Consider the following 56,183-nt stretch of genomic DNA (forward strand, 5'->3'; position numbering starts at 1 on the left):
GCTTTCCTGAACGCCCATGCGAACAAGCCTGCAGCGGACGAGTGACTCGTTGTTTAAGGATTAATCCTGTCCAAGCTTGAGGGGAATAAAGCATATAAGGGACCGCGGCCTTATCGAATTGGCATCTGACAGCCGCATGGTTTGTGCCTGCTTGGAAGAAATTCGCATTTGTCGGGCCATGCTGTAAAATTTGATTTATATTCTTGCACAACCCTACCAATATTTCATTTTAGTAGAATGCACTGTGCCCTTGGTATCACGTCTAAAGGAGGTCCACAGGTTTAATAAGAAACTCTTGGCTTAAAGGTTTGATGGGGTGATTATTCTAGAAAGAATTCTGGATCCGGATATACGCGTATTCGTTCAGGTATGGCATACCCTGTACAAGAAATTTGACGGTATCCCACCGCGCACAGCTATTGATCCGCTGGACCTTGGTCGCGCTCTGGCAAAAGTGTGGCTGTATGAAAAGCTGCCAGATGGCAGCTATGTCAGTGCCATTTCCGGCGACCATATCAGAACCAATTGGGGCGTCAGGATGAAGGGCAAGCCCCTTTCCGAAATCATCCCCCTGGGTGGCCATAAACATGTCGAAAAGCGGTTTAATTATCTTTTAGAGAAACAGTGCATTATTCACGGCTTTAATGTTACGGAAACAAAGGATCATTCCTTTGCAGAGCGCCTTTATGCGCCCCTGACCAATGCAGATGGCGAAGTGATCTATGTTTTTGGCATATCGAATTACAACCAGACATACTATACGGACTTGGACCGATTTCAAAATGGAGTCCAACGCTTTGAGGTCTACAGCTATGATCCCGCTACGTTGGAAGAACAGGAAAAATTGTTTTACGAATAGCAGCGGTTGCGTGCTGGTTTGAACGTCGGTTGCCTTTGGATTGTTTGGTCTTGCTGACCTTTTAGATTTTAGGGTGTTTGGTCTTTTACAGAAATAAAGTTATTGTGGAACCTCATCCTGGGAATATTGGCTGGCATAGGCGTCGGTGGGGGGGATTGGGGTGATAACATCAATCAGAACGCCTTCCGGGTCTTGTGTAATAAAGTGACGTTGCCCGAATTCTTCGTTTCGCAGGGAAAGGAGGATCGGAAGATTTTCCTTCAGGGCGCGTTCGAACGCTTGATCCGCATCCTCTACCTCAAAGTTTAGTAGTATTCCGGACGCTTGGGCCTGTTTGGTAACAGGTATAGTGGAATGGTCGCCTTTCAGGATGGCGAGGTTTACCGTCGTGTTGTGGATGGATTGCAAATGGACGTACCAATCTGCTTCAAACATGGATCGGAAGTCGAAATGACGGATATAGAATGCCGCAGTATTCGATACGTCCTGTACCATCAGAACCGGATAAAAGCTGGTGATCTTCATTCCTCGTTTCCTTTTTGTGAGAACGTGATTATTGTGCTGAAATCACTATAAACAAACAGGCAGACTGTATGCAAATTAAAAAACAACGCAGATCCAATTCTGATCGCAGCGCGCAAATGCGGGCAAGATTGGTTAAGTCAGCGCGCGATCTGTTTGTAAAAAACGGCTATGCCGAAACCAGCACCCCGATGCTTGTGGAAACAGCAGGGGTAACGCGGGGCGCGCTGTATCATCATTTTCCAGACAAGCAGGCGATTTTTCGCGCTGTGGTGGACGCAGAGGCGGCGGCAGTTGCCTTGGCAATTGAAAACGAAGATGACCCCAGCCTGTCTGCACGGGAACGCCTTTTTTCCGGCGCATCGGCATATATGCGGGCCATGCAGGTGGCCGGGCGTGTTCGACTTCTTTTAATTGAAGGCCCGGCGGTTCTGGGCTTGGCAGAAATGCGAGAGATCGAGGCCCGACATGGTGATGAGACCCTGCGCATTGGACTAGAAGAAGCAATTGCGGAAAGCGCAACAATCAAGCTTCCGATCTTACCACTGACATCCTTACTCTCCGCGATGTTTGAACGGGCCGCTATGGATGTGTCAGACGGGGTGGACGAAACTGAAACATTGGCAGTAATTCAGGCGGTTCTGCGCGGTGTTCTGACCTCTGGGCACGGGCCGTTGGATGCAACCGACAAAATCAGACCCCCGGGTGATTAAGGGACGAACATGCTGCAGATCTCCTTAGCGCCGCCCATTGATTTCGCTCTGCGTGTTCTTCCCGTTACATTGAATGATGGAATGGGCTGGACTTTGATATCTCAATCCCACCCATCCCCTTCCTGCGGCCTTGACAATTCGGGCGGAAACGGGCCCTTTCGCGCCGGAAACTTGTGGGCCGTTGCGGTCTGAATTCATATAATTTTGGAGTAATGCCTGATGCACGCCTATCGCACGCATACTTGTGGGGAACTTCGCGCGGACCATGCCGGTGCGGAGGTTCGTCTTTCCGGCTGGGTTCATCGCAAGCGCGACCATGGCAATCTGCTGTTTGTTGATCTGCGGGACAATTACGGCCTGACCCAATGCGTGGTGGATGTGTCCTCGCCCCTGTTGAAGCAGATCGAGGGGTTGAGCGCGGAATCGGTGATCACCGTGACCGGCAAGGTGCTGAAGCGCACCGAAGAAACCATCAATGCCAATCTGCCAACGGGTGCTGTTGAAGTCAGCATTGCAGACTGCACCGTTCAGTCGGCTGCTGCGGCCCTGCCGATGCCGGTTAATCAGGATGCGGGTTATCCAGAAGAAATCCGCCTGAAGAACCGCTTCCTGGATTTGCGCCGTGAAGAAATGCACCGCAACATCCTGCTGCGCAACGCGATCATCGGGTCGATCCGCCGTCGCATGGTGAATCAGGGGTTTTCTGAGTTCCAGACGCCCATCCTGACTGCCAGTTCGCCGGAAGGCGCGCGGGACTTCCTGGTGCCGTCACGGCTGCATCCAGGCAAGTTCTATGCGCTGCCACAGGCACCACAGCAGTTCAAACAGTTGTTGATGATCTCCGGCTTTGATCGTTATTTCCAGATCGCCCCCTGCTTCCGGGATGAAGATGCCCGGGCGGATCGCTCGCCGGGTGAATTCTATCAGCTTGATTTTGAAATGGCCTTTGTGACGCAAGACGATGTCTTTGCCGCGATCGAGCCCGTGCTGCATGGCGTGTTTGAAGAATTTGCCGATGGCCGCAGTGTCTCTGCCCTGCCATTCCCGCGCATTCCTTATGCGGAATCAATGCTGAAATATGGGTCTGACAAGCCGGACCTGCGCAACCCGATTGAAATTGTTGATGTGTCCGAAGCCTTCCGGGGATCCGATTTCAAGATTTTCGCCAAGCTGGTCGAAGGCGGTGCCGTGGTGCGGGGCATTCCGGCAAAAGATGTCGGAGGACAGCCGCGCAGCTTCTTTGATAAGCTGAACAACTGGGCACAGGGGCAGGGACAGCCGGGTCTGGGTTACATCGTTTGGCGTGAGGATGGGGCCGCTGGCCCAATTGCCAAGAACCTGGATGAGGGTCGCATTGCCCAGATCGCAGACATTGCAGGCCTGTCGGTCGGCGATGCGATATTCTTTGTCGCGGGCAAGGCTGATGATGCGTCTAAATTCGCCGGCGCCGCCCGCACCAAGATCGGTGAAGAACTGGGGCTGATTGATCAGAACCGGTTTGAATTCTGCTGGATCGTCGACTTCCCGATGTTTGAATACAACGAAGACTTGAAGAAGATCGACTTCTCCCACAATCCCTTCTCAATGCCGCAAGGCGGGATGGACGCGCTGCAGAACCAGGATCCGCTGTCGATTAAGGCATTCCAATACGACATCGTCTGCAATGGGGTAGAGTTGAGCTCTGGCGCGATCCGGAATCATCTGCCCGATGTTATGTATAAGGCGTTTGAAATTGCAGGCTATGGGCCGGAAGTGGTCGATGATCGCTTCGGTGGCATGATCAGCGCGTTGAAGCTGGGCGCACCGCCGCACGGGGGCTCTGCGCCTGGGATTGACCGCATTGTCATGCTGTTGGCTGGCACCACGAATATTCGTGAAGTCATCGCCTTCCCGATGAACCAGATGGCACAGGACCTGATGATGGGCGCCCCGGCCAGTGTGTCGGATCGTCAGTTGAAGGATGTTCATATCGGCCTGGACCTGCCAGACGGCTTTGACAGTTAAGGCCATGAAGATCGTCTATTTCGACAGCACCCGTGATTTTGCCTCTCTGAACCAAACCTTTCCAGGTTTGATGGAGGGGGTAGATGTCTATCAGGGGGGTAAGGTCTTTGGGGATGACGACCTGATCGCGCGGCTGGACGGGGCACAGGTTGCGGTCAACGGTCACAGCCCAATGTCGAATGCAGCACTGAACGCATTGGCCCCAACCCTGAAACGCATTGTCTTCCTGGGCACCGGGGCGGCGACTTACATCGATATCCAACATGCAAACAGCCTGGGTATTACGGTTGAGGTTGTTCGGGATTATGGCAGCCGCAGCATTGCTGAATTTGCCTTCGGCCTGGCGTTGGATGCGTGTCGTCAGATTTCGGTCATGGATCGCGGTATTCGCCAAGGGCAATGGTCCGTGCTGGGCGGGCCTGAGCTTCGCGGTAAGACAATGGGGGTTGTCGGCCTGGGCGGGATCGGCAAGGAAATGGTGCGAATATCGGCAGCCTTCGGCATGCAGGTTGTGGCCTGGAATCGCAGCCCGATGACAGGCGATCTGCCGTGTCAGCAGGTCTCGCTGGAAGACGTATTCCGCCAATCGGATGTTGTTTCCTTGCATGTCGCGTCGACGCCGGAAACGGCTGGAATGATCAATGCGGATCTGTTTGCCTGCATGAAACAGGGTGCAGTTCTGGTTAATGTGGCGCGGGGTGAAATCATCGATACCGATGCTTTGATGAACGCCTTGAAGAATGGCCCGTTGGGTCATGCGGCGCTGGATGTATTCTGCACAGAGCCATTGCCTGCTGATGATCCTTTGACGGCATTGGAGAACGTTACCCTGACGGCGCATGCCGCTTGGAATACGCCGGATGCAGACCGAAATCTGATGCAGATTGGTTTTAATCTGGCGCGGGCACCGCTGACCTGACCGTAATCCATTAGCGGATATCAGAAATCAAAGTCCCGGCTGCCGCGGGTTGCCGCGTTGTGGCCCAGCGTCGCATTTGCCGTCGTGTTTGGCTGCACACTGGCCGTATTGCTGCGCGCATTCCACCCTGCGCCAACGCCGTTGCCGGTGCGATAATGCGCGACTGCTGTGGCGTGGGGATGCCCGAACCCATTAGCATTGCCAGCCGTCAGACCGTAGCTGAAGGCCAGTGGCGTATTGACCGTTGGGGCTGCGGGGATCGCGGCGCGGGTTGCCAGCGTAAAATGGGTGCGCGATCCGTGGTGATACGCAAACAGGGCGGCAAGAGCTCCCCCCGGTGCACCAACTGGTGGTGCGGCCAGGGATGGAATATCCTGGTAGGGGGCATCGCCCGGCATAACGATTTTACCGACATCTGCCGCATCCAGGGCATCGCGCGTAATTGCGGTCACACAAAGACCATTCAGGTTCCTGTCATTGGCATTCCCGGTCGCTTGCTCGACATAGATATGTCCATTGCCACCATGGGCAGTGCCACCCTGATTAGCGATCTGATACCGATGTGCGTTTCCAGCCGCTGGATAGCATTGGATATTGGTTAATCTATTGACGAAGCGGGCACATTGGACGCCAATCCGCTGACGGGGGGTCAGCCAGTTCATCCCGTGAGAAGTGGGCGCGTTGACCGCCCCGTAATAATGATCCTTGTCCCAATGGGACAGGATGATCGAGGGATTGACGGCAAAATCAAACCGCGCCGCCATGTTAGCGACATTTCCATAGTCCGGATTGGTTCTGGCACAGCGACCACAACCACCCCCCATATCAAAATAGGTGATGATGCGGGTTCCTGTGACAGCGCCGCCCCCATTCCGGCGTGCGCCGATGATGGCGTTACAGTCCCCTTGTCCCACATCGACCGCTCTTACACTGTGCAAACTGGTATTGGCCGTATGCATATAGGCTTGTCCGGCAATGCTTAACGGGTGCCATCCCCCCGTATTCAGCAGAACCGTGACCGTGCCAACCGTATCGACCCAGACCGCCATGCCTAATACGCCAAAATGCCGATAGGGGCGGGCATGGCGAGGTCGGGACTGTCCTTATAGGGCGACGGCGGTGATGCCATGGTGAAGGCGCTATTTGCAAAAATCACACGCTGATCTTCAAACACAAACAGGGTATAGGCTTGGCCGTCTGGCGTTCTCCAATTGGCATGATTGTCTTCTGGGGCGGTTGTCAGTCTTTGATCCCCGACGTCTATAACCCAGATTGGCGCATCTGCAGAATTATAGATTTGTCCGTCCCACATGCCAGCGTTTTCCCCGTCGGAATCATAGGCAGGGGCGGCGCTGAAGTCGTATGCCATCACAAATAAATTCTTGCTTGGGAAGGTAACGATAGGAGGGGGGCCAGACGGTACAGGTATGGGGGGAACCGCGCCGCCATCGCCGTCGCCCGGGTCAATATCGTCTGCAATATGATTCAGACTGATGACTTCGCGCAAAAAGGCGAGGCATCTGGGATCTGGCGCATGAAATCCGAAATCAATGACTTCGACCGCTTGATCCGTATACGCATCACGAGCTAGGAAAATATTTCGCCCAACAGGGTCATATGCAAATTCATCGCTCCCCTGTCCCAGGTCAGCCTCTGATGACAAGATATTTTTCAAGGTGATCAGATGCCAATCACCCCCCAGAAAAATTTGTCGTTCTTCGGTGGTTGCATCCAGATAACTGTGATAATTTATATAGACGGTCTTATTCTCGTCGGTATGGTCCAAAAATGACCCCAGAAGAGCTTTCCGATCCGCAATCTGCTCGCGGGTCGCGGTATCTGGATCGATGGGGTCCCATTCCGCCTCATATGCATAGTGCTGGACCAATTGGGCATCGATGACATCCAGCTCGATCCAGACGGTCGTTTCTGCCAGGGGAGCCGGCTCTTGGTCAGCGTCCACCATCTCCTCAACGGTTTCGACAAAGGCATAGACCAGCCAGGAGGGTGATACCGATACAGAGCCCATGCCGTCGCCATCTGATAAGGTCACAAAGGCCTTTTGCGGGACGCCGTCGTCATCCTGCATCGACATGGCTCAACTCCCGTGTTGTTTTTCCAGCGCATCAACAAATTGTTGATCTGCGGCGGTGCCATCCGGCAGATTGTTGCGCAGTCTGAAATGCCCAATTGCTTTGCGTGTCGCAGGGCCCAACCGGCCATCCAACGCACCGGGGTCATACCCCAGGTTTTGCAGTCGCGCCTGGATGCCCAATACTGTGTCTACCGGTTGCAGACTGCCGATTGTCAGGGTCCAGTGCAGTTCTTGTGGCATATCCTCCTGTGCGGGATAAACGGTCAACTGTCCGGTTTGTGCTGATGGGGCGACGGATTGATCAATGATACCATCTGCATCGCTTTTCCCCTCATAACGGCGGGTGCCGACCCGCAGGATGTAATCACAATTGGTGAGCGGTGTGCCATCGGGCGCCAACGCCCGAAGCTTTATCCGTGCGGGAACGCCTTTGCGCACAAAGCGGTGAATAAGATCCGTCGGGCGGGATTCGGATTTTGGTCGCTTGTCTGGAATGAAGACCTGGTCCCCCTGCAACAGGACGTTGCGATCATTCCGGGCAGAAACCAGCGCAGCATTGTCGGGGTGGGTCCAAATGGTTTTCCAGAAATGGCCATATGTTTCCGCCAGAGAATCCGTCGTCTCCCCTGGCTGGACTGCGTGCTGACCCGTGCCCAGCGGGGCTTGGAACTGGATGTCAGGGGTCGCGTCGCTCATTGTATCGTCCCGCTATAGGGGGCCCAGGCATCCTGATCCAGGTTCGGAAACTCGATCATGCAGTCTCCCTCCAGAATGCCATATTCTTCCAGTCTGCCCTGGCTGTTGGTTTCGCGCTCTACGATGGACCCATCGGGCAGGGTCAGGCGGCACAGCTCATTGGGAATGGGATCGCCCGTCTCGCCGACCAACTCGACAATGATGAAATGGTCTTTTTCTTTCCTGTCAGGCAGTCCGGTTGGATTTTCCTGTGGTGGGATTGATTCTAAAGCGACCGGCGTCGGGGCAGGGTCCGGATCCTGCCATCCACCATAAGGGGGGACACGGTCGATCTCCACAGCCCAGCCAAAGGCCATTTGATCTGCGGCAGCCCTTAGTATCGCATCGTCTTCCTGTGATCCCAGACGCATATCCCCGTTACGAGACAGGGCCTCGCGCAAAATTCGGATGGTTTCTCGTCGATTGTGCAGCCCTTCCAGAAAAGCCAGGGCACGATTACGGTTCAGCCGCGTCCAACGTTCGGTCCAGCCATCTCCATCGGGTTCGACCGATGCGATATCGCGCCGACTCGTAACCAGCCATAGGGCTGAGGAGACTGTTTCAAAGCGAAGAATCATCTGTTTTGCCCAATTGTACACTCAAAAGGTGTTTCGAGTCGCGCAAATGGAGCAAGTGAAATTTTAATACAATCTTTATGGGGTGGCTATGCGATCCATTAAACAGACCAGTATTACCCGGTCATCTCGTGAGCGGGGCAATTGTGGGACTGAATTTGTGTTCTTTATTGTGCAGACAGGACGCGACGGGGTTCTTCGACAGGCTGGGTCGCAGCAGGTGATCCATTGGAAGGAATCGCGATGCTGGTCGATGACCCTGTAGCGGAAGACGTTGAATTTTGCTGTGTCGAAGAGGCGGGGGCTGCATTGCTGCTGGATTGCTGCGATGTTGTTTGCTGGCCGCTGCTGGGCATGAAGCTGCTTTCATACTGACCGCCGCGACTGAACAGATACCACCCGCCGCCCGCAAAAAGACCCAGGGTAATGCCAAAAAGTAAAACCAACGTCGTCAGGATCGCGGCGGTCATGCGGCGCTGCCGGGACAGGCCATTGATTTCGGTGATTGCCCGTTCCAGTTTACCGTCGACGCGCTTGTTGCCGTCATTCATTTCTGACTGCAGCCGGATAAGGGCGGCGGACAAGTCCGCGCGCAGGGCGCTGTGCGCCTGCTGAACCGATTTCGATTCGGCCGCAACAATGCGCAAGGCGGCTCTAACCTGCGCCTCTACCGCAGACAGGTGTGCCCGGAGTTCCTCGCGGGACAAATCCGTCATTTATTTGCGCCTCTGCGTTGCCTGCCGTGTTTCACTCAATTCCAAGTCTCAGCACGATCCAGAATCAAAACCTGAAAGCAATACCGGAGTATGCACAGCATATTAAGAACGATTCCTGCTGTGGCGTCCATACCAAGATTTGCCAGGGTTCGGCAAGGTAAAGTCTCAATAGATTGCGCTAAAGATATAATCAAAATCAGAAAATATGCTTTCATCGGACATGCGCGGTATTATCGTAAGGCGGAGTTGTTGATCTTTTTTTGCACGATTGAGAGCCTGAAAGTCCCAATAAAAGAGGCAGATCGGGGGGCTGTGGCCCCTGCGAGGGCATGACGAAAGAGGCCTGTTATGATATCGATTGCTCATAGGGCTCGATGGCTATCTGCACGATCGCTTCGCTAATGGGATGCAAACAATCATCGGTCGGGATATGGTTTCGCTTTGACGTGTGGGTAAAATACGGTGAGGCGAGAATGGGTATGGGGGTAATCGCAAACATCGCCGTGGCGATTGTGATCGGATATGCCCTGTTGGTTGCGGGCCTTTATGTGGCGCAGCGTTCCTTAATGTATCATCCTGATCCTTCGCGCCCCAGACCCGGCCCAGACCTGAACGGAAAGGTGACGATCCAGGAAATTCCATCGCATGATGGTTTGGGATTGTTTTCCTGGTGGGCGCCCCCATCCGACACTAGCCAGCCGGTGGTCGTCTATTTTCATGGCAATGCCGGAACCCAGGCGGATCGGGAAGAACGTGTGGCTGCATTCAATGCCATGGGATGGGGCGTTCTGATGCCAGGATATCGTTACAATTCCGGGGCAGGGGGGACGCCATCGGAAACCGCCCTGTTGGCCGATGCTCAGGCTGTCATGACCTGGTTGCGCCAACAGGGCATCGGGTCGGCAAGGACGGTGCTGTATGGGGAGTCTCTGGGGACGGGTATTGCCGTCACTTTGGCGATGCAGCCGGATGCCGCGCGGTGCTTAATTCTGGATGCCCCCTATGACAGCATTGCGGCTGTGGCGGCCCGGCATTACTGGTTCGTGCCGGTTGGCCTGCTGTTAAAGGATCGATTTAACTCTGTTGATCGAATTTCCGCAGTGCAGATTCCGGTCCTTATCGGACATGGTGATCTGGATCGGGTGATACCCATTGCCCATGGTCGACGCCTGTATGACGCCGCCAACATGCCCAAGTCATTTGCTCATAAGCCGTCTGCACGGCACACGGACTTGTTTGATCACGGATTTTTGGACGATATCATCGCCTGTGTTGGGAATGATGATGCGTAAAGGATGTTAATTGGATTCAGGAAAGAATGTCGCGCCAAACAGCCAGATGGTTGTCTCATCACGGGCCAAAATCGGCAGTGACATGGTTTCGATCATTCCCGAATGCTCCCCACTGACAAATCGCATTTTCAGAAAAACCGGCTTTCGGGTGCGTGCGGCTTCGTTTGATATCCTGATCGCGGTGTCGGCCTCGCATTCCAGCATATGCTGACGGAAGGGGACGCCTGTGACATCCCGTCCGAAATAGCGGACAATCTCGCTGCCCAGTAATCGATACTGCCAATCGTCGTTTTCTATCGGTTCCATGATAAAGGCCCGATCAGCGCATCCCAGCGCCACAAGATCCGGCAATGCGATATCATCCCGTTTGGGTAAAATTATGCCGTTCCGGTCATCTGATGATTGATGCTGTAGCCAATAGGCGTGCAATGCCCGGGCCTCATTACAAACAGGCGCAGTCAGAAACTCAAAATATGGCTCTTCAAAGTCGAGCGACATAGACAATACCCTCACCCCGATACCCCAGTAGATTGTAGAATATCACACTCAGGTAACTTATCTAGAACAGAAATACAAAAGTATAGAATTTAAACTCATCCTTGCATTGTCTGTTCCTCCACGTATATCAAGGCGTAGCTGTTTATTCCACGTTTCGAGATATAGATTTTATGCTAACGCAAAAATACATCTTATCCGCGCATTCCAGGATTCAACAATACGTCCGAAGAACACCAACTATAGCGCTTCCTGAAGGGGATTTGCTGCCAAATACACCTGTTGTTCTTAAACTGGAGCAGCTTCAGCATACTGCCTCCTTTAAGGCGCGCGGCGCGTTCAATGCCATGCTTTCCATGGATGTCCCCAAAAGCGGCGTTATTGCAGCCTCTGGCGGTAATCATGGGGCTGCCGTTGCCTATGTGGCCAGACAATTAGGACATAGAGCTGAAATTTTTGTACCGGAGATAATCGCGCCGGCTAAATTGGCACGGTTAGAATCGTATGGTGCAGCAGTGCATGTTGGTGGACGTGAATTCGCGGATGCCCTGGCGGCTTGTCAATCACGCCAGCAAGAAACCGGGGCCTTACTGCTGCACGCCTACGATCAGGTCGAGATTCTGGCGGGTCAGGGGACAGTGGCAGTAGAATTTGAAGATCAGGCACCAAACCTGGACACGGTTCTGGTCGCCGTGGGTGGCGGTGGATTGATTGGGGGAATTGCCAGTTGGTATCAGGGGCGCACACGGGTGATCGCAGTGGAAAGTACAGGCACGCCAACCCTGTATACCGCCTGGGAAAAAGGCGAACCGGCAGAAGTACAGGTGTCTGGGCTGGCCGCCGATGCCCTGGGCGCGCGGCGTGTTGGTGATTTGGGGTTTGCCGCTGCACAGGCCTATGTCGATCACTGTCTCCTGGTGTCTGACGAACAAATTGGTGCTGCGCAGCAACAGATGTGGGAACAATTCCGTCTGGTCCTGGAGCCCGGCGGTGCGACAGCCATTGCCGCATTGACGTCTGGCGTGTACGAACCGGCAGACGGAGAAACGGTCGGTGTTTTGTTGTGTGGCGGAAACACGGACCCTTCAACTGTGACGGGAAACAGTCCATGACAGGTCGATTGTCCGGCCGCGTTTGCTTCGTGACGGGGGCGTCATCGGGGATCGGTCGCGCCATTGCCCGACGGTTTGCATCAGAAGGCGCGCGCGTTGTCCTGGCGGACACAGTATCTGATCCGCTGGAGGGGGGCATAACCACACAATCCCTGATTGGTGAATCCGGTGGGACATGTCTTTCCATCCCGACAGATGTTTCATCCTGGTCGGCGATTGATGCGGCAATCAATCAAACGATTGCAGCCTTTGGACGGTTGGACGTGATGGTAAACAATGCGGCGATCAGCGATGGATGCCGATTATTAGACACGACAGAAGAGAGCTGGGATCGTGTTATGTCCGTTAACCTGAAAGGCGTCTATTTCGGTTGCAAGCGCGCGATACAGCAGATGATGGAACAGGCCCCCTTGCAAGATGATGAGGCGCGGGGGCGGATTGTGAATATCAGTTCCCAACATGGAATGGTCTGTGCCCCGTCCGATTTCAGCTATGGCGTCTCTAAGGCTGGTGTTGTCTACATGACTCGCCAGATCGCCGTTGACTATGCAAAAGATGGGATCATCTGTAATGCCGTTGCACCCGGTAAAATTCTGACGGGGCGACCGGACGGGATGGTTGGTCTGGACTATTCGCAATCGCGCACACCAATGAGCCGATTAGGCCGACCCGACGACGTCGCCAGCGCGGCGGTTTACCTGGCCAGTGCGGAAGCGAGTTATATCACCGGGCACAATCTGTTGGTGGACGGTGGATGGATGGCATTCTAAAGAATGCCTGAATGTTCCAAGATGTGCTGAATTTTCTGGACTCGTCGGAGCGTTTCCCACCAACAAAATAAAAGCGGCCCCGGCAGAAATCGGTCAGGGCCGCTTTTTCAGATTGGTTGAGTTTGGGCATTTACGCAAATGCGCGAGAAAGCATCTCAGCATTTGCCGCCGCGGCTGCCATCAGCAGCAAGGCCGAACAAAGTACGGCATCCATAATCTGTCTCCATCGTTGGATTACAGGGTTTAGTCTCAAGGACTACCCCGTAGATGCGCTTTGTTGCGCTGCAGCACAAACGCATGAAACGTAACCTTGGCCTGCATCCGGCGCATGGCTGGCGGTAGTGGCCATTCTAATTGACGCCTAAACTGAAAAAACTCAGCTTTTGTTTACCATTTATTACTAATTTTGCCGCATTTTTAGGGCCGAGGAGGTGGCTGATGTGCCCGGATTTTTAGGCGCCCGCCGTAATATTGAGTTATATCAGCAGGTTATCAGTGTTACATGGACATGTTAGGAGCGCATTGCTTTGATGATTGAACTGGTTAAGGGGTTGGCGCTGCTTTTTTCCATGTGCCTTCTGTACAGCTTTGTTCTGCGGCTGACTCGCTGGAAATATATCACGCGCAAGCTGTCTTTGGGCCTCTTGTTTGGCATCATTGCCGTGGTCGGGATAATGTCGCCACTTCAGGTGCATCAAGGATTGATTTTCGATGCGCGGGCCGTGGTCCTGTCCCTTGGCGGCCTGTTCGGTGGTCCGATTGTCGCTGTTGTATCCTCATTCATCGCTGCGGCTTATCGTCTTTGGCTGGGCGGGCCGGGGGCGTTTATAGGGGTTTGTGGCATTTTTTTTAGTGCCGGAGTTGGCGTTGTTTATCATCTTTGCGTTCGTCGCGGCATATTGGGAATGGGTATTCCGCAGTTCCTGATTTTTGGTGTGATTATACAAGTATTTGGCGTTGTGATGTTGATTGTTTTCAATCCAAATGCTGGTCCGTTCCATTTCGATCAAACCATTGTTGTCCTGTTGGTCATTCGTACAATCGCTACGGCGATTATGGGACGGCTGTTGATGGAAATTGAAAATTTCATCAGCTCGGGAGAGCGCCTGACGGAAAAATCCCGTCAGTTGGCGACTGTGTTGCAGAACATTCCCGACGGAATCAGCGTTTTGGATCATACCTTAAGGGTGGTCGCCTTCAATTCCAGGTTTCTGGACCTCATGGGATTTCCCCAAGCTCAGTTTAATCAGGGGGACCCCCTTGAAAAATTTATCCGGTTTAATGCCTTGCGCGGGGAATACGGGGATGTGGACGTTGAAAGTTTCGTCGCCAGCGAAATGGCGAAAGTGGAGAAATTTGAGGCATATGCGTTAACTCGAACCAGGCCCAATGGCACAGTTGTCTCAATTAACAGTAACCCACTGCCGGATGGGGGCATGGTGACGTTGTATTCAGATATTACCGAGCAGCGCAAAGAACGTCGGGAACTGGAACTGGCGAAAACCTCTGCAGAACATGCCAGCGCCTCTAAGACCCAGTTCCTGTCGCATATGAGCCACGAGCTGCGCACTCCTTTAAATTCGATAATTGGGTTTTCAGAGGTCATCACCAGCGAGTTATATGGTGAGATGAAACACCCACGTTATCTGGAATATGTTCATGACATCAAACGATCCGGGGAGCATTTGCTGCAACTGATCAATGATATTCTGGATCTATCGAAAATCGATGCCGGTCACGTGGAACTGTATGAAAAATCTGTCTGTCTTAAGACTCTGCTGGACGAATGTATCCGGATGGTTGGGGGGGAGAATGGCAGAAGTAAGGTGCGCATATCTTTGCAGACCAAAGAGTCCCCCAATCATTTATGGGCGGATGATCGGCTGATCAAACAGGTCTTCTTGAATTTGCTGTCCAATGCCGTGAAATACAATGTGAAGGGGGGGCGCGTCGTCATTGCAACCGGCTGTAACCCGCAAGGTGGGGTGTGTGTGACGGTTTCGGATACCGGCATCGGCATTGCGCAATCGGATATCAAAAAGGTCATGGAGCCCTTTGGTCAGGCCAGATCAGATGCCTATCGAACCCATGAAGGGACGGGGCTTGGCTTGTCCCTGTCCAAACAATTGACAGAGTTGCACGGCGGCACATTGACGCTGACCAGTAAAGAGGGTGTCGGCACAAAGGTGACGGTCAATTTTCCACCAGAACGCACCATGCGTGATCATATTGGTAGCGAGAAAGTTGTTTCGGAAGATACTGCCACACCGTGATCTGGGGCCTGGTTCAAACACTATTCCGACCAGCTCATGCGGGCGCATGATGCGGTTATTTGTTTCGCTCATGCGGGCGCATGATGCGGGTATATCTTTCAGCTCATGCGGGTGCATGATGCTGGAGACGAAACGGCCCCGCCTCTTTTACAAGGGGCGGGGCCGCTGACGTTACGCCTGTCGTATAATCAGCTTACGCCGAATAGTACATCGCAAATTCCATCGGGTGGGTGGTGTGTTCCACGCGATAGACATCTTCCATCTTCAGCGCAATATAGCTGTCGATTTGGTCATCGGTGAAGACATCGCCCTTCTTCAGGAAGGCCCGATCCTTGTCCAGGGATTCCAGCGCTTCACGCAGAGAGCCACAAACAGTCGGGATGTCTTGCAGTTCTTCCGGTGGCAGGTCGTACAAGTCTTTATCCATCGGCTCACCCGGATGGATCTTGTTCTGAATGCCGTCCAGACCCGCCATCAGCATGGCCGTGAAGGCCAGGTATGGGTTGGCCATGGCGTCTGGGAAGCGGGCTTCCAGGCGTTTGCCGTTTGCACCGGCTTCGTACGGAATACGAATGGATGCCGAGCGGTTCCGCGCTGAATAGGCCAGCAGCACAGGGGCTTCAAACCCTGGGATCAGGCGTTTGTAGCTGTTGGTGGACGGGTTGGTGAAGGCATTCAGGGCCTTGGCATGTTTGATAATGCCCCCGATATAGAACAGGCATTCTTCAGACAGATCGGCATAGCCGCTGCCAGCAAACATGTTCTTACCGTCTTTCCAGATTGACTGGTGGGTGTGCATGCCAGACCCGTTATCGCCAACAATTGGCTTGGGCATGAAAGTCGCCGTCTTGCCATATTGATGGGCGACCATGTGGGTCACGTATTTGTAGATCTGCATCTGGTCAGCAGTTTTCACCAGCGTGTTGTACTTCATGCCCAATTCGTGCTGGGACGGTGCCACTTCATGGTGGTGCTTTTCCATCGCCAGGCCCATGGACAGCATGGTCGTAACCATTTCCGCACGCAGATCGGTTTCGCTGTCAACGGGGGGTACCGGGAAGTAACCACCTTTGATGCCGGGGCGGTGACCCGGATTGCCGCCTTCAAAATCCGAACCGGAATTGTATGGGCCTTCGGTCGAGTCGATTTCGTAGGACATCTTCTCCATATTGATCGACCATTTCACATCGTCGAACACAAAGAATTCTGCCTCAGGGCCAAAATAGGCCGTGTCGCCAATGCCGACGCTTTCCATATACGCCAGGCCTTTTTTGGCGGTGGAGCGGGGGTCGCGGTCATAAGGTTGGCCGGTCGACGGTTCCAGAATGTCACAGAAAAGAATCAACAGGGGCTGAACAGCAAAGGGGTCCATGACGGCGGATTCAGGTTCCGGCATCAAAATCATGTCGGATTCGTTGATTGCCTTCCAACCGGCGATGGACGAACCATCGAACATGATGCCGTCTTTGAAGATGCTTTCTTTAATCGTGCTGACATGCTGGGCGGTGTGCTGCCACTTGCCGCGTGGATCCGTAAACCGGAAATCGACGTACTGAACGTCGTTTTCCTTGATCATTTCCATAACTTTTTTCACTGCATCGGACATGATCGTTTTTCCTCTCGATTTGTGTCTGATTGTTCCAAGAAAACCCAACTGCCTGATATACGGGTCGGCGGAAACCGCCCCGTATGACAGGCAGGATTGCTAGATTGCTTCCGACCCGGTTTCGCCGGTGCGGATGCGGATGACCTCTTCAATGCTGGAGACGAAAATCTTTCCATCGCCGATGCGGCCGGTCTTCGCCGCATTTTGGATCGCCTCGACAGCTCGTTCGCACAATGCATCATCGATGATGATCTCCAATTTCACTTTCGGCAGGAAGTCCACGACATATTCTGCGCCGCGATACAATTCCGTATGCCCTTTTTGGCGGCCGAACCCTTTGGCTTCCGTGACGGTAATGCCCTGAATACCAACTTCATGCAGGGCTTCCTTCACTTCGTCCAACTTGAACGGCTTAATAACCGCTTCGATTTTTTTCATCACTGTTCCCTCAAAAACTAGCGTCAATGATTAGCGACGCGTAACACGTCGCAGAGTCTCTGCGGCTCTGTCCATTCTAACCGGTTACAGCACTTGCCGTGCCAAGCCGCATGAATAAGAAATATAGTGTAATATCAATTTGTTATACGGTGCAAACAGGCATTTTTGAACATTGATTATGCATATATTTTAATCGTTTGCCTAATTTATAGGCATGATGGCTTGGTCCAAATGAAACAGAGTTGGTAATATTCTTAAATCCTGTGCCTTCGTTTCCGTTTTCCAGATCGGTTCGGGATGATAGAACAGCATAGATCTTTCGTATCGCTTAAAAGAGGAAACGCACAATAATGACGTTTGATAAATCAAAATTGCCCAGCCGCCATGTCTCCGTCGGTCCGTCCAGCGCGCCACATCGCTCTTATTACTATGCCATGGGCATGACGGAAGAAGAAATTGCGCAACCCTTTGTAGGGGTGGCAACCTGCTGGAACGAAGCCGCACCCTGTAACATTTCGCTGTCGCGTCAGGCGCAATCGGTGAAGACCGGCGTGAAGGCCGCGAATGGCACGCCGCGCGAGTTCACCACAATCACCGTGACCGATGGGATCGCGATGGGTCATGCGGGCATGTTCTCCTCTCTGCCCAGCCGGGACTTGATTGCCGACTCGGTTGAATTGACGATGCGCGGGCATTGCTATGACGCGCTGGTCGGCCTGGCCGGGTGCGATAAATCGCTGCCGGGCATGATGATGTCGATGATCCGCTTGAACGTCCCGTCTGTCTTTATCTATGGCGGGTCGATCCTGCCGGGCCGTTATAAAGGCCGTGACCTGACCGTCCAGGATGTGTTTGAGGCCGTAGGTCAGTTCTCATCGGGTCAGATCGATGCGGAAGAATTGCATGGGATCGAATGTGCGGCCTGTCCGTCCGCCGGGTCGTGCGGGGGACAGTTTACCGCCAATACCATGGCCTGTGTGTCGGAAGCCATTGGTCTGGCCCTGCCGGGATCAGCCGGTGCGCCAGCCCCTTATGAAAGCCGTGATGCCTGGTGTGAGGCATCGGGTAAGGCGGTGATGAACTGCCTGGAAAAGAATATCCGCCCGCGTGACATCGTTACGCGCAAATCGCTGGAAAATGCCGCGCGCGTGGTTGCGGCCTCTGGCGGGTCGACCAATGCCGGGCTGCACCTGCCAGCCATGGCCCATGAATGCGGTATCGATTTTGACTTGAATGATGTGACCGAAATCTTCAAATCCACCCCCTATATCGCTGATCTGAAACCGGGCGGGAAATATGTTGCCAAGGACCTGTTCGAAATCGGCGGTGTGGAAATCATCATGAAGGCGTTGCTGGATGGTGGTTATCTGCATGGCGACTGCATTACGGTGACTGGCAAGACGATTGCGGAAAACCTGGCCGATGTCGTGTTCCCGACGGATCAGGACATTGTGCGCACGACCGACAATCCCCTTACCAAAACAGGCGGCGTTGTCGGCCTGCGCGGGAATTTGGCACCGGAAGGCGCGATCGTGAAGGTTGCTGGGATGAAGAACCAGAAATTCTCCGGTCCTGCCCGCTGTTTCGACAGCGAGGAAGAGGCTTACGCTGCGGTGGCAGAGCGCAAATATAAAGAGGGTGAGGTTCTGGTCATCCGCTACGAAGGGCCGAAGGGTGGCCCAGGCATGCGCGAAATGCTGGCCACCACGGCAGCTTTGTATGGCCAGGGAATGGGTGACAAGGTTGCCCTGATCACCGATGGCCGGTTCTCTGGCGCGACGCGGGGCTTCTGCGTTGGGCATGTCGGGCCGGAAGCCGCTGTGGGCGGGCCGATTGGTCTGGTGCGCGATGGCGATATCATCAGCCTGGACGCCGTCGCAGGAACGATGGAAGTCGACCTGACAGAGGACCAGTTGGAAGAACGCCGCAAGGACTGGAAGCCGCGGGCCCATGATTATCAATCAGGCGCCTTGTGGAAATTCGCGCAAACTGTCGGGCCTGCTGTAAAAGGCGCTGTGACCCATCCGGGTGGCAAGGCGGAAACCCACGTTTACGCGGATATCTGATGATGGACGACACACCGCTGACCGAGCCGCCGTCGGGTCTGACCCGAACCTTTCTGGATTTGCCCTTTGCGGGGGATCTGGACGGCTTGGTCGCGGATGTGGCGCTGTTGGGGATTCCCTATGGGATGCCCTACAGCATGCAGGCACGGATTAATGATCAATGCCTGGCCCCGGATGCGCTGCGCCGCCATGGGATTTTTGATTCCAGCTATACATTGACCCATTACGATTGGGATCTGGGTGGGCCGTTGCTGGATGGCCGCCCGGTGCGGCTGGTTGATTGCGGCAATGTCACGGCGGAGATGAGTGATCCCAAAATTCATTACCAGCGGGCAGAGGCTGCCGTCCGAAAGATCCTAAAAGCGGGGGCCACACCCATCGTGATCGGCGGGGATCACGGCATTCCCATCCCGGTCATGCGGGCCTTGGATGCCACAGGTCACGACAAGATCACCCTGGTGCATATCGATGCGCATCTGGATTGGCGGGACGAGGTGAACGGCGAGCATGATGGCTATTCCAGCCCGATCCGCCGTGCCTCAGAATTACCCTGGATCGATAAGATCATTCAGATTGGCATGCGGGGTATTGGCAGCGCCAGACAGCAGGAAATCGACGATGCCCGGGCCTATGGCGCGGATCTGATCACGGCCTATGAAATGCATGCTATGGGAATTCCGGCCGTACTGGACCGCATTCCCGATGGCGGTCCCTATTATCTGACGATCGATGCCGATGGATTGGACCCGACCATCATGCCGGGTGTGCTGGCCCCGACACCGGGTGGGCTGACCTGGTTACAGACCTATGATCTGATCCATGGTCTGGTTAATAAGGGCCGGGTTCTGGGGATGGATCTGGTGGAAATGACACCCAGCTATGATGTGGGCAAGCTGACCATGGCCCATGCGGAGCGTCTGGTGTGCAACTTCATCGGGGCAACGGTGCGCGCTGGATACTACGACAAGCGTTAAGTCGTGCGCCCATAGACATCGTCCAGCCGCTCAATATCATTCTCTTCCACATAATCACCGACCTGCACTTCGATCAGATGCAGGGGTTCGTTGCTTTTGTTTTCCAGGCGATGCGTCGCGCCGATGCTGACATAGGTGCTTTGATTTCTGGTCAGGACGGTTTCTACCCCGTCTATGGTGACATGGGCTGTGCCTTTGACAACGACCCAATGTTCGGATCGTTGGCGGTGACGCTGCAGCGACAGGCGGCCGCCTGGATGCACCACGATGCGCTTTGCGCGAAAGCCGTCATCCCGGTCGATATCCTGATATGTCCCCCAGGGGCGCGACACTTTGCGATGCAAATCAGCTTCAGGCGCGTTCAGGGCGGACAGGTCTGATACCAGGTCTTTCACCTCTCCAGCCCGGGCCAGAGGCGCGACCAGAACGGCATCTGCGGTCGAAACCACGATCATATCCTCAACACCTATACCGGTCAGCAGGCGGCCATCGTCGGATCGGAAATAGCTGTTTCTGGTATCGCGCAATTGCACCTTGCCCTGCAGTGCATTGCCATTGGAATCCTTGTCGGCAAAGCCATGCAATGCTTCCCAGGAGCCAAGGTCGCTCCAGCCCATATCGGCGGCAACTGTGGCCGCCTGATCAGTTTTTTCCATGACAGCGACGTCAATCGCGATGGAGGGGCTGGCAGCGAAGGCCGCTGCATCCAGTCGCGTGAAGCCAAGATCCAGGGAAGCATTGGCAAGCGCCGCCTGCGAATGGGTCAGCACATCGGGCGCGAAGGCTTCCAATGCCTTCAGCATAACCGAAGCGCGAAACATGAACATGCCACTGTTCCAACCATAATTGCCGGTATCCAGATAACGCTGTGCAGTGACGGCATCGGGCTTCTCCACAAAGGCGGCGACTGTTTCAACACCGGGCAGGTCCGATACAGGATCACCATGCCGGATATAGCCATATCCCGTCTCAGGACGGGTTGGCGTGATGGAAAAGGTGACGATGTAACCGGCACTGGCCCCATGAATGGCCGTTGCAACGGCACTCTGAAAGGCGGCATCGTTGGCTATATGATGATCAGACGGGAATATCCCAAGGATAGGATCCGCCGCGCGCTGCAACGCTGCATGACATGCCAGGGCGACAGCGGGGGCCGTGTTGCGACCCACCGGCTCCAGAATCAGGGGGGAGGGCGTAACACCAATTTCTGTCAATTGCTGACGGATCAGAAAGCGGTGGTCATCATTGGCGATAACGATGGGATCGCTGCTATCGGGCAGGCGCGCCAATCGCTGGGCGGTTTGTTGCAGTAAGGATCCCCCCCCGATCAAAGGCAGCAATTGCTTTGGATAGGTGCGCCGCGACAGGGGCCACAGGCGTGTGCCGGACCCACCGGACAGGATCACTGGACAAAAGGTAAATTCATTAGGCACAAAATGATCCTTTCCACAGGCCACAGCAGGCGCAGTCTACAAAGCCGCATATCCGATTGAAAGAGATTACAGTTTTGGCGTCAGCGGGCGACGCTCCGCGCTGGGTGGGTGTCCAAACCGGCCAGAGAAACTGCGGCTGAAATGAGCAGCCGAACTGAACCCGCTGCGAAACGCGATTTCGATAATGGGCAGGTCGGTCTGGCGCAACAGATGTCGGGAACGGTCAAGTCGCAATCCCCGATAATAGGCAGCAGGCGTCGTCTTCAGCCATTTGCGGAACTGACGCTCTAATTCCCGGGGAGAAATGCCCGCTGCATTGGCAAAATCCGCCATGGGACGGGGGTCTTCCAATGCAGCCTCCATCTTTTCAATGGCACGGATCAGGCGGGGGTTAAAGCCGCGCAATCGCTCTCGCAATGCCAGCCTTTGCGAATCGCCGGGTTCCCGGATACGGGAATAGACAAATTCGTCAGCAGCCTTTGTCGCCAGGTCCTCCCCATGCCGGTGACGGAGCAGGCTTAACATCATATCCAGACCGGATGTGCCCCCTGCCGCCGTAAAGCGATCCCGGTCAACGACGAACAGATCCTGGGTGAAGGCGACACGCGGGAAATGCTCAATATGGCTTTCCAGCATCTCCCAATGGGCCGTGGCGCGATAGCCGTCCAGCAACCCGGCGCTGGCTAGAATAAAGGTACCATTATCCAGCGCACCCAGGGCCGTGCCAAAACTGGACCAACGACGCAACAAGGCCAGGATGTCCGGTGTCGCTAGCTTTTCATGATCATAGCTGGCGACAACGATCAATGTCGGCAGCCGCTGGGCGGAGGCGAGGGAATGATCCACCCCCACATTGACCCCATTCGCGGCCTGAACCGGGGCCCCATCACGGGAAATCAACACCCATTCATACAGGGGCTTATCTGACAGCCAATTTGCCATACGCAGTGGGTCCAGCATCGCCGAAAACGCCAGCATGGAAAACTTGGGCAGCAGCAGGAAGCCAATACGCTCTGTCTTGTTACTTGGGGGCAAATGGAACATCCCCCCAAAATAAAGTCGGAAATCATCATGCTCAAGTCGGAAATTGATATGCAGACCTTTTGCCGCAGCGTAGGCTGCGATCCAATTGCCAAAGGCTGATCTGAAACAAAGGGAGGCGAAAGCCCAATGTCCGTTATGAATACTGAAGTTGTGATCACCTGTGCCGTCACCGGGTCCGGCGCGACCCAGGACAAGAATCCTGATTTGCCCAAGACACCTAAGCAGATTGCCGAAAGCTCTATCGAAGCGGCAAAGGCCGGGGCGGCCATCGTCCACATCCATGTGCGTGAAGACGATGGGACTCCCTGTCGGTCCGTCGCGAAATTCAAGGAAGTCTGCGACCGCGTGCGCGACAGTGGCGTCGATGTGGTCTTGAACCTGACTGCCGGAATGGGCGGGGACCTGACGCTGGGCCCGCCGGAAGATCCGATGAAGATTGATGATGCAGCCACCGATATGGCGCCCTGGTCAGAGCGTTTGGACCATGTGCGGGAATGTTTGCCGGAAATCTGCACATTGGACTGCGGTACAATGAATTTCGGCAATGGTAACTATATCATGACCAATACACCCCCGATGTTGCGCGCCCTGGCGCAAGGCATGAAGGACATCGGTGTGAAGCCGGAAGTCGAGGTCTTCGACACGGGCCATCTGTGGCTGGCAAAGCAGTTGCACCAGGAAGGCCTGTTGGATGATCCGCCGCTGTTTCAGCTGTGCTTGGGTATTCCCTATGGCGCGGAAGCCAATACAACAGCAATGAAGGCGATGGCGGATATGATGCCCCCCGGTGCCAACTGGTCGGGTTTTGGGATCAGCCGCATGCAGATGCCAATGGTGGCCCAGGCCGTCCTGTTGGGTGGTAACGTTCGGGTCGGGTTGGAAGACAATCTGTATCTGGAACGCGGTGTCATGGCGACCAACGCACAACTTGTGGAAAAGGCTGCCAAAATCATCGAGCTGATGGGCGCAAAAGTCTGCACCGCGCAGGAAGCCCGCGAAAAATTCTCCCTTAAGAAATTGGTCTGAGGAGCATATCCATCATGCGTGAGATTAAAACGATTGGCCTGGTTGGCGGCGGTGTCATCGGGGGCGGTTGGGCTGCGCGGTGCTTAGCCAATGGCTATGACGTGATTGCCTATGACCCGGCGCCCAATGCTGAAGCGATTATTCGGGGCAAGGTTGCCAATGCCTGGCCTGCCCTGACCAAGGTTGGCCTGCACAAAACAGCGTCCCAGGATCGGTTGCGGATGGCATCCAGCATTGAAGATGTGGCGAAAGCTGCTGATCTGATTCAGGAATCCGTGCCGGAACGACTGGATTTGAAGGTCAAGATTCACAGCCAGATCGATGCGGCGGCTGAGTCTGATGTACTGATCTGCTCCTCAACCTCCGGCCTGCTGCCCAGCGATTTTCAGGCGGAATGCAAGCACCCGGAACGGGTTCTGGTCGGTCATCCGTTCAATCCGGTCTATCTGTTGCCGCTGGTCGAAATTGTCGGCGGCAAGAAGACCAGCATGGAAAACAGAACCCGGGCAGGGGCGTTCTATGAATCCATCGGCATGCATCCGATCCAATGCCGCACAGAAGTTGAAGGGTTCCTGTCGGACCGTCTGCAGGAAGCCCTGTGGCGTGAAAACCTGCATATGCTGGCTGAAGGCCATGCGACGACCCAGGAAATGGATGATGCAATTATCTATGGACCCGGCCTGCGCTGGGCTTTCATGGGCGTCAACCGCACCTTTGCCCTGGCAGGCGGGGACGAGGGCATGCGCCATTTCATGCACCAATTCGGCCCGGCCCTGAAGCTCCCCTGGACCAAATTGGTCGCCCCGGAACTGACAGATGAACTGATCGATACAGTTGTCGAGGGGACCGATGAGCAATTGGCAAACACGACCATCCCGGAGATGGAAAAGCTGCGCGATAATTGCCTGATTTCGATCATGGAGGCCTTGTCTGAATACCGCGAAGGGGCAGGCGAAGTTCTGCTGCGCATCCGTAAGGCGAATGCACAGTGACAGTCCTGTCATCCTGGACCACTTGTGCAAACCGTCTCATTCTCATCCTGAGGAGGTGCGGTAGCGCCGTCTCGAAGGAGGGGCTGTAAGTAGGGTGCTTTCAGAGGGCCCACCCTTCGAGACGCTGCGCTCCTCAGGGTGAGGAGGCATTTTGTTAATGCACCGTCTTCCCGGACGTGATCCGGGGTCCAGGGCGGTAGGGAATGATTGGGCTTTAAGTCCCATCTGCGCGGGACAGATTGAAATGCATATATGGGAGGAAGTAAGCCATGGATTTTGGCGTCAGTGAAGAGCAGACCCTGATCATCGAAACCGCGCGTCGGTTTGTCGAAGAAGAACTCTATCCCTATGAGGAAGAGGTTGAACGGACCGATAAGGTACGCCCGGAATTGGGGGAACAGATCAAACAACGTTCCATCGAACTGGGTCTCTATGCCGCCAATATGCCGGAAGATGTCGGCGGTGGTGGGCTGGATACACTGACCATGTGCATGTTGGACCGCACTTTAGGGCGTGCCAGTATGGCGCTGAATTATATAGTTTATCGCCCCTCGAATGTGTTGCAGGCCTGTGTTGGGGAACAGCGGGAAAAATACCTGTATCCCGCCTGCCGGGGAGAGAAGGTGGATTGTTTCGCAATGACGGAACCCGGCGCCGGGTCCGATGTGCGCGGTATGAAATGCACGGCCAAACGGGATGGTACGGATTTCGTCATCAATGGCGTTAAGCATTTCATCAGCCATGCCGATTGGGCCGATTTCGTGATCCTGATGGCGGCAACCGGCGAAGAAGACAGCGCCCGTGGCAAGCGCAAGAAGATCACGACCTTCCTGGTCGACAAGGGCACGCCTGGATTTGTGATGCGTCCTGGCTATAACAACGTTTCCCACCGGGGCTATCACAATTTTATCCTGGAATTCGATGATTGCCGCATCCCGGAGAGCCAGGTCCTGGGGGAGGTTGATAAAGGCTTTGATGTCGCCAATGACTGGCTGGGCGCGACACGGTTGCAGGTGGCCTCCCTGTGTCTGGGGCGCTGTGACCGGGCGATGGAACATGCGCTGGACTGGGCGGCAAACCGCGAACAATTCGGCCAGAAGATTTCCAAATTTCAGGGTGTCTCCTTCAAATTGGCAGATATGAAGACCAAGCTGAAGGCAGCAGAATTGCTGACTTATGAGGCGGCCTGGAAATATGACAATGACTGCATGGAAGACATGGACGCTGCGATTGCAAAGCTGTCGGCGACCGAAGCCCTGGCCTTTATCGCGGATGAAGCCATCCAGATCCATGGCGGCATGGGTGTGATGTCAGAACTGCCCCTGGAGCGGATCTGGCGCGATGCCCGTATTGAGCGGATCTGGGAAGGCACCAGCGAGATTCAGCGGCATATCATCTCCCGCGCGTTGTTGCGCCCGCTCGGCGGTTAGAGGATTTTAGACCATGGCCCAAGGGTTGGACCGATTGTTACGCCCCCGCAGCATTGCGGTGATCGGGGGGCGCGAAGCAGAAAAATGTGTCGTGGAATGCCTGCGCATCGGCTTTCCCGGTAAAATCTATCCGATCAGTAAATCCCGACCCAGCATGGCGGGCATTCCAAGTCTTGCCAGTCTGGATGACTTGCCGGAAGCACCGGATGCGACCTTCATCGCGATCCCGGCAGAACCAACGATTGAGGCCGTGCGACAGCTCTCCGCCATGGGGGCGGGCGGTGTTGTGCTCTATGCCAGCGGCTTTGCGGAAACTGGCGCTGTTGGTCTGGACCGGCAAAAGCGCTTGCTGGAAGCAGCGGGTACGATGGGCATGCTGGGGCCAAACTGTTATGGCACGGTGAATTATCTGGAAGGGGTCGCCCTGTGGCCCGACGATCATGGCGGCCATCGACTGGATCGCGGCGTTGCCCTGGTCAGCCAAAGCGGCAATGTCGCGATCAGCCTGTCGATGCAGGAGCGTGGCGTGCCCGTCGCGCAATTGGCCGCCTTGGGCAATCAGGCGAAGGATGGCGTTCCCCAGATTATGCAATCGCTGTTGCGGGACGACCGAATTACCGCAATTGGCCTGTTCGTGGAAAGCGTTGGGGACATCCCCGGTTTTTGTGAGGCGGCGCAGGAGGCTGCCCGCAAGGGCATTCCCGTTGTCGTCCTGAAAACCGGAAATTCGGAGGCGGCGGCCCGGGTCGCGCTGTCTCATACCAGTTCCATGACTGGATCGTCGGCTGCGTTTAATGCGTTGTGCGATCGGCTGGCCGTTGTTCGGGCGGAGTCGCTGTCGCAGCTTTTAGAATATCTGAAGCTGTTTCATCTGTTTCCCGGTCTACCCGGCAATCGCCTGATGACCATGAGCTGTTCTGGCGGGGAGGCCGGTATCATGGCCGATATCGCCTATCAGATCGGTCTGCCCATGCCAGCCTTTTCCAGTGCGGCGCAGAATGCACTGAATGCCGTTCTGGGGGATAAGGTGGTGATCGATAATCCACTGGATTATCACACCTATATCTGGGGCAATCAGGCCTCTATGACCGCGTGTTTCTCTGCTGCGTTGGCTGACGATTTCGATGTCGGATTGCTGGCGCTGGATACCCCACTCCGGGAGGGGTTGGACCTATTCGGTTGGAAAGAGGCCGAGGCGGCGATCATTGCCGCCGCCTCGGCGACGGGGCGGCCGACCATCGTCGCGTCCAGCCTGTCCGAGAACATGCCACGCCGCCTTCAGGCCTCTTTCCTGGCCGCAGGCATTGTACCTCTGCAAGGGTTTGATGATGCCCTGAAGGCCGTTAAGGTGGCGGCCTGGTACACTGGTGCCCGTCGTCGATCCCTGAACCAAGCCCCATTACTGCCCAATACAGACCTGAACGGCGGCAAGGATCGCATGCTGGATGAGTGGCGCGCCAAGAAGGTTCTGTCCGCCCAGGGACTCTCGGTGCCACAAGGCGTCCTGGTTGCGTCGGAGACGGAGGCCGTCGCGGCAGCAGATGCGCTGGGCTATCCTGTCGTGGTCAAGGCCTGTTCTGCGACGCTGGCCCATAAGACAGAGGCAGGCGGCGTCGCCCTGAATTTGATCGACGGTCAGGCCGTGTCTGACGCTGTGACCCGTATGGAGGGGCTGGCCCCGCATTTCATCGTAGAAAAGATGGCCCAGAATGCGGTTTGCGAAATCATCTTAGGGATGACCCGCGATCCCCAGATCGGCCCCATGCTGATGATCGGTGCGGGCGGTATTCTGGCGGAATTGATTGGGGATGCCACAGTCTTGCTGTTGCCCGCGACACAGGCAGATGTTGAACGGGCGCTGGATCGCCTGCTGGTCGCAAAGCTGTTGGCTGGATTCCGGGGTAAACCTGCTGGGGATCGTCAGGCCTTGATTGACGCGATCATGGCGGTTGCCCGGTTCATTGAGGAAAACAAGGATCGACTGGTGGAAATGGATATCAATCCGCTGATCGTCCTGCCCCAGGGGCAGGGTGTGTTGGCGGTGGATGCCGTGATACGTTGGGTCGATGCACCTTAAAGGGAGGAGCTAATAATGTCAGAACCAATCAAGACCCATCGCAATGGCCGCGTGCTGGAGGTCACAATGGACCGCCCCAAGGCCAATGCAATCGATGCCGCGACCAGTCGGATCATGGGGGATGTCTTTGCCGCCTATCGCGATGATCCGGAATTGCGCTGTGCCATTCTGACCGGCGCGGGGGAGAAGTTTTTTTGCCCTGGCTGGGATTTGAAGGCCGCAGCAGAGGGGGAGGCTCCCTCATCTGATTATGGCGTTGGCGGTTTTGGCGGATTGCAGGAACTGCCCGACATGAACAAACCGGTGATCGCTGCGGTGAATGGCATCGCTTTCGGGGGTGGTTTTGAGATCATGCTGTCCTGCGACATCATTATCGCAGCAGAACATGCGACCTTCGCGCTGCCGGAAATCCGGTCGGGCGTGATTGCGGATGCCGCGACGATCAAACTGCCGCGCCGCATCCCCTATCATGTGGCGATGGAAATGTTGTTTACCGGGCGCGTACTGGATGCAGAGGAAGCGGCACGCTGGGGCTTTGTGAATGAAGTCGTGCCGGCCGATAAGTTGATGGAGCGAGCACGGGAAAAGGCAGAATTGCTGGCCGAAGGCCCGCCACTGGTGTTCGCCGCGATCAAAGAAACCCTGCGCGCCACGGAAGTCATGGGATTTCAGGAAGCCCTGGACCAACTGAATAAAGAAAAGCTGCCCACCATCCAGAAGCTGTATCATTCCGAAGACCAACTAGAAGGCGCCCGCGCCTTCGCAGAAAAACGCAAACCGGTCTGGAAAGGCAAATAGCCGTCTGGTGGGGATGAACGGTACAGACCATCGTCCTCCCGGACGGGAAGAGTAAACGCAGAGAGCGCAGAGAAGGCGCGAAGGACGCAGAGGGGATGGTGTGTTATGGGGAGCCATGTCTGACCTTCCGCCCCATTCTCATCCTGAGGAGGCGCGATAGCGCTGTCTCGAAGGAGGGGCTGTAAGTCCGGTGCTTACAGAGGGCTCCCCCTTCGAGACGCTGCGCTCCTCAGGGTGAGGGGTCGTTTGTCTGATACATCGTCATCCCGGACTTGATCCGGGATCCAGGGCGGCAGGTGCGATTTGTGCGTGTGGCCCTGGATACCCGCCTGCGCGAGTATGACGGGGATGTAGGGTCCCATTCTCATCCTGAGGAGGCGCGGTAGCGCCGTCTCGAAGGAGGGGCTGTAAGTCCGGTGCTTCCAGCGGGCTCCCCCTTCGAGACGCTGCGCTCCTCAGGGTGAGTGTACATTTGTTGACACATCGTCACCCCGGACCTGATCCGGGGTCCAGGGCGGCAGGCGCGATTTATGCGTGTGGCCCTGGATACCCGCCTGCGCGGGTATGACGGGGGGGGGAGCCATTCTCATCCTGAGGAGGCGCATTCGCGCCGTCTCGAAGGAGGGGCTGTAAGTCCGGTGCTTCCAGTGGGCTCACCCTTCGAGACGCTGCGCTCCTCAGGGTGAGGGCGCGTTTGTTGACACATCGTCACCCCGGACCTGATCCGGGGTCCAGGGCGGCAGGCGCGACTGGTGCTTGTGGCTCTGGATACCCGCCTTCGCGGGTATGACGGTGAGGGGAGGTCCCATTCTCATCCTGAGGAGGCGCGGTAGCGCCGTCTCGAAGGAGGGGCTGTAAGGCGGGTGCTTCCAGCGGGCTCCCCCTTCGAGACGCTACGCTCCTCAGGGTGAGGGGTCGTTTGTCTCGAAATACCGTCATCCCGGACGTGATCCGGGAGCCAGGGCGGCGGGTGCGAATGGTGCGTGGGGGCAATCTGGTCTGGGATTTCATAGGTTTTGTGCAGGTCCTTATGGTTGAGCAAACTCGTGAATGATGCGATGACTGTACTCTCGTGAAATTCTTTGGATTTCGGTATGTCGACACCATCCCCAAAGCTGGCTGCGGGTTTCTCCAACGCTGGGCATTTTCTGTTCCACTATTTTGCCGCGATGTATTTTACCATCGTTCTGGCGATAGAGCGGGATTGGCAGACGCCTTATGAGGCGCTGATGCAGCTTTGGTTTCCGGCCGCCATGCTGATCGGGTTCTGCGCCCTGCCGGCGGGGCGGCTGGCGGATCGCTGGTCCAGTCCGGGCATGCTGGTTGTTATGTTTCTGGGCATGGGCCTGTCCACGATCTTGTGTGGTTTTGTCGAGACACAGACCGCCCTGATGATCTTTCTGGGCGGCCTGGGCCTGTTTGGTGCGATCTACCACCCGGTCGGCATTCCCTGGGTGATCAAGACCAGCGAGGGCAAGACCGGTATGCGGTTGGCCTTTAATGGTATATTTGGCGGTATGGGCGCAGCCGGAGCCGCGATGCTGACCGGCTGGATCATTGAAATTTTTGGCTGGCGCGGAGCCTTTGTCATTCCAGGCGTTATCTGCCTGTCGATTGGCATTGCGATGTTTTATGCCCTGCGCACCGGTTGGATTGCAGAAGGGGCGAAAGTTGCCGCGAACCGCACCAGCAAAGCCAGCGCAGCGGGAAATTTGAAAGCCGTCGCCCTGATGATGATCCCGATGTGCATGTTGGGGCTGATATACAATACTGTGCAGAACATTATGCCCAAGCTGTTTGAAGAACGCATGGTTGATCTGCTGTCTGGTCAGATCGGTCTGGTCGGGACGGCAGTTGGGGTCGTCTATGGCATTGGGGCGACGATGCAGCTGGTTGGCGGGGTTCTGGCGGATCGCTATAACCTGAAACGGGTCTATGTGCTTCTGTGGCTGTTTCAGGCACCCCTGTTGTTTGTTCTGGCGGAATATTCCGGCATCCCGCTTGGGCTGGCGGCGGTCCTGTTGGCCATGGCGGGCACGGCGATTTTGCCGGCGGAGAATATGATGCTGTCGCGCTTTGCACCGGCCAACCATCAAGGCCTGGTATTTGGGGCGAAATTCGTTGTCTCCTTCGGGGCCGGACCAGTGGGCCTGTATCTGATCACACAAGTGCGCCATTCGACGGGTGAGTTCACCGATCTGCTGCTAGCCTATAGCGTTCTGGCCGTTCTGGTCACGATGGTGGCACTGCTGCTGCCGCGTCTGCCGGATGAAGAAACCCCGGTGGCGCCTAAAATGACGCCTGCTGCTGCGGAATAGCGATCACAGCTTGGTATCAATTGTTGTTAATGTGCCGTCTGTCGATGCGTTGCGATAGAAGCAACTGCGATAGCCAACGTGACAGCATCCGCCATCGCCCTGGGGCATGACGCGCAATAGGATGGCGTCCTGATCGCAATCGACCCGCAATTCGACGAGTTTTTGCACCTGTCCGGATGTTGCGCCCTTGTGCCAGAGCTCCTGACGGCTGCGGGACCAGTAATGCGCCTCTCCCGTCGCCAGGGTACGTTCCAGCGCCTCAGCATTCATATAGGCGACCATCAGCGCCTCGCCGGTATCGGCATGGACGGTCATCACCACAATTAAGCCATTGGCATCAAATTTCGGGGCCAGACGGCTGCCGGTTTCTAGCTCTGCCTTGCTCAGGCTCGCCGGGTCGGGGAAGGGCATGATAGGTCTCCAACGGAATAGGATTGGGCTTCTTTACACGAAAGTGCCGGGCAGGGAAAAGCTCTCGCCACCCAGACCCGTCTTAAAATGCGCAACGCCAGGGGCCTTGTTCCAATCAAGACCTCCAAGATCAAGATGGCGGATGCCCAGATCGGTCAAGGCGGGCAGGGCGCGCCACAGCAGCAGATTATGGACATGGCAGGCACGCCCCTCTGGTGATGTCCAGCCCACCTGATAGGTGGCCGCCACGCCATGCAGGACGAAAAATACCCCGGCTAATAAGTGATTGTCTGGGGCATAGGCCTGCAGACACAGGCCATCCTGCGTGGGAAGGCTGGACAGCATCGCCCCGCTGGGTCCTGAATATCCTGTGCTGGCCCGATGCGCATCGTAGAGGGCGAGAAGGGGCCTGGGGTCCTCTTCTATCGCACAGCGTATGTCGTGATCTTCTGCGCGGCGCAATTGGTTGCGGAAATTCTGGCGAAACCGTGCGCGCAGACTGTCCAAAGGCTGCTTCAAATCCAACCAGGCCGTATCATACTCTGGCAAGACTTGATGAAAGCCAGAGTCACTGAGTAGGACCTGTGTTGCGGGTCCATCTGGTAGCTCCGGCAAAATCGATAGGCGTTTAAGACGGCTTAAAGAATAGTGGGATTGCACGGCGCGCAGGGCGTCGATTCGATCTTCCGGCATGACAGGGTGAAAAAATAACGGACCCCGCAATATCTGTCCCAAAGTGAACAGGCCCAGCCGTTTTTGGTCGAAGACCTGCAGAAGACCGACCGGGCGACCATTTTTTAAGATATAGGCGCGGCGTAGCCCGTTAGCATCGCCAACCGCCATGCTGGCAGAGCCCCAGGACCAGCTTTGAAAGGCAGTGCTGCGGCCACAGGCTGTGATCCTGTGACGCCATGTCTCTTCATCGGGGCTTTCCCAATCCAGTTGGATCGTGCTCATCTAGCCATCTACGGAAGGGAGTGTGGTATGGGAGAACAGAAGCGCAGGAAACTGGCGGGACATGCTGCTCCTGGCGCAACGCAATCACGCCGGGGAAAAGGGCGCATGCGCATCACCTGGCGGGCCGTGGTCTTGTTTCTGGGGGCGATGCTGATCCTGGACATCCTGCTCTATGCCATTTTCCGGTTCGGATTTGGCGCCTGTTATGGCGTATTGTGCCTGTTGGAATAAGCCATAAAGCAGAGGGCGCGTCTATCCCAGTGCGGCCTCAATCGCAGCAACAGCGGTCGCCGCCGCGGCCCCATCTGGCCCACCGGCTTGTGCCATATCCGGGCGTCCACCGCCGCCTTTGCCGCCCATCGCCTCGGCCCCGGCACGTACCAGCGAAACGGCATCAAAGCGCTGCGTCAGGTCATCGGTGACACCGACCACTAGGGAGGCTTTGCCATCATTCACCGCGATCACCGCCACAATTCCAGATCCCAATTGCGTTTTCAGCTGATCGGCCAGGGGTTTCAATTCCTTGGGGGATACCCCATCCAGAACCCGGCTGGCAAATTTAATGCCTGCGATTTCCTTGGCTTCCTGCGGGGTACCGTTGCCGCCTCCGCCTGCTGCTAGCTTGCGAGTTAGTTCTGATACTTCTCGCTCCAGCCGCTTGCGCTCTTCCATCAGGCTGACAACGCGGTCGGTGACATCGGCGGGGCTGACCTTCATCTGCGCCGCGATGGATTTAACCCGGCTTTCCTGGGTTGCCAGATAATCAAGCGCCGCTTGCCCGGTCAGGCATTCAATGCGCCGCACGCCTGAGGCAACCGCGCTTTCGCTGATGATCTTGAACAAGGCGATATCGCCAGTGCGTCGCACATGGGTGCCGCCGCACAGTTCCGTTGAATAGACATGGCCGGACGCATCGTCTTTGGGCGCACCCATAGACACGACGCGAACCTCTTCACCATATTTTTCCCCAAACAAGGCAAGGGCACCGGCCTTAATGGCCTCGTCAGGTGTCATCAGGCGGGTGGTGACGGGGGCATTCATGCGGATTTGCGCATTGACCAAACGCTCTACCTGATCAATTTCCTCCAGGCTCAAGCCCTTTGGATGAGCAAAATCGAAGCGCATGGCGTCGGCATTCACCTGGGACCCTTTTTGAGTTACATGATCGCCCAGAACCTGGCGCAATGCTTCATGGGCCAAATGGGTCACGGAATGGTTGGCACGCAGCTTGGACCGGCGCTCCCCATCGACCAGCAGTTCCAGGGCATCGCCCCGGTGCAGGCTGCCTTCGGTCAGGGTGCCGATATGCAGCACCATATCGCCCAGCTTCTTCTGGGTATCGGTGACTTTGAACACCGCACCATCAGCGGTTTTCAGCATTCCCTGATCGCCCATCTGACCGCCACTTTCGCCATAGAACGGGGTCTGGTTGGCAATCAGGATCGCCTGATCTCCCTTTTCCAGAGTATCGACGGGTTTGCCATCCTTGACCAGGGCGGTGATCACGCCCTCAGCCTTTTCAGTTTCATAACCGAAGAATTCCGTGGCCCCCAATTGGTCGCGCAGGTCGAACCAGACGCTTTCTGTTGCGGCATCGCCGGACCCGGACCAGGCCTTGCGGGCCTTGGCCTTTTGTTCTTCCATCGCGGCGGTGTATTCAGCCTCGTCCACGCTGCGGCCCTGACCGCGCAGAATGTCCTTGGTCAGGTCCAGCGGGAATCCATAGGTGTCATACAGGGTAAAGGCCACACGACCGGACAGTTCGCCCTGTTCTGGAACATCTGCCAATTCTTCATCAAGAAGTTTAAGGCCGCGATCTAACGTGTTCTTAAAACGCGACTCTTCAAGTTTTAGCGTTTCTGTAATCAAGGCCTCTGCGCGGCGTAATTCTTCAAAATGACCGCCCATCTGTTTCACCAGAACCGGGACCAATCGATACATCAGCGGTTCTTGCGCGCCCAGCATATGGGCGTGACGCATCCCACGGCGCATGATCCGGCGCAGCACATAACCGCGCCCTTCATTGGAGGGCAGCACGCCATCGGCGATCAGGAAAGAGGCGGCGCGCAAATGGTCTGCGATCACCTTGTGGCTGGCGCTTTGCGGGCCATCTGGATCAACGCCTGTCGCTTCTGCCACGGCCAGAATGATGGCGCGCATCGTATCGATGTCGTAATTGTTGTGCTTGCCTTGCAGCACCGCAGCAATCCGCTCCAGCCCCATGCCGGTATCGATGGAGGGTTTGGGAAGCGCAATGCGATTGCCGGGCTCGATCTGCTCATATTGCATGAAGACCAGATTCCAGATTTCAATGAACCGGTCGCCGTCTTCGTCCGGGCTGCCGGGAGGGCCGCCTGGAATCTTGTCGCCATGGTCAAAGAAGATCTCGGAACAGGGGCCACAAGGGCCGGTATCGCCCATCTGCCAGAAATTATCTGAGGTCGGGATGCGGATGATTTTGCTTTCCGGCAGGCCAGCAATTTTCTTCCACAGATCAAAGGCCTGATCGTCTTCAGAATAGACCGTCACCAGCAGCTTGTCTTTCGGCAGGCCGTATTCCTTGGTCACCAGATTCCAGGCCAATTCGATCGCTGTATCCTTGAAATAATCCCCGAAGGAGAAATTGCCCAGCATCTCAAAGAAGGTGTGGTGGCGGGCGGTATAGCCGACATTTTCCAGGTCGTTATGCTTGCCGCCGGCACGCACGCATTTTTGCGAGGTGGTCGCGCGGACATAGTCACGATGTTCCTGACCGGTGAAGACATTCTTGAACTGCACCATACCGGCATTGGTGAACATCAATGTCGGATCATTCAGCGGCACCAGGGGTGAGCTGTCTACGATGCGGTGTCCATTCTGGCCGAAATAGTCCAGAAACTTGGCGCGAATGTCGTTGGCACTTGCCATGGTCATTATCCTTAGAAACACAAACCGATCCAGCCATCAGCCGGGCCAGAGTAAGTAGCCTTCTAACCCTTACTTGTCCAGAGGATGGCGGCAGGGACGCTGTATTCTTCTAGGTCTTCAGAAGTGCGCGCACCAACCCGGATCACCACAGAAGGGCGATGACCGGGTGATCCAAGCCATAGTGAATACCGACAACCACGCCATAGATCACACTGGCAACGGCTAGGATCTTCAGGTCATTGATCCACTTTCCGGGTTCTGGGCGCTTCCAGGCCCCCTCAGTGATGTTGATCAATGCCATTTCACCCAGTGCCCAAAGGCCTAGACCGCCAAATAGAAGGACAGAGGGCAGATCCCCGTTCACCAGCAGATGTGCAATGGACCACAGAATGACAGCGACCAACATCGGGTGCCGTATCTTGCTGCGCACCACGCCGCGCACGCGGCCAATTTCCATCAGAAACAGCGCAATCAACATCATTGCATTGTTCAAATGCCAAACCCATACCGGCAGGGCATACAGATAAATCAGTTCCGATTGCAGATAGCCAATCGTCATCAAGATAATGCTGATCAGAATGACTAGGGCGATGGCGATCTTTACCCGCTTTACTCCCCAGCGTTCGATCAAGGCGGCGCGGTGGGCGGGGAGGACCCGCTGATACAGATGCGCAAAGATCCACAGCCCTATACCGGATATCAACCAAATCATATCCCACATCCCTTCGCGTTTGTGTTTGCTGCGGCGGGGTATAGCCTATGCAAAATAAATAGGGAATTGCCGTATTGTGTCTATATGCTATGCATAAATGCATGAAATGGACATCGATCACATTCGACTGGAATCTGGCCAGGGCCTTTCTGGTCACGGCTCAGGAAGGGTCATTCTCTGCAGCCAGTCGCGCACTTGGATTGACCCAGCCTACATTGGGCCGACAGGTCGCGGCGCTGGAGCAGCATTTTGACGTGGCCCTGTTTGAGCGGACAGGACGCCGCTTGACCTTAACGGCATCGGGTCGGGAACTGCTGGATCATGTGCAGGCAATGGGGGAGGCGGCGACACAAATTTCCCTGACCGCCTCTGGCCATGCCCAAAGCGTTGAGGGGCATGTCTGTATCACGGCCACCGATGGTCTGGCGGCCAACCTGCTGCCACCGGCCTTGAAAATGCTGCGCCAATCAGCCCCCGGAATCACGGTGGAGATCATCGCGTCAACCGATGTGCAGGATTTGAAGCATCGGGAGGCGGATATCGCCATACGGCATGTCCGCCCCACCCAGGGCGATCTGATTGCGAAGTTCATCCGCAATGTTTCCATGCGCCTGTATGCGACGACGGCCTATCTGGATCAGATCGGTCGGCCCGGCCCACAGGATGATCTGACACAGGTGTCCTTCATCGGATATGAACGCAGCAATACCCTGATCGACCGATTGGTGGATATGGGCCTGAATATGCCATCTCTGGCCGATCAGGGTGCGTTGCGCATCACCTGCCAGACCGAAGCGGTAGCGTGGGCAATGGTGCAGAATGGTCTGGGATTAGGGGTGATGCCCGAAGAAGTCGCAGACCGGGTTCAGGGGATCGAGCGTGCCTTTCCCAGGCTGGCCCCAATGGCGGTTCCCATCTGGCTGGTCGCCCATCGGGAATTGCGCACCAATCGCCGCATCCGCATCGTGTTTGATGCCCTCAGCGAGACTTTGGCAGATAAGATCTAGTGTGCAGATCCGGGGGCTATTCTTACTTTCAGACCTCATTTGGTGCGTCAGAAATCGTGTCTTTTTTAAAACGAAATCGGCATGATCTGCCACGTAACCAAAATCGTAATGCTTTGAAAGATATTAAGAATTAACTCATTCCATAAGGATATGAATATGACAATGCCTTTCGAAAAGTATGGTTTGTCAACGATGCGTTGTCCGGACTGTGAACATGTAGAGCCATTGGTGTTTGATACGACACGACTGTGGTTTCATGTGCCAACTCAGGACAGTTTTGATAAATTGGCCAATTTGTGTGACCGCAAGGGCATACAGGTGGAAAAGCTTGGTGATCGATGCATTTCCCTGACGCTTTCCGCATCGGAATGCAATGCTTTCGTTGTGGCTCTGTATGGCAATATGACCCAGCACGAGTTGAAGAATGTTCGTGTCTTGACGACCGATGGAAAAGATCCCAGCGCACTTGATATCGGGCGTGTGGTCAATGGTGATGTTTTTGTAAACCGTATCAAAGGAAGCTGGATCATTGAAAAGGTCTGTGATGGTCAGGTCGAAACCTGGTATCAGCCGATCTATGATTTTCAGGATTTGGATACGCCCTTTGGGATGGAAGCCCTTTTGCGGATGCGCGACCAGAATGGTGCGATTATTCCACCGGATTATGTGTTTCGTGTTGCCGGAGACGCAGATGTCCTGTTTTCAATCGACCTGATCGCGCGGGCAACTGCGGTGGAGACGGCTGCGAAGGCAGGGTATCTGGGAAAAATCTTTGTAAATTTTAATCCCAGCAGCGTTTATGACCCGGCCTATTGCCTGCGCACCACGGCTGCGGCCATCAATGACCTTGGGTTAAAGCCCTCTGATATCGTTTTTGAAATAACCGAAACGGAGCGCATTACCGATACTGATCATCTTAAGGGCATTCTGAACTTCTATCGCCGTGCCGGGTTCATGTGCGCCCTGGATGACATTGGATCTGGCTGGTCCGGTTTGAACCTGCTGCACACATTCAACCCGGATTTCGTGAAGCTTGATATGGAGCTGATACGCGATATCGACACCGACATGTTCAAGCAATCGATTGTCAGAAACCTGATCAATATCGCCAAGGATCAAGGCATCAAAGTCATCGCTGAAGGCATTGAAACACAAGGCGAAGCAGAGTTTGTTAAAAAGGCAGGGGCCGATCTGGCACAGGGATATCTGTATTCAAGACCAGCGCCTGTTGCCACCTACCAGGATAAAGCACCCGACTGGTTTCGGGCAGCGTGACAAAAAGATGAGGTTAGCGTTAAAATGTCACCAGAATGGGATCACTTCTGGAGGTAGAAATATGAGCCGATACATTGTCACTGATTTAACCAGATTTTCTACACCAAAAGAAGTCTGCACTGCTGTGATCGATATGGCCACTGGTCAGTGCCTTAGACCGATGCCATACTTATTGAACAAGAGGGTCCAGGAATTAAATATTCATCCCGGAGCGATATTGGATGGTGACATTAGACTTAAGGATGATGCTAAAAATCCGCATATTGAGGACGCTTCACACGAAAACTTGAGATATGTTAAACCAGCGTCGAAAAATCAATTCAAAGTGATTCTGGAGCGAACATTATCTAATTCGGTTGCTACTGGATTTGGTATTCAGTTTGCCGATGGTCAAAAGCATATCCCTGTGGGACAACAAGCTACCTGTTCAATTATTACCATTAAAATTCCACAATCGGCCCTTCAAATTCACGAAGATAAATTTAAGCCTGGAAAAATAAGGGCGTCACTTACTGATAGCACAGGTCATTCGTTTCGCTATCTTTCTATCACCGATAGAGGTTTCTTTGATTATGCTAAGAAGCACCAAGAAGATGGAAAACTAAGCGAACTTCAAAAATTCATACAGTCCCAGAAAGAGGTTTACCTCAGGATCGGCGTTGGTCGCCGATTTAAATCAGAAGATAGAGACGGATATTGGCTTCAAGTAAACGGGATTTATACCTTCCCGGATTTTCTTGATGAGATACGGTCTTATTAGATCTTAATAGACGAATGAGAAGATGCGGATCAGGGTGGCGATTTTAGATATGAAGAATGCAGTATATACAGTAGGGCACTCGACTCACACGATTGAGCATTTTATTGAGATATTGCAACAGAATGGTGTCAGCGTGGTCGTGGATGTAAGATCGTCTCCTTATAGCCGATTCAATCCCCAATTTAATAGGGAAACTCTTGCCATTTCACTACGAGAGCACGATATTAAGTACGTCTTTCTCGGTGAAGAGTTCGGCGCTCGGAGTTCCGACCGTTCCTGTTATATCAATGGCAAAGTTCAGTTCGATCGATTGGCAAACACCGACTTATTCCGCTCAGGAATAAACCGTGTTCGTTTAGGCGTTGAACGTGGGTACAGAATGGCACTCATGTGTGCAGAAAAAGACCCCCTTGATTGTCACAGAACCGTTCTAGTCTCACGGAGCTTAGAGAAAGAAGGCTTTTATGTTGTTCATATCCTCAGTGATGGATCAACAGAGTCTCAATCCTCCGCGATTGAAAGGCTGGTCAAGCAATTCAAAATGCATCAAAGCGACCTTTTTCTTTCTGACAGTGAACTCATAGAAAAAGCCTTCGAACGTCAGGAAGAAAAGATTGCATACGCTGAGGAGATGGAAATTTCCCAGGATGGGGCAATACAATGATAAAAATATTTACAATTGGTTTTACAAAAACTTCTGCTAGGAAGTTTTTTGATCGACTAAAGAGTTCTGATGCAAAAAAAATTATTGATGTTCGCTTGAATAATGTTTCGCAGCTTGCAGGTTTTGCAAAACGAGATGATCTTGAGTTTTTTGCAGATCAACTATGTGGGATGGCCTACGAGCATATGCCTGAATTAGCGCCTACTAAAGACATCCTCGACAACTACAAAAAACGAAAAGAAATGCCTTGGGAGGAATACGAAGGTATGTTCTTAAAGCTATTGGCGCAAAGACAGGTCGAGAAACTTGATCGGAACAATTTTGACGGCGGGTGTCTGCTTTGTAGTGAAGATACACCACATCACTGTCACAGGCGGCTTGTTGCAGAATATCTAAAAGACAAGTGGGATGACGTGAAAATCATTCATCTTTAATCCAAGGGATTAGGGGATTGAAGAGCTTCTCACCTTGGATCACCTAGCTTCGCAAATTTCTGGGATTTTGATTTATTTGGCAATGACCACATGAGCTAGAAAGCAGATAAACTGATACTTTTTCAACGATAGCCCTGTTTAGTTTCATCTTGTTGTAATTCTACAAAATGCCCCAAATGTTTTCCATGCTTAGTAAAGGCCCGTGAACAAGATTGTGTTTAGTGATTTATTGCAGAAGCTGCTGCAGAAAAATTTAACCTAAGCATTACCTTTGACTTCTGAGGTCGGAAAAAATTACCGAAACATTTGTGACAGATTTCTACAAGGCAGATTAAAACAAAAAAAGCGGCCTTCCGTTTCGGGAAGGCCGCTTTCCATTCGGTACGATAAGATCGCCGATTAGCGCTTCGAGAACTGGAAGCTCTTACGGGCTTTCGCGCGACCGTATTTCTTACGTTCGACCTTACGGCTGTCGCGGGTCAGGAAGCCTGCGGCTTTCAGAGGGCCGCGCAGAGCGGGCTCGAAATTGACCAGCGCGCGGCTGATGCCGTGACGCAGGGCGCCTGCCTGACCGGAGAGGCCGCCACCATTCACGGTGCACATCACGTCGAACTGGTCGACGCGTTCGGCTTCTTCGAAAGGCTGCTTGAGTACCATGCGCAGAACCGGGCGACCGAAATAGGTGACCTGATCCTTGCCGTTGACGGTGACCTTGCCGGACCCTGGCTTGATCCAGACGCGGGCAATGGCGTTTTTACGACGACCGGTCGCATAGGCGCGGCCGAATTCATCTTTTTGAGGTTCTGCCGGGGCGGTGGTTGCTTGTGCAACAGCCGCGCTGGTCACGCCCGTGGCGGTGCCCAGTTGGGACAGATCGGTCAGTGTTTGCTGTTCATCGGCCATGATTACTGGCTCCGCTTGTTCTTCGGGTTACGGGCTGCAAGATCCAGCGCCACCGGCTGCTGTGCTTCATGCGGGTGATCGGTCCCGGCATAAACACGCAGGTTCTTCATTTGCACGCGGCCCAGAGGACCCCGGGGCACCATGCGCTCAACCGCCTTTTCGACAACCCGTTCCGGGAAGCGACCGGCGAGCAGCTGACCAGCCGTGCGGCTTTTGATCCCGCCCGGATAGCCGGTGTGCCAGTAATAGGTCTTGTCTGCCAGTTTGCGGCCGGTGAGTTTCACCTTTTCCGCATTGATGACGATGACATTGTCGCCGCAATCGACATGGGGGGTGTAACCCGCCTTGTGCTTGCCGCGCAGAATTTTTGCGATTTCAGAAGCCATACGGCCCAGGACCATGTCCTGTGCGTCGATGACGAACCAGGTCTTTTGGACCTCCGCCGGCTTCATCGAATAAGTTTTCATCATTGCTGCCTGCCATTCTTAAGGGCCGGTCGCGCATGGGGCGCTGCCTTGGCCGTTTCGTCTGTTTCCCAACCCACGTCAGGGACGGCGGTTGATAGCCCCTGTCCGGGGGAACGTCAATGCCTGTTTTTCGGCCTATATTAAAAATAATCGTTATATTTCAATTAATTAACTTAACGGTATTATGATACCTCATAAAAAGTGACTGTTTTTGCGGAAAAAATCGCATTTTGGACCGATCAGAGTCATTGCGGCGGGATGGAATAAGTGCCGGTTACATGGGCACACATATCGTCTTCGCCCTCCGCGCGGATCTCCACCCGGCCGATTGCAAGGCGCTTACCCAGTTTGATCAGGCGGACATCCGCGATCAGGTCACGCTCTGCCGGTTTGCGCAGAAAATCGATGGTCATGTTGGTTGTGACCGCCAGCGCGACGGGCCCAATTGCGCCCATAACCGCGACATACATCCCGAAATCGGCCAGGGCGAACATGGCAGGGCCGCTGATCGTGCCACCGGGGCGAATATGGCGCGTGTCATAGGGCAGCCGGATTGTGGCCGTGCCCTTGTCGAATTCTTCAACGATAAAGCCATAATGGGCGGAGAAGGGGGCATCCGTATTGAGGATGTGATCTAATTGAGCCTGGGTAAGTTTGTCCGATGGCATATGTTTGATCCCTGAATGGTGTTTTATCCCTTTTGGTAGCAACGCCACGCGACTTGAACAAGCTGCACTGATCAGGGATGCTGTCGCAATGATCCTTTAGGTTGGGAGTGCTGAGAATGCCAACGGAAGACCCTTTGGTTCTGCGCCAGGATGACGGTGCTGTCGCGACGCTGACGTTGAACCGGCCCAAAGCCTATAATGCGCTGTCTCTTGGCTTGATGAATGCGGTGCTGGAGGCTCTGGCAAAAATTGATCAGGACCCGGCCATCGCGGTTGTCGTGCTGGAAGGGGCCGGGCGTGGCTTTTCCGGGGGGCACGATCTGAAAGAATTACAGGCCAATCCAAGTCAGGCGTTTCGCGAACAGACGTTCAAGACATGCTCCCAGATGATGCTGGCGATCACCCGTCTGCGCCAGCCGGTGATTGCGAAAGTGCAGGGGATCGCGACGGCGGCTGGCTGTCAGGTTGTTGCCACCTGTGATCTGGCGATTGCCTCAGATACCGCCAAGTTTGGCACGCCGGGCGTCAATATCGGGCTTTTCTGCTCCACCCCCATGGTCGCGCTCAGTCGGGCCGTGCATCGCAAGCAGGCGATGGAGATGTTGCTGACCGGGGAATTGATTTCCGCCGAAAAGGCCGTCTCCATCGGCTTGATCAACCGCGCCGTCCCAGAAGATGCCCTGGCAGTGGAAACCAGGGCCCTGGCGGATGTGATCGCATCGAAATCCCACAAGGTCCTCAAAACCGGCAAAGAAGCCTTTCACCGCCAGATCGAAATGTCGCTGGAAGAGGCCTATACCTATACAGGTGGTGTGATGGTGGAAAACATGAGTTACAGCGACAGCAAGGAAGGCATAGACGCCTTCATCAACAAACGCCCCCCGTTATGGACACATGAATGATGACCGCAGCAACCGCGCTTCAATTCGATCATGCCACAGACTATTATTCTGACGCCTATATCCGCGATATTCTGCGGGAAAGTCAGGTCTATGCCGTGGTGGGGGCCAGCACGAATTGGAATCGGCCCAGCTATTTCGCGATGAAGTATCTGATCCAGAAAGGGTTCCGTGTCATTCCGATCAATCCGAACTCTGCCGGAGAGACCCTTTTGGGGGAAACCGTGATCGCCAGCTTGTCTGGCGTGGACGTGCCCATTGATGTGGTCCAGGTCTTTCGCAGATCCGACCAGGTTGCGGGCGTCGTTGATGAGGCGCTGAGCCTGAAGCCGCGGCCCAAGGTGATCTGGATGCAATTGGGGGTGATCAATTATGAGGCGGCGGAGAAGGCTGAATCTGCGGGTATCAAGGTGGTGATGAATCGCTGTCCCAAGATTGAGTATGCGCGCCTTTCGGGGGAATTGGGCTGGAACGGCATCAATACGCGGGTGATTACGGCAAAAAAGCGGGTCATCTAGAGGGCCAAGCACCCACATAGCGTGCGCTAGGTCAGCAGATCGTCTTTCTTCAGGCCCAGCTTGACGATCTTTTCATTCAGGGTTCGGCGACCGATGCCCAGGGCTTCGGCAACCGCGTCCATGCGGCCCTTATGGGTTTTGATGGCCTGACCGATCAATTGACGTTCAAAGGCGGCAACAGCCTCGCGCAGGGTATCGGGGACTTCGGCGGAATCGCCATCGGGTCGGATGGCTTCAACCACCGATCCCCGCCCCCGTCTGGCGGCCAGGATTCGGCGTTCTGCAGCGTGGCGCAGTTCTCGCACATTGCCTGGCCAGTCATGGGCCAGCAGTGCGGCCAGATCATCGGTGCCAAGGTCTGGGGGATCGATTTCATACAACGCGGCGTATTGTTCCATGAAATAGGAAAACAGCATCGGAATATCTGACCGGCGCTCCCGCAACGGCGGCAGGGTCAGGGTGACGGTGTTCAACCGATACAACAGGTCTTCCCGAAAGTTCCCCGCAGCCACAGCGGCGTCCAGCTTTTCATTGGAGGCTGACAGAATTCGGATATCCGCCCGTTTTGCCACGGCGGACCCCAGGGGCGTGAATTCCCGCGTTTCCAGAATGCGCAGCAGTTTGGCCTGAACCGGCAGCGGGCAGGCGCCGATTTCATCCAGAAACAGCGTGCCGGTGTCGGCGCTGTCCAAAATGCCGGGAACGGCGTCAGCCTGGGCGTTGGCGGTTGTTCCAAACATGGAGGTTTCGAAAAAGGCATCCGGGATTGCAGCACAATTGACGGGAATGAAAGGCCCTGCGGATCGTGCGCTTAAATCATGCAGGGCACGGGCAACCAGTTCTTTGCCTGTGCCGGTTTCCCCCAACAGCATGACGGGAACGGCGGTTTCGCTGAGGTCCAGGACATCTTCCCGCAGGTTCTGAATGGCGGGCGCATTGCCCAACAGGACGCGATCCAATCCAGACAGACGGGCCAACCCTGCGCGCAGGCGTTGCGTGTCCAGGGTCAGGCGATGCTGTTCGGCGGCATGGCGCAGGGCGGTCAACAGGCGACGTGGGTCAAACGGCTTTTCCAGAAAGCTATAAGCTCCATCCTGCATGGCGGAAACTGCCATGGGGATATCACCATGGGCGGAAATCAGAATGACTGGCGGCGCATGGGTGGCGGACAGATCTTTCAACAGTTCCAGGCCACTCATGCCCGGCATACGCACATCGCTTAAGATTGCATCGGGTTGGAATGCCGGAATTCGGGTGGCGACTTGCTCGGCGCGGCTCAATGCCTCAACCTGCCATTTCGCGGCACTCAACAAATGGGTCAGGGACTCTCGCATCGCCTTGTCGTCATCCACCACGATGACGCGATAGCCTTCTCCGTCCCTTTGTGTCACGCCGCTTCTTTCTGTTCCGCCAGGGGCAGGTCCATGGCAAACAATGCACCCCCGTCAGGCTGGGATTGCGCTGTCAGACGCCCATCATGCTCTTTAATGATCTCAGTGGATATGGCAAGGCCAAGCCCCATTCCTTCACCCGATGCGCGGGTCGTCAGGAAGGGTTCCTGCAATTGCTCCAGGGAATAGTCGCCCAATCCCTGACCGCTATCGGCAACAGACAGAACCGCCCGAGCCCCTTTTACATCAATATCAATATGCAGGGTGCGTTTGTTGGTGGTTTCCATGGCCGCAATGGCATTGCGCACCAGATTAATCAGAACCTGCTCCAACCGCAGACGATTGCCCCGCACCAGCACGGGATGACCGGGGTGTGACAGGGTTAAATCAACGCCGGCATTCTGGATATCGACATCCAGAAGCTCCTGTGCGCCGGTCCAGACATCACGCAGGTCAATTTCGTCCAAGCGTTCATCTGTGGCTCCGGAAAAACCAGGTTTTGCGAAAAATTTCAATTGGTTAAAGATACTTTCAATGCGTGTCACCAGACCATTCAGCCGGTTCAAACGGTCCCTGCGACCATTGGGGTCATCATCAAATTCCGCTGCGGCCAGATAATTGCGCATCGCGGCAATTGGCTGCCCTAATTCATGGGTGACAGAGGCGGAAAGCTGGCCCAAGGCCGCCAGTTTGCTGGCGCGGGCCAGTTCAGAGCGGGCGCGTTCCAGGCGTTGCTCCGCCATTCGGCGTTCCTCGATTTCCCGTGCCAATTTCGCATTCGTCGCACGCAATTGGCGGCTGTCGGCCTGAGAGGCCTGCAGCGCGATGCGAATACGCTCTGACCGCAGGAAAAGTGCAATGGTCAATAGCACCGACGTTATGATCGCAATTACGATAACCACCATCATAGAGCGCTGCCAGATCGGGCTTTCATCGGTCAGAAAATGCAGTGTCCATCCCAGCTTTGGGATCGCGGTTGTGACATGCAGGTAATGTGCGCCATCCAGAATAACGGTGGACTCGCCCTTTACGGTCCAATCCAGAGGGGAGAGGGGTTCTGATCCAAACTGCCGATTTGCCCGGATTGCCGCGCGCCGATGGCTGTCGATCTCAGTTAAAGTATGATAGCGCCAGGATGCCTCGGACGACAGAACCACGACACCATCTGCATTAGAAGCAAAGACAAATTCACCGCCGTCCTTCCAGGACTTTTCCAGGTTGGACAGGCCCAGCTTGATCGCAATCACGCCCACAGGGGTGCCAATTTCATCCCGCACAGGCTCCGCCACGAAGAAACCGGGTAGAGAGGTTGTTGCACCAATTCCATAAAATTGCCCGCGAGAACCAGAAAGAGCGGCCTTGAAATAGGGTCGGAATCCATAATTTTGGTGCAGGAATGTGACCGGCGCATCATAATTGGAGGCACTGACGGTCAATCCCGTTCGATCCATCAGATAAATCGCATCCAGATCCGTTTGCGCCGCAAATCGGGACAGCCGGACGCTTAATGCTGCGCGGTCCTCACCCCGTGCCGCCTTTAAAACATGCGTATCGCGGGCCAGAACGAAAGGAAGATGCTGAAATCGCTCTAACGCGTTGACCAGAGTGCTGCGATACAGGGAAACACGGTTTTGCGCGCGCTGTAATTCCTCATTCGTGAAATACCCATAGGCCAGATAAAAGAGCGGGATCGCGCTGAGAACCGCCAGGACAACCAGGATAGCGATCCAGCGGCGGCGGAACGCCCCCATATTGAGGTCGGGATTTGTGGCGGTATTCAGGCGGCTCATTTCAGGATCAGGTCCAACCGGTTTGTGGAAGAACATTCTTAATTGTTGCACAGGATGGACTATTGCACAGACGGGCGCCATACGTCAGTCTTTTGCACGATGATAGAGGAGGGTGATAATGCCGGTTTTGAAGGTGTCTGGGGATTTTGTAACACAAGAACCAGGCTTTTATGACGAAAACGGGACTGCCTTGGCTTTTTTCTATTATCGCAATTGTGATCGCGCCTCTGACATCTTTTTAGACACCGTTGGAGTCGGGGAGCAGGCCCGGCGAGAGATCAATCGGTCTACCTATTCCGCAACAGCAAATCTGGTGGTCGCGGACTCTGTCCCTCAGAACACACCACTGCGGTTTGAAATATGCGTGACGCGCATCGGCGGGAAATCATTCGGTTATCGCACCCAGATGTTCAATGCCGCCAATGATACATGCTATGCGACCTATGACAGTGTTGCGGTTTGTATGGATATGACGGGGCCTACGCCAATCCCTCTGCCCGATGACGTGCGCGATCAACTGGGCAATTACATGCTTTGACAACCGGCAATGATGTGCAGTTTCGCGGACAGACGATAGCCTTTTGATTCCCGCACAGCCTGTAGGCGATGTAGAATATCGTCGTCCAATTTCCGTCTTTCCTGTGTGGACAGTCGATCCACGACATGCCCGAATGTCATTTCCAGCGGCGCATGCCAGAAGGGGACATCCAGGGGCGCCAGGGGCGTGAAACTGTGCGAGGTTTCTGTCACGTCCCTAAAACCGGCTGTTTTGAACAGAGCAGCAAGGGCACCCGGCGCGCCAAATCTGAAGATTTGAAAGTGATGGTCATCCGGCGGTTCTCCGGTCAGGGCCTCAACCGCATTGGATAACAGTGAGAACATGGTTTGGTCTTCACGTTGTCCCCAAACCATGAATGCGGCGCGCCCGCCCGGCATCAGGACCCGCCTGACATCCCTCAGGGCTTTCAATGGGTCTGGCACGAACATAATGCCAAAGCGGCAGATCACACGATTAAAACAGGAATTCCAGAATGGCAGGCGCTGCATATCTGCGGTGGTCAGGCGCAACAGGTTTTCGGTATCCCGCGCTTTCAGGGCGGTCAGCATGGCTTCGGCCAGATCTGTTGCAATCACCACCCCATCGGGACCCGCCAGTCGCGCTTCGGTGAAAGCAGGTTCTCCAACGCCAGAGGCAAGATCCAACACATGGTCGCCCGCCTTCAGCCCTGCAGCCTCCAGCAAAGGCAGATTGTATCGATCCGCCATTGTCGACAGAGTGTCGGAATGATTGGCCCAAGCCGTCGCCTTGGCATCCCAATGCTGGCGGACGGACTCCAGATCCAGGGTCAAATCAGTTCAATCTTGTCGGCCATTGGCCCCTTGTCGCCGGGACGTGCCTCAAAACGGACACGTTGGTCGCTTTCCAGGGATTGAATGCCGGCACGCCCCAATATGCGGGCGGAAACAAAAACATCCGCGCCGCCATTATCGGGTGTTACAAAACCAAACCCTTTAGAATCATTGAAGAATTTGACGGTTCCCTCACCACTTTCCGCAGGAGGGCCCGTTGGGCGACGGGGCGGGCGATCCGGGCTGCCATAGCCACTGCCAAACCCACCGGCGCGTGGCCCACCCGATGAGGGTCCCGACGTCGCCGTGGAGGTATCAACAGAATAGACTGTTGCGACCATCAGGCCTTTATCTCCCTGGGCAAGATCACAGACCAGCGTCGCCCCTTCGGCAATGCCATTGGCATCTTCTGGCGGGAGGACCGAGGCATGCAGAAACGCATCGCTGCCAGCCTGATCCTCCGGCACAACAAACCCAAACCCTTTGGTGGGATTGAACCATTTAACTTGAACGGTCACCCGCTCTTGCACGACTGCGGGTGGTAAACGGCTATTCATGGGAAACCTGCGCTCCTTCGCTATTCCCCGACCCTAGGAGTGTGTTCTTCTGATTGCCCCCACGGCCGTATGACTGACCTAACAGCTTATTCAAAAGCACAGAATAAGCCTAACATTAGAAAATATTAGGTCATTTTGTCGCGCGCGTCTATGGATTAAAGAATTTTTGAGGGCTGATTCGCGGCAAATGAAAAACCCCGCATCATGTTTTAATGAAGCGGGGTCTCATGAAACTGCGGCTCAGGTTTTGTCACTCGTCTTTGGATTACGAAAAATGTCCAAAGACGACAGCCGCTGTTCCCCTGCGCCCGGCATATGCCAGTCGACGCAAACGGGATCGTCTGAGCGGTGACCTGATTGCCTTAGCGGCGTGCGGTCAACTGATTGATCTCGCCACGAGTCAAACCGATATCGCGCAGCATGTCATCAGACAAGGCGTGCAACTGGTTTGCGGTCTTGCGACGCTCGCGGTAATCCGCAACGGCACTGGGTACGTTTTCGACGAATGCAATGACCTGATAGGCCGCACGGGCCAGCATGTCTTTTACGGTAACGCCGCGCTGGGCTGATTCAAAAGCGGTAACGGTCATGATAGGCCACTCCTAGACTTTGTGTTCCTGCGCGCTCTCCGGGGCGCGACAGGGGAACCAGTATGGTTCGTTTGTTAATGCCTGAAATGATCCTTAAGACCAATCTAAGCAACTGCATAAAACAGAGGGGACATGTGCAAAAACCGAATGGCCGATACGGCATGGGATTTGTGAAAATTAAGAAAAAGATAAATATTGAAGGTACTTAAAAATTTATACTTTCTACAGGCAAACAAAAACCCCATCACAGATTTCTCTGGATGGGGTTTTTTACTTTTTTCCGCACCGTCCTTAAGCGTTAGTCCTTAAAGACGTTTATGGTGTTATGCTTTCACCAATTTTTCGACGTCGCCGCGGGTCAGGCCGATATCATTCAGCATGGCATCGGACAGGCCGTTGATCTGGCGGATGGTCGCACGACGGTTCATTTCTGCCGAAATGCGGTCCATTGCTGATTCAGCGAAGGAGATCACGGCGAATACGGCGTCTGCGATCATGTCTTTCAGGGAGATGCCCTGACGATTGGTGTCGACGGTAAGGATGGTCATAACGGTCACTCCCTAAAGTAAGCAGTTGTCTGGGTGCAGGGCCCTCGTGGCCGCTGCGATGACGGGGAAATGCGCTTTTTCGCGACGGAATACAAATGCAGAAATAGAGTCAGGGGGATGCAAAATCGGAATAGCGACAAGACGGTCTGAAATTATCGATTTAGCGACAGAAATGGCAGGATGTTCTAAGGTGTTTGTAATTCAATTTTTTAGCAAGCTATTGATTTTATTTAACTATGTATTTTTTGCCGATATTTGATGGGAAATTTGTAAAATTTAAAACTTTTGTGAATTTTTAGTCTATGTGCGCCAGCCCGTGATGCAAAAAGCCGCCAGATTCATCCTTTTGAATGACTCAAGGCGGCTTTTTGCGTCACTGGAAAGGCATTTTCTGAATGCCAGAGGGGTTTATCTTATGGTTTTTGCATCGCCTGCAAGGCCGCCATAGGCCTTTAACATCCGCTCAAGCCATGCCTGAACCGGGTCACTGTCTTCAAACAGGGTATGCGTTGTCACGCATCGCAGCCATTGCAGGGGCGCAAAGGCCATGTGATCGGAAAATAGCGGCGCATCGCCACCCAGATAGGATTGTTGCGACAGCATGCTGCGCAACGGGGTAAAGGCCTTGCGCAGGGCATCAATTCGTTCGACCGGGTCACCGCAAATGTCCTCTAACGCCTTGCCGAACCGGGCTTCCCGGGTTTCCCGGAAATAGGCCTGGTCCTTTTCATCCAGCAATTTCCAGACGCCAAATACGGCCAGGGGCGCGCAGGCGGGGAATATTGCGGTATCGACCCAGTGGCGAATAAAGGTCACACCCGCCAGACCCGCATCACCGCCAAACAAGCTGGGGCGATCCGGATAGGCATTTTCCAGATAGATCGCGATGTCCCAGGAATCGATCACTGTTGTGTCATTGTCTTTGATGACAGGGACCTTGCCTTGACCGGAAAAGGCGATCTTGTCTTTTTCCGTAAAGCGCCAGGGAATGGTTTCAAAGTCCAAGTTTTTGTGGGCAAGCGCCATTTTGGTGCGCCAGACATTCGGACTGAACAGGATTTCAGGGTCTTTGCCACAAAGTTCATAATGACTGATGGCCATGGCTGGCGTCTCCCTATCAGGATCGGTGTGAAGTGTCCGTACAGAATGTGCGGTTTCAGAATATGCGACGCACTATACGGACCTGCCGGGAATGCGCATCCTCAAAGTATAAAATTTGTGATCACGAATTTGGCAAAGCTGCTTTGACTTCTGATCGAAGGGCCTCATCCGATGGGCGAACCGTGGAGGGAAATGATCCAACCAGCGCCCCCTGACTGTTGATCAGGTATTTGTGAAAATTCCAGCGCGGTGCCTTTTCAATCCCCATTGCGGCTGCGGCCCAAGCGTAAAATGGATGGGCTTGGTCTCCCTTTACCGAGACCTTCTGGGCAAGGGGGAAGTCGATGCCGTAAGTTCCTTCACAGAATGATTTGATCTCATTTGCGGTGCCGGGTTCCTGACTGCCAAAATCATTGCTGGGCACGCCGATGACGACCAGACCCTGATCCTGAAATTCATTCCAGAGCGCCTGTAAGCCCTTGTATTGGTCCGTAAATCCGCAAAACGAGGCCGTGTTAACGATTAACATGGCCTTTCCCTTATAGGCCGCCAACGGCAGGTTACCGCCTTCGATTGATGCAAAGGTAAAATCATAGGCTGATTTCTGCATGGTTTCCGCCTGTGCTGGAATAGGGGTGAACAGTCCTAGAATCGCTGACCATGTCGCAATGATGGCGCCTGCCACGGTATATAGGAATTGATTTCGCATATGTCCTGTTACGCTGTGCTTTTCGGACTGGATTTGCCCATCCTGCGTCGATATCTGGCGTAAGACTAGCAGCTAATTGATCCAGGGGGAATTGTTGTAACAGATTTGCAACGGGTTGGCGTTGACCTGTGCCGGTAAAGTCGGTATGACCCGCGCGTCCTGACATTATCGGATGGACCTGTTGGGGTGTAGCCAAGCGGTAAGGCACTGGATTCTGATTCCAGCATGCGAAGGTTCGAATCCTTCCACCCCAGCCATTTTACCCTCGCGCAAGTGATGCGCGGATATTGAGGGACAGCATGGCAAAAAAATCGACCGGTCCTGGCGGTGGTGGCAAAAGAACCAACCATAACGTCAATGATGCCCGCGGATTGCAGGTTCGGGTTAAAACGGCCCGGGGGCGCAAACTGTCTTCGACCCTGTGGCTTCAGCGACAGTTGAACGACCCCTATGTGCTGGAGGCGCAGCGCCTGGGCTATCGCGGTCGTGCGGCGTTCAAACTGGCAGAGATTGACGACAAGCATCAATTCCTGAAACCCAATGCCCGCATCGTCGATCTGGGCTGTGCGCCCGGCGGCTGGACACAGGTTGCCCTGGAACGGTGTGGGGAGACGGCCCGTATTGTTGGTATTGACCTGCTGGAATGTGACCCGATCCCCGGCGCAACCTTGCTGGTCGGGGATTTTATGGACGACGATGCGCCGGATCGATTGAAGGCCGTGCTGCGCGGGCAGGCGGATATTGTCATGTCCGATATGGCGTCCAATACAACAGGACATCCCCCAACCGATCATTTGCGCGTCGTGGCACTGGTGGAAACGGCCTACCACTTTGCAGCCGAAGTCCTGGCCCCGAATGGCACCTTTATCGCGAAGGTATTTTCAGGCGGTACAGAAAATGACCTGCTGCAGATCCTCAAGAAGGACTTTACCAAAGTCTTTCATATGAAGCCGAAATCCAGCCGGAAAGAATCTCCTGAAATGTATGTGGTCGCTGTCGGATTCCGCCGCGAAAATGGCGAGCAATAATTTTAAATTATTTCTTTAAGTTGTGATATTCTTCTACCCCTAATCTAACAGATAGGGGGCTGTCATGTTGTTGAAGGAAACGCGTCTGCTGGGGAACCAGCAGGATGATACAAGCTTTCACCTTTCACTTGTGATGGCCGGGGCGGTCTCTGCCGGGGCCTATACCGCCGGGGTCATGGATTTTCTGATCGAAGCGCTGGACGCGATGGAGGCCGCACGCGATGACGGGGATCCCAACATGCCGGCCAACCACAAGGTATCGATTGACGCCGTCCTTGGGGCATCCGCCGGAGGGATTTGCAGCGCCTTGCTTCCCTCCATTGTGCGCGGGCCTGTAAAAGGGGTGCGGGGACCCCTATACCAACAGGGCGCCAAACATTCTGTCTTGTACAAGGCCTGGGTTGAGAAGATCGATATGAAGGGCTTGTTGGCCGATGATGACCTGCGCGATGACCAGCCGCTGTATTCGCTGTTAAATACGGTTGGAAAAGACAGCCTGGACGGCATACGCGATGATGCGATTAATCTTCAGAAAACCCGCACTGTATATCCGAAATGGCTGCGCCAGCCCCTTCCGGTTTATCTGACCACAACAAATCTGCGCGGGACGCCCTATAATCTGGATTTCAATGCGATTGAAGGGCGCAAACACAACATTTCCATGCACAAGGATTATGCCAGGTTTGTCTTTGGGGAAACCAATCCAGGCTGGACCGGTCACACATTTGTTGATTTCAACACCAATGGGCCAGGGTCTGGATTCAGGGATCTTGGAAATGCGGCCCTGGGGACATCCGCCTTTCCAGGGGCCCTGCGGGCGCGAAAAATCAAAACATCGAGAGAGTTTTATGAACAGGCGATCTGGCGGGTTCCGTTAGAGAAGTGTGAAGGGGATAACTGTACCCAAGACCGTGTGATTCCGCCGTCTTTTCCAAAGGATGTGTCCAAAGACTTCGACTATTGGACGATTGATGGGGGTGTCTTAAACAATGAACCATTTGAGATGGGACGCCATTTGATTGCCGACAGTACCGGGCGTAACGAGCGGGATCCGGTGCTTTCCACCCGTAAACTGCTGATGATCGATCCCTTTCCAAATGACTATGATCCAGACCCTCCAGAGAACGACCAAGCCACAATACCCTATGTTCTGATGCGAATGATTTCCGCATTGAAGCAACAGGCCCGCTTTAAGGCGGAAGATTTATCCATCCTTCAAAAATCGGCCAGCCGATATGCTATCGCGCCAAAGCGCTATGAATTGAATGACACGGGAAAGCAGGCTCTGGCGGCGCTGCCGCTTGCCTGCGGCAGTGTGGGGGCGTTTGGTGGATTTCTGGATATCAGTTTTCGCCACCATGACTATATTCTGGGCCGCATGAATGCCCAGCGATTCCTGTCGGGTTGGTTTGCCGTTCCGGTCAGTCATCGATTGGTGGAGCAGAATTGGTCGCCCGCACAAATTGCCCATTGGCAGTTTGAGATTACAGATCCTGAAGACAAGACCAATATCCAAAAAGTGGTGCCAATCATTCCGCTGTTCGATGGATTGGGGGATATGGGCGCAATTGGACTCGACCCCAATGCCCGGATATTCACGCCACCCTGGCCCAAAGGGTTTGAGAAACGTCTGCCGGAAATTGAGAAATGGGTCAGCAACCGTGTTCATGTCGTCGGAAAGGCCCTGATCCGGTCATCCGGGTTCGGCGTGTTCTTTCGGGCCATATTGCAGGGTGCGTTAAGGTTGTTTCTGCGACAGCGCGCGGTTGAGGCGATTATGGACGCCCTTATCGCCAGTCTTGTTGAGGCCAAGCTTGTCCCAAAACCCGTCGAGGAGAAGAAGACCGCGAAAGAGTCAACGAACTGGCGGGAGGGCGGGAATTAGGCTGTTAAAGCGCGATAGCATCATCGCTTTGGCCTGATCTGGTGGGATTGGGGTGGGATCAAAGCGACCGGTGATTTTAACCGCTGGTGGCTTGCCCCACAGCTTCCTGGCTTCTTGTTCGGAAAAGCCGGCAATGCCCGTCGCCTCGATCCGGGCGGCATGCAGGTCTGCCTTCTTGATCAGGCTCTTGATCTTGGCGGGCAGGGTGGGGGGTAGGCCGAAACGGATATGGATTGCCTGCTGCAGCCGATCTTCCATTTCGCGGTAATCCAGGCCAATCGCAGTTTTGAAGGGGGAAATCATATCCCCAACGACATATTCTGATGCATCATGCAGCAGGGCTTGTAATCGGTGTGTGACGCTTAATTGGGGTTCCAGTTCTACCGCCAGGGCTTCGACCATGACACTGTGCTGGGCAACGGAAAACGCCCATTCCCCAGTTGTTTGACCATTCCAGCGCGCTACCCGGGACAGGCCATGGGCGATGTCCTCGATTTCAATATCAACCGGGCTGGGGTTCAGCAAATCCAGACGCCTGCCGCTCAACATGCGTTGCCAGGCGCGTGTGTCCTTTGGCGTGCGACTCATGACAGAAAGGGCTCCAGCCAGGACAGTCCGGCCCAGCTGTCCCCGCGTGGATTGTATTCGCACCCGACCCATCCATCATATCCCAATTCATCAAGCCGTTGAAAAATATAAGGATAGTTGATCTCTCCAGTATCAGGTTCATTTCTGCTGGGGACCCCGGCGATCTGGATATGTCCGATTTTCTGGATATGACGCTCAATCGTGGCGATCAGGTCTCCCTGCATGATCTGTCGATGATACAGGTCCAGTTGCAGCATTATATTCTGGGCCGGGACATTGCCCATAATGCGGAAAGCCTGTTCCGTCTTGTTCAGGACATAGCCGGGCATGTCCCTGGTATTGATCGGTTCCAGCATCAGGGTGATGCCATGTTTGGCCGCTTGTGGCGCGATACGGCGTAAATTGCCTTCAAGCGCGGATAGATTGACCCGGTCGTCCAGAGTTGTTGGCGCGATCCCGGACATGACGTGGAGTTTCTTGCAGGATAAGGCGTTCGCGTAAGTCAGGGCCAGGTGAAAGCCTCTTTCAAACTCAGCCTCGCGGCCGGGCAGGGCGCCGATCCCCCGATCCCCGCGCTTCCAATCCCCGGCGGGCAGGTTGAACAGAACCTGGGTCAGGCCGCTTTTTTTGTGGGCGTCTGATATCTCATCAAGGGGAAAGTCATAGGGAAAGAGGAACTCTACCCCACTAAATCCAGCGTCGAGGGCGGCCTCAAACCGTTCCAGAAAGGGCAGTTCCGTAAACAGCATGGAAATATTCGCCGCAAAGCGGGGCATAGGGGA

General features: G+C 54.7%; 56 protein-coding genes and 1 tRNA gene (1 of these 57 cut by a window edge). 29 read left to right on the forward strand and 28 right to left on the reverse strand.

The features are described 5' to 3' along the window. Together ACOSDM_RS06995 and ACOSDM_RS07000 are read left to right on the forward strand one after the other, a co-directional pair. On the forward strand, nucleotides 1-45 hold the 3' portion of the coding sequence (locus ACOSDM_RS06995; protein ID WP_420723786.1) for a helix-turn-helix domain-containing protein. Its footprint begins 147 nt before the window's first position; only the last 45 of its 192 coding nucleotides appear in the window; the start codon falls outside the window, past its left edge; its stop codon occupies nucleotides 43-45. A gap of 271 nt (nucleotides 46-316) precedes the next feature. Continuing rightward, nucleotides 317-859, forward strand: a complete 543-nt coding sequence (locus ACOSDM_RS07000; RefSeq protein WP_420723787.1) for a PAS domain-containing protein — start codon at nucleotides 317-319, stop codon at nucleotides 857-859. 99 nt (nucleotides 860-958) lie between these two features. Here ACOSDM_RS07000 and ACOSDM_RS07005 read toward each other — a convergent pair whose 3' ends face one another. Then, on the reverse strand, nucleotides 959-1,384 hold the full coding sequence (locus ACOSDM_RS07005) for a VOC family protein (protein WP_420723788.1): 426 nt from the start codon (nucleotides 1,382-1,384) through the stop codon (nucleotides 959-961). A 68-nt stretch (nucleotides 1,385-1,452) separates the two neighbouring features. On the opposite strand from ACOSDM_RS07005, the gene ACOSDM_RS07010 reads away from it, so the two are divergent. The 3 genes from ACOSDM_RS07010 (at nucleotide 1,453) to ACOSDM_RS07020 (ending at nucleotide 5,017) form a co-directional block, all read left to right on the forward strand. After that, nucleotides 1,453-2,094 carry a TetR/AcrR family transcriptional regulator gene (locus tag ACOSDM_RS07010; RefSeq protein ID WP_420723789.1) on the forward strand — a complete coding sequence of 214 codons (642 nt, stop codon included), beginning with the start codon at nucleotides 1,453-1,455 and terminating at the stop codon, nucleotides 2,092-2,094. Nucleotides 2,095-2,313: 219 nt separating this feature from the next. Further along, nucleotides 2,314-4,098: an aspartate--tRNA ligase gene (gene aspS / locus ACOSDM_RS07015; protein WP_420723790.1), complete on the forward strand. Its 1,785-nt coding sequence runs from the start codon at nucleotides 2,314-2,316 to the stop codon at nucleotides 4,096-4,098. Nucleotides 4,099-4,102: 4 nt separating this feature from the next. Further along, on the forward strand, nucleotides 4,103-5,017 hold the full coding sequence (locus tag ACOSDM_RS07020) for a 2-hydroxyacid dehydrogenase (RefSeq protein WP_420723791.1): 915 nt from the start codon (nucleotides 4,103-4,105) through the stop codon (nucleotides 5,015-5,017). A gap of 20 nt (nucleotides 5,018-5,037) precedes the next feature. Here ACOSDM_RS07020 and ACOSDM_RS07025 read toward each other — a convergent pair whose 3' ends face one another. The 5 genes from ACOSDM_RS07025 to ACOSDM_RS07045 form a co-directional block, all read right to left on the reverse strand. Beyond that, nucleotides 5,038-6,066: a hypothetical protein gene (locus tag ACOSDM_RS07025; protein ID WP_420723792.1), complete on the reverse strand. Its 1,029-nt coding sequence runs from the start codon at nucleotides 6,064-6,066 to the stop codon at nucleotides 5,038-5,040. 2 nt (nucleotides 6,067-6,068) lie between these two features. Continuing rightward, a complete protein-coding gene (locus ACOSDM_RS07030; RefSeq protein WP_420723793.1) occupies nucleotides 6,069-7,112 on the reverse strand; it encodes a hypothetical protein in 1,044 nt (347 codons plus the stop codon). A 3-nt stretch (nucleotides 7,113-7,115) separates the two neighbouring features. Further along, nucleotides 7,116-7,808 carry a peptidoglycan-binding protein gene (locus ACOSDM_RS07035; RefSeq protein WP_420723794.1) on the reverse strand — a complete coding sequence of 231 codons (693 nt, stop codon included), beginning with the start codon at nucleotides 7,806-7,808 and terminating at the stop codon, nucleotides 7,116-7,118. After that, nucleotides 7,805-8,425: a hypothetical protein gene (locus ACOSDM_RS07040; RefSeq protein WP_420723795.1), complete on the reverse strand. Its 621-nt coding sequence runs from the start codon at nucleotides 8,423-8,425 to the stop codon at nucleotides 7,805-7,807. Before ACOSDM_RS07040 ends, ACOSDM_RS07035 begins: the two co-directional genes overlap by 4 nt. Before the next feature lie 164 nt (nucleotides 8,426-8,589). Beyond that, on the reverse strand, nucleotides 8,590-9,138 hold the full coding sequence (locus tag ACOSDM_RS07045) for a hypothetical protein (RefSeq protein ID WP_420723796.1): 549 nt from the start codon (nucleotides 9,136-9,138) through the stop codon (nucleotides 8,590-8,592). Between the two features lie 473 nt (nucleotides 9,139-9,611). Between ACOSDM_RS07045 and ACOSDM_RS07050 the strand changes: the two genes are divergently transcribed. After that, nucleotides 9,612-10,430: an alpha/beta hydrolase gene (locus ACOSDM_RS07050; protein ID WP_420723797.1), complete on the forward strand. Its 819-nt coding sequence runs from the start codon at nucleotides 9,612-9,614 to the stop codon at nucleotides 10,428-10,430. Between the two features lie 6 nt (nucleotides 10,431-10,436). On the opposite strand, the gene ACOSDM_RS07055 is transcribed toward ACOSDM_RS07050, so the two are convergent. Beyond that, nucleotides 10,437-10,928, reverse strand: a complete 492-nt coding sequence (locus ACOSDM_RS07055) for a PAS domain-containing protein (RefSeq protein ID WP_420723798.1) — start codon at nucleotides 10,926-10,928, stop codon at nucleotides 10,437-10,439. 170 nt (nucleotides 10,929-11,098) lie between these two features. On the opposite strand from ACOSDM_RS07055, the gene ACOSDM_RS07060 reads away from it, so the two are divergent. The 3 genes from ACOSDM_RS07060 to ACOSDM_RS07070 all read left to right on the forward strand — a co-directional run bounded on the left by ACOSDM_RS07060 (nucleotide 11,099) and on the right by ACOSDM_RS07070 (nucleotide 15,080). Further along, a complete protein-coding gene (locus tag ACOSDM_RS07060; protein ID WP_420723799.1) occupies nucleotides 11,099-12,037 on the forward strand; it encodes a threonine/serine dehydratase in 939 nt (312 codons plus the stop codon). Next, nucleotides 12,034-12,807, forward strand: a complete 774-nt coding sequence (locus tag ACOSDM_RS07065; protein ID WP_420723800.1) for an SDR family NAD(P)-dependent oxidoreductase — start codon at nucleotides 12,034-12,036, stop codon at nucleotides 12,805-12,807. The genes ACOSDM_RS07060 and ACOSDM_RS07065 overlap by 4 nt, the downstream gene beginning before the upstream one ends. Before the next feature lie 530 nt (nucleotides 12,808-13,337). Next, nucleotides 13,338-15,080, forward strand: a complete 1,743-nt coding sequence (locus ACOSDM_RS07070) for a PAS-domain containing protein (RefSeq protein WP_420723801.1) — start codon at nucleotides 13,338-13,340, stop codon at nucleotides 15,078-15,080. Between the two features lie 193 nt (nucleotides 15,081-15,273). On the opposite strand, the gene glnA is transcribed toward ACOSDM_RS07070, so the two are convergent. Continuing rightward, the gene (gene glnA / locus ACOSDM_RS07075; RefSeq protein WP_420723802.1) at nucleotides 15,274-16,686 is read right to left on the reverse strand and encodes a type I glutamate--ammonia ligase; all 1,413 of its coding nucleotides are present in this window, start codon (nucleotides 16,684-16,686) and stop codon (nucleotides 15,274-15,276) included. Between the two features lie 99 nt (nucleotides 16,687-16,785). Continuing rightward, nucleotides 16,786-17,124 carry a P-II family nitrogen regulator gene (locus tag ACOSDM_RS07080; protein ID WP_420723803.1) on the reverse strand — a complete coding sequence of 113 codons (339 nt, stop codon included), beginning with the start codon at nucleotides 17,122-17,124 and terminating at the stop codon, nucleotides 16,786-16,788. Between the two features lie 350 nt (nucleotides 17,125-17,474). On the opposite strand from ACOSDM_RS07080, the gene ilvD reads away from it, so the two are divergent. Then, nucleotides 17,475-19,190 carry a dihydroxy-acid dehydratase gene (gene ilvD / locus ACOSDM_RS07085; protein WP_420723804.1) on the forward strand — a complete coding sequence of 572 codons (1,716 nt, stop codon included), beginning with the start codon at nucleotides 17,475-17,477 and terminating at the stop codon, nucleotides 19,188-19,190. After that, nucleotides 19,190-20,164 (forward strand): agmatinase, encoded by a 975-nt coding sequence (locus tag ACOSDM_RS07090; protein WP_420723805.1) that lies wholly within the window; start codon nucleotides 19,190-19,192, stop codon nucleotides 20,162-20,164. Before ilvD ends, ACOSDM_RS07090 begins: the two co-directional genes overlap by 1 nt. Here ACOSDM_RS07090 and ACOSDM_RS07095 read toward each other — a convergent pair. Continuing rightward, nucleotides 20,161-21,597 (reverse strand): mannose-1-phosphate guanylyltransferase/mannose-6-phosphate isomerase, encoded by a 1,437-nt coding sequence (locus ACOSDM_RS07095; protein ID WP_420723806.1) that lies wholly within the window; start codon nucleotides 21,595-21,597, stop codon nucleotides 20,161-20,163. The genes ACOSDM_RS07090 and ACOSDM_RS07095 overlap by 4 nt on opposite strands. A gap of 66 nt (nucleotides 21,598-21,663) precedes the next feature. Further along, a complete protein-coding gene (locus tag ACOSDM_RS07100) occupies nucleotides 21,664-22,632 on the reverse strand; it encodes a GlxA family transcriptional regulator (RefSeq protein WP_420723807.1) in 969 nt (322 codons plus the stop codon). A gap of 135 nt (nucleotides 22,633-22,767) precedes the next feature. Here ACOSDM_RS07100 and ACOSDM_RS07105 point away from each other — a divergent pair, with 135 nt between their 5' ends. From ACOSDM_RS07105 to ACOSDM_RS07130, 6 genes are all read left to right on the forward strand, one after another. Then, nucleotides 22,768-23,667, forward strand: a complete 900-nt coding sequence (locus ACOSDM_RS07105) for a 3-keto-5-aminohexanoate cleavage protein (protein ID WP_420723808.1) — start codon at nucleotides 22,768-22,770, stop codon at nucleotides 23,665-23,667. Between the two features lie 14 nt (nucleotides 23,668-23,681). Then, nucleotides 23,682-24,659, forward strand: a complete 978-nt coding sequence (locus ACOSDM_RS07110; protein ID WP_420723809.1) for an L-carnitine dehydrogenase — start codon at nucleotides 23,682-23,684, stop codon at nucleotides 24,657-24,659. A 269-nt stretch (nucleotides 24,660-24,928) separates the two neighbouring features. Then, on the forward strand, nucleotides 24,929-26,089 hold the full coding sequence (locus tag ACOSDM_RS07115; protein WP_420723810.1) for an acyl-CoA dehydrogenase family protein: 1,161 nt from the start codon (nucleotides 24,929-24,931) through the stop codon (nucleotides 26,087-26,089). Nucleotides 26,090-26,102: 13 nt separating this feature from the next. Then, complete coding sequence (locus ACOSDM_RS07120) at nucleotides 26,103-28,166, forward strand: acetate--CoA ligase family protein (protein ID WP_420723811.1); 2,064 nt, start codon at nucleotides 26,103-26,105, stop codon at nucleotides 28,164-28,166. Nucleotides 28,167-28,181: 15 nt separating this feature from the next. Beyond that, on the forward strand, nucleotides 28,182-28,964 hold the full coding sequence (locus tag ACOSDM_RS07125; RefSeq protein WP_420723812.1) for a carnitinyl-CoA dehydratase: 783 nt from the start codon (nucleotides 28,182-28,184) through the stop codon (nucleotides 28,962-28,964). A 1,094-nt stretch (nucleotides 28,965-30,058) separates the two neighbouring features. After that, entirely contained in the window at nucleotides 30,059-31,282 is a 1,224-nt protein-coding gene (locus ACOSDM_RS07130) for an MFS transporter (RefSeq protein ID WP_420723813.1), read from the forward strand. Between the two features lie 3 nt (nucleotides 31,283-31,285). On the opposite strand, the gene hisI is transcribed toward ACOSDM_RS07130, so the two are convergent. Continuing rightward, complete coding sequence (hisI, locus tag ACOSDM_RS07135; RefSeq protein WP_420723814.1) at nucleotides 31,286-31,693, reverse strand: phosphoribosyl-AMP cyclohydrolase; 408 nt, start codon at nucleotides 31,691-31,693, stop codon at nucleotides 31,286-31,288. Nucleotides 31,694-31,726: 33 nt separating this feature from the next. Continuing rightward, nucleotides 31,727-32,650, reverse strand: a complete 924-nt coding sequence (locus tag ACOSDM_RS07140) for a GNAT family N-acetyltransferase (protein ID WP_420723815.1) — start codon at nucleotides 32,648-32,650, stop codon at nucleotides 31,727-31,729. Nucleotides 32,651-32,677: 27 nt separating this feature from the next. Between ACOSDM_RS07140 and ACOSDM_RS07145 the strand changes: the two genes are divergently transcribed. Then, a complete protein-coding gene (locus ACOSDM_RS07145) occupies nucleotides 32,678-32,881 on the forward strand; it encodes a hypothetical protein (RefSeq protein ID WP_420723816.1) in 204 nt (67 codons plus the stop codon). Between the two features lie 21 nt (nucleotides 32,882-32,902). Here ACOSDM_RS07145 and alaS read toward each other — a convergent pair whose 3' ends face one another. Together alaS and ACOSDM_RS07155 are read right to left on the reverse strand one after the other, a co-directional pair. Continuing rightward, on the reverse strand, nucleotides 32,903-35,557 hold the full coding sequence (gene alaS / locus ACOSDM_RS07150; RefSeq protein ID WP_420723817.1) for an alanine--tRNA ligase: 2,655 nt from the start codon (nucleotides 35,555-35,557) through the stop codon (nucleotides 32,903-32,905). Nucleotides 35,558-35,699: 142 nt separating this feature from the next. Next, entirely contained in the window at nucleotides 35,700-36,269 is a 570-nt protein-coding gene (locus ACOSDM_RS07155; RefSeq protein WP_420723818.1) for an NnrU family protein, read from the reverse strand. 101 nt (nucleotides 36,270-36,370) lie between these two features. On the opposite strand from ACOSDM_RS07155, the gene ACOSDM_RS07160 reads away from it, so the two are divergent. From ACOSDM_RS07160 to ACOSDM_RS07180, 5 genes are all read left to right on the forward strand, one after another. After that, complete coding sequence (locus ACOSDM_RS07160) at nucleotides 36,371-37,276, forward strand: LysR family transcriptional regulator (RefSeq protein ID WP_420723819.1); 906 nt, start codon at nucleotides 36,371-36,373, stop codon at nucleotides 37,274-37,276. Nucleotides 37,277-37,432: 156 nt separating this feature from the next. After that, on the forward strand, nucleotides 37,433-38,551 hold the full coding sequence (locus ACOSDM_RS07165) for an EAL domain-containing protein (protein ID WP_420723820.1): 1,119 nt from the start codon (nucleotides 37,433-37,435) through the stop codon (nucleotides 38,549-38,551). A gap of 61 nt (nucleotides 38,552-38,612) precedes the next feature. Beyond that, nucleotides 38,613-39,311, forward strand: coding sequence for a hypothetical protein (locus ACOSDM_RS07170; RefSeq protein WP_420723821.1), 699 nt, complete (start codon nucleotides 38,613-38,615; stop codon nucleotides 39,309-39,311). 34 nt (nucleotides 39,312-39,345) lie between these two features. Continuing rightward, the gene (locus ACOSDM_RS07175) at nucleotides 39,346-39,975 is read left to right on the forward strand and encodes a DUF488 family protein (protein WP_420723822.1); all 630 of its coding nucleotides are present in this window, start codon (nucleotides 39,346-39,348) and stop codon (nucleotides 39,973-39,975) included. Continuing rightward, the gene (locus ACOSDM_RS07180) at nucleotides 39,972-40,409 is read left to right on the forward strand and encodes a DUF488 family protein (RefSeq protein ID WP_420723823.1); all 438 of its coding nucleotides are present in this window, start codon (nucleotides 39,972-39,974) and stop codon (nucleotides 40,407-40,409) included. The genes ACOSDM_RS07175 and ACOSDM_RS07180 overlap by 4 nt, the downstream gene beginning before the upstream one ends. Before the next feature lie 399 nt (nucleotides 40,410-40,808). On the opposite strand, the gene rpsI is transcribed toward ACOSDM_RS07180, so the two are convergent. From rpsI to ACOSDM_RS07195, 3 genes are all read right to left on the reverse strand, one after another. Beyond that, nucleotides 40,809-41,312: a 30S ribosomal protein S9 gene (gene rpsI / locus ACOSDM_RS07185; protein ID WP_420723824.1), complete on the reverse strand. Its 504-nt coding sequence runs from the start codon at nucleotides 41,310-41,312 to the stop codon at nucleotides 40,809-40,811. Nucleotides 41,313-41,314: 2 nt separating this feature from the next. Further along, nucleotides 41,315-41,779, reverse strand: a complete 465-nt coding sequence (gene rplM, locus ACOSDM_RS07190) for a 50S ribosomal protein L13 (protein ID WP_420724109.1) — start codon at nucleotides 41,777-41,779, stop codon at nucleotides 41,315-41,317. Nucleotides 41,780-42,024: 245 nt separating this feature from the next. After that, nucleotides 42,025-42,447: a PaaI family thioesterase gene (locus ACOSDM_RS07195; protein WP_420723825.1), complete on the reverse strand. Its 423-nt coding sequence runs from the start codon at nucleotides 42,445-42,447 to the stop codon at nucleotides 42,025-42,027. Nucleotides 42,448-42,563: 116 nt separating this feature from the next. On the opposite strand from ACOSDM_RS07195, the gene ACOSDM_RS07200 reads away from it, so the two are divergent. Both ACOSDM_RS07200 and ACOSDM_RS07205 read left to right on the forward strand, forming a co-directional pair. Further along, nucleotides 42,564-43,349: an enoyl-CoA hydratase gene (locus ACOSDM_RS07200; RefSeq protein ID WP_420723826.1), complete on the forward strand. Its 786-nt coding sequence runs from the start codon at nucleotides 42,564-42,566 to the stop codon at nucleotides 43,347-43,349. Next, nucleotides 43,346-43,864 (forward strand): CoA-binding protein, encoded by a 519-nt coding sequence (locus ACOSDM_RS07205; RefSeq protein WP_420723827.1) that lies wholly within the window; start codon nucleotides 43,346-43,348, stop codon nucleotides 43,862-43,864. The genes ACOSDM_RS07200 and ACOSDM_RS07205 overlap by 4 nt, the downstream gene beginning before the upstream one ends. Before the next feature lie 26 nt (nucleotides 43,865-43,890). On the opposite strand, the gene ACOSDM_RS07210 is transcribed toward ACOSDM_RS07205, so the two are convergent. Both ACOSDM_RS07210 and ACOSDM_RS07215 read right to left on the reverse strand, forming a co-directional pair. Then, entirely contained in the window at nucleotides 43,891-45,255 is a 1,365-nt protein-coding gene (locus tag ACOSDM_RS07210; RefSeq protein ID WP_420723828.1) for a sigma-54-dependent transcriptional regulator, read from the reverse strand. Next, nucleotides 45,252-47,045 (reverse strand): sensor histidine kinase, encoded by a 1,794-nt coding sequence (locus ACOSDM_RS07215; protein WP_420723829.1) that lies wholly within the window; start codon nucleotides 47,043-47,045, stop codon nucleotides 45,252-45,254. The genes ACOSDM_RS07210 and ACOSDM_RS07215 overlap by 4 nt, the downstream gene beginning before the upstream one ends. Nucleotides 47,046-47,163: 118 nt before the next feature. Between ACOSDM_RS07215 and ACOSDM_RS07220 the strand changes: the two genes are divergently transcribed. Continuing rightward, nucleotides 47,164-47,583, forward strand: coding sequence for an acyl-CoA thioesterase (locus tag ACOSDM_RS07220; protein WP_420723830.1), 420 nt, complete (start codon nucleotides 47,164-47,166; stop codon nucleotides 47,581-47,583). Here the strand turns inward: ACOSDM_RS07220 and ACOSDM_RS07225 are convergent. The 6 genes from ACOSDM_RS07225 to ACOSDM_RS07250 form a co-directional block, all read right to left on the reverse strand. Continuing rightward, nucleotides 47,571-48,395, reverse strand: coding sequence for a class I SAM-dependent methyltransferase (locus tag ACOSDM_RS07225; protein WP_420723831.1), 825 nt, complete (start codon nucleotides 48,393-48,395; stop codon nucleotides 47,571-47,573). The genes ACOSDM_RS07220 and ACOSDM_RS07225 overlap by 13 nt on opposite strands. Then, entirely contained in the window at nucleotides 48,392-48,952 is a 561-nt protein-coding gene (locus tag ACOSDM_RS07230; RefSeq protein ID WP_420723832.1) for a cold-shock protein, read from the reverse strand. The genes ACOSDM_RS07225 and ACOSDM_RS07230 overlap by 4 nt, the downstream gene beginning before the upstream one ends. A gap of 362 nt (nucleotides 48,953-49,314) precedes the next feature. After that, the gene (locus tag ACOSDM_RS07235) at nucleotides 49,315-49,542 is read right to left on the reverse strand and encodes a DUF1127 domain-containing protein (protein ID WP_420723833.1); all 228 of its coding nucleotides are present in this window, start codon (nucleotides 49,540-49,542) and stop codon (nucleotides 49,315-49,317) included. A gap of 323 nt (nucleotides 49,543-49,865) precedes the next feature. Further along, entirely contained in the window at nucleotides 49,866-50,090 is a 225-nt protein-coding gene (locus ACOSDM_RS07240) for a DUF1127 domain-containing protein (RefSeq protein WP_420723834.1), read from the reverse strand. Between the two features lie 408 nt (nucleotides 50,091-50,498). Next, nucleotides 50,499-51,191, reverse strand: a complete 693-nt coding sequence (locus ACOSDM_RS07245) for a glutathione S-transferase family protein (RefSeq protein WP_420723835.1) — start codon at nucleotides 51,189-51,191, stop codon at nucleotides 50,499-50,501. 121 nt (nucleotides 51,192-51,312) lie between these two features. Then, the gene (locus ACOSDM_RS07250) at nucleotides 51,313-51,900 is read right to left on the reverse strand and encodes a glutathione peroxidase (RefSeq protein ID WP_420723836.1); all 588 of its coding nucleotides are present in this window, start codon (nucleotides 51,898-51,900) and stop codon (nucleotides 51,313-51,315) included. Nucleotides 51,901-52,082: 182 nt separating this feature from the next. On the opposite strand from ACOSDM_RS07250, the gene ACOSDM_RS07255 reads away from it, so the two are divergent. From ACOSDM_RS07255 to ACOSDM_RS07265, 3 genes are all read left to right on the forward strand, one after another. Then, nucleotides 52,083-52,157: transfer RNA gene (locus ACOSDM_RS07255), tRNA-Gln, on the forward strand. Nucleotides 52,158-52,199: 42 nt separating this feature from the next. Next, nucleotides 52,200-52,928 (forward strand): RlmE family RNA methyltransferase, encoded by a 729-nt coding sequence (locus tag ACOSDM_RS07260; protein ID WP_420723837.1) that lies wholly within the window; start codon nucleotides 52,200-52,202, stop codon nucleotides 52,926-52,928. Nucleotides 52,929-52,992: 64 nt separating this feature from the next. Further along, entirely contained in the window at nucleotides 52,993-54,813 is a 1,821-nt protein-coding gene (locus ACOSDM_RS07265) for a hypothetical protein (protein WP_420723838.1), read from the forward strand. Here the strand turns inward: ACOSDM_RS07265 and ACOSDM_RS07270 are convergent. Together ACOSDM_RS07270 and otnI are read right to left on the reverse strand one after the other, a co-directional pair. Beyond that, nucleotides 54,784-55,401 carry a hydrolase gene (locus tag ACOSDM_RS07270; protein WP_420723839.1) on the reverse strand — a complete coding sequence of 206 codons (618 nt, stop codon included), beginning with the start codon at nucleotides 55,399-55,401 and terminating at the stop codon, nucleotides 54,784-54,786. The two genes, ACOSDM_RS07265 and ACOSDM_RS07270, sit on opposite strands and share 30 nt — an antisense overlap. After that, complete coding sequence (gene otnI / locus ACOSDM_RS07275) at nucleotides 55,398-56,177, reverse strand: 2-oxo-tetronate isomerase (RefSeq protein ID WP_420723840.1); 780 nt, start codon at nucleotides 56,175-56,177, stop codon at nucleotides 55,398-55,400. The genes ACOSDM_RS07270 and otnI overlap by 4 nt, the downstream gene beginning before the upstream one ends. Nucleotides 56,178-56,183: the final 6 nt, after the last annotated feature.

The sequence above is a fragment of the Hwanghaeella sp. LZ110 genome (genome assembly GCF_048892525.1).
GTDB lineage: Bacteria > Pseudomonadota > Alphaproteobacteria > UBA8366 > Aestuariispiraceae > Pacificispira.

Coding starts and splice junctions, on each gene's coding strand:
- ACOSDM_RS07270 (WP_420723839.1), bottom strand. CDS start 55,401: ATGAGTCGCACGCCAAAGGACACACGCGCCTGGCAACGCATGTTGAGC.
- ACOSDM_RS07215 (WP_420723829.1), bottom strand. CDS start 47,045: ATGAGCCGCCTGAATACCGCCACAAATCCCGACCTCAATATGGGGGCG.
- rplM (WP_420724109.1), bottom strand. CDS start 41,779: ATGAAAACTTATTCGATGAAGCCGGCGGAGGTCCAAAAGACCTGGTTC.
- otnI (WP_420723840.1), bottom strand. CDS start 56,177: ATGCCCCGCTTTGCGGCGAATATTTCCATGCTGTTTACGGAACTGCCC.
- ACOSDM_RS07180 (WP_420723823.1), top strand. CDS start 39,972: ATGATAAAAATATTTACAATTGGTTTTACAAAAACTTCTGCTAGGAAG.
- ACOSDM_RS07235 (WP_420723833.1), bottom strand. CDS start 49,542: ATGACCGTTACCGCTTTTGAATCAGCCCAGCGCGGCGTTACCGTAAAA.
- ACOSDM_RS07130 (WP_420723813.1), top strand. CDS start 30,059: ATGTCGACACCATCCCCAAAGCTGGCTGCGGGTTTCTCCAACGCTGGG.
- ACOSDM_RS07195 (WP_420723825.1), bottom strand. CDS start 42,447: ATGCCATCGGACAAACTTACCCAGGCTCAATTAGATCACATCCTCAAT.
- ACOSDM_RS07145 (WP_420723816.1), top strand. CDS start 32,678: ATGGGAGAACAGAAGCGCAGGAAACTGGCGGGACATGCTGCTCCTGGC.
- ACOSDM_RS07265 (WP_420723838.1), top strand. CDS start 52,993: ATGTTGTTGAAGGAAACGCGTCTGCTGGGGAACCAGCAGGATGATACA.
- ACOSDM_RS07065 (WP_420723800.1), top strand. CDS start 12,034: ATGACAGGTCGATTGTCCGGCCGCGTTTGCTTCGTGACGGGGGCGTCA.
- hisI (WP_420723814.1), bottom strand. CDS start 31,693: ATGCCCTTCCCCGACCCGGCGAGCCTGAGCAAGGCAGAGCTAGAAACC.
- rpsI (WP_420723824.1), bottom strand. CDS start 41,312: ATGGCCGATGAACAGCAAACACTGACCGATCTGTCCCAACTGGGCACC.
- ACOSDM_RS07120 (WP_420723811.1), top strand. CDS start 26,103: ATGGCCCAAGGGTTGGACCGATTGTTACGCCCCCGCAGCATTGCGGTG.
- ACOSDM_RS07060 (WP_420723799.1), top strand. CDS start 11,099: ATGCTAACGCAAAAATACATCTTATCCGCGCATTCCAGGATTCAACAA.
- ACOSDM_RS07105 (WP_420723808.1), top strand. CDS start 22,768: ATGTCCGTTATGAATACTGAAGTTGTGATCACCTGTGCCGTCACCGGG.
- ACOSDM_RS07220 (WP_420723830.1), top strand. CDS start 47,164: ATGCCGGTTTTGAAGGTGTCTGGGGATTTTGTAACACAAGAACCAGGC.
- ACOSDM_RS07260 (WP_420723837.1), top strand. CDS start 52,200: ATGGCAAAAAAATCGACCGGTCCTGGCGGTGGTGGCAAAAGAACCAAC.
- ACOSDM_RS07110 (WP_420723809.1), top strand. CDS start 23,682: ATGCGTGAGATTAAAACGATTGGCCTGGTTGGCGGCGGTGTCATCGGG.
- ACOSDM_RS07035 (WP_420723794.1), bottom strand. CDS start 7,808: ATGAGCGACGCGACCCCTGACATCCAGTTCCAAGCCCCGCTGGGCACG.
- ACOSDM_RS07240 (WP_420723834.1), bottom strand. CDS start 50,090: ATGACCATCCTTACCGTCGACACCAATCGTCAGGGCATCTCCCTGAAA.
- ACOSDM_RS07020 (WP_420723791.1), top strand. CDS start 4,103: ATGAAGATCGTCTATTTCGACAGCACCCGTGATTTTGCCTCTCTGAAC.
- aspS (WP_420723790.1), top strand. CDS start 2,314: ATGCACGCCTATCGCACGCATACTTGTGGGGAACTTCGCGCGGACCAT.
- ACOSDM_RS07160 (WP_420723819.1), top strand. CDS start 36,371: ATGAAATGGACATCGATCACATTCGACTGGAATCTGGCCAGGGCCTTT.
- ACOSDM_RS07005 (WP_420723788.1), bottom strand. CDS start 1,384: ATGAAGATCACCAGCTTTTATCCGGTTCTGATGGTACAGGACGTATCG.
- ACOSDM_RS07230 (WP_420723832.1), bottom strand. CDS start 48,952: ATGAATAGCCGTTTACCACCCGCAGTCGTGCAAGAGCGGGTGACCGTT.
- ACOSDM_RS07125 (WP_420723812.1), top strand. CDS start 28,182: ATGTCAGAACCAATCAAGACCCATCGCAATGGCCGCGTGCTGGAGGTC.
- ACOSDM_RS07025 (WP_420723792.1), bottom strand. CDS start 6,066: ATGGCGGTCTGGGTCGATACGGTTGGCACGGTCACGGTTCTGCTGAAT.
- ACOSDM_RS07140 (WP_420723815.1), bottom strand. CDS start 32,650: ATGAGCACGATCCAACTGGATTGGGAAAGCCCCGATGAAGAGACATGG.
- alaS (WP_420723817.1), bottom strand. CDS start 35,557: ATGGCAAGTGCCAACGACATTCGCGCCAAGTTTCTGGACTATTTCGGC.
- ilvD (WP_420723804.1), top strand. CDS start 17,475: ATGACGTTTGATAAATCAAAATTGCCCAGCCGCCATGTCTCCGTCGGT.
- ACOSDM_RS07045 (WP_420723796.1), bottom strand. CDS start 9,138: ATGACGGATTTGTCCCGCGAGGAACTCCGGGCACACCTGTCTGCGGTA.
- ACOSDM_RS07250 (WP_420723836.1), bottom strand. CDS start 51,900: ATGCGAAATCAATTCCTATATACCGTGGCAGGCGCCATCATTGCGACA.
- ACOSDM_RS07170 (WP_420723821.1), top strand. CDS start 38,613: ATGAGCCGATACATTGTCACTGATTTAACCAGATTTTCTACACCAAAA.
- ACOSDM_RS07080 (WP_420723803.1), bottom strand. CDS start 17,124: ATGAAAAAAATCGAAGCGGTTATTAAGCCGTTCAAGTTGGACGAAGTG.
- ACOSDM_RS07040 (WP_420723795.1), bottom strand. CDS start 8,425: ATGATTCTTCGCTTTGAAACAGTCTCCTCAGCCCTATGGCTGGTTACG.
- ACOSDM_RS07165 (WP_420723820.1), top strand. CDS start 37,433: ATGACAATGCCTTTCGAAAAGTATGGTTTGTCAACGATGCGTTGTCCG.
- ACOSDM_RS07155 (WP_420723818.1), bottom strand. CDS start 36,269: ATGATTTGGTTGATATCCGGTATAGGGCTGTGGATCTTTGCGCATCTG.
- glnA (WP_420723802.1), bottom strand. CDS start 16,686: ATGTCCGATGCAGTGAAAAAAGTTATGGAAATGATCAAGGAAAACGAC.
- ACOSDM_RS07055 (WP_420723798.1), bottom strand. CDS start 10,928: ATGTCGCTCGACTTTGAAGAGCCATATTTTGAGTTTCTGACTGCGCCT.
- ACOSDM_RS07245 (WP_420723835.1), bottom strand. CDS start 51,191: ATGGCCATCAGTCATTATGAACTTTGTGGCAAAGACCCTGAAATCCTG.
- ACOSDM_RS07205 (WP_420723827.1), top strand. CDS start 43,346: ATGATGACCGCAGCAACCGCGCTTCAATTCGATCATGCCACAGACTAT.
- ACOSDM_RS07115 (WP_420723810.1), top strand. CDS start 24,929: ATGGATTTTGGCGTCAGTGAAGAGCAGACCCTGATCATCGAAACCGCG.
- ACOSDM_RS07010 (WP_420723789.1), top strand. CDS start 1,453: ATGCAAATTAAAAAACAACGCAGATCCAATTCTGATCGCAGCGCGCAA.
- ACOSDM_RS07050 (WP_420723797.1), top strand. CDS start 9,612: ATGGGTATGGGGGTAATCGCAAACATCGCCGTGGCGATTGTGATCGGA.
- ACOSDM_RS07030 (WP_420723793.1), bottom strand. CDS start 7,112: ATGTCGATGCAGGATGACGACGGCGTCCCGCAAAAGGCCTTTGTGACC.
- ACOSDM_RS07070 (WP_420723801.1), top strand. CDS start 13,338: ATGATTGAACTGGTTAAGGGGTTGGCGCTGCTTTTTTCCATGTGCCTT.
- ACOSDM_RS07090 (WP_420723805.1), top strand. CDS start 19,190: ATGATGGACGACACACCGCTGACCGAGCCGCCGTCGGGTCTGACCCGA.
- ACOSDM_RS07200 (WP_420723826.1), top strand. CDS start 42,564: ATGCCAACGGAAGACCCTTTGGTTCTGCGCCAGGATGACGGTGCTGTC.